At 69.4% G+C, this 53,741-nt stretch carries 57 protein-coding genes, 1 tRNA gene and 1 riboswitch (1 of these 59 running past the window's edge); of the genes, 23 read left to right on the top strand and 35 right to left on the bottom strand.

The features are described 5' to 3' along the window. From bamA to pyrH, 7 genes are all read right to left on the bottom strand, one after another. Window positions 1–1,619: the 5' portion of an outer membrane protein assembly factor BamA gene (bamA, locus tag WAF18_RS16370; protein ID WP_337246049.1), read on the bottom strand. 901 nt of this gene lie to the left of the window's left edge; 1,619 of the gene's 2,520 nt are visible here — the first part of the coding sequence; it begins with the start codon at window positions 1,617–1,619; its stop codon lies beyond the left edge, outside the window. A gap of 65 nt (window positions 1,620–1,684) precedes the next feature. Then, window positions 1,685–3,049, bottom strand: coding sequence for an RIP metalloprotease RseP (rseP, locus tag WAF18_RS16365; RefSeq protein WP_337246048.1), 1,365 nt, complete (start codon window positions 3,047–3,049; stop codon window positions 1,685–1,687). Window positions 3,050–3,058: 9 nt separating this feature from the next. After that, window positions 3,059–4,237 (bottom strand): 1-deoxy-D-xylulose-5-phosphate reductoisomerase, encoded by a 1,179-nt coding sequence (gene dxr / locus WAF18_RS16360; RefSeq protein WP_337246047.1) that lies wholly within the window; start codon window positions 4,235–4,237, stop codon window positions 3,059–3,061. A gap of 49 nt (window positions 4,238–4,286) precedes the next feature. After that, window positions 4,287–5,126: a phosphatidate cytidylyltransferase gene (locus WAF18_RS16355; protein WP_337246046.1), complete on the bottom strand. Its 840-nt coding sequence runs from the start codon at window positions 5,124–5,126 to the stop codon at window positions 4,287–4,289. Then, window positions 5,123–5,896 (bottom strand): polyprenyl diphosphate synthase, encoded by a 774-nt coding sequence (uppS, locus tag WAF18_RS16350; RefSeq protein WP_337246045.1) that lies wholly within the window; start codon window positions 5,894–5,896, stop codon window positions 5,123–5,125. The genes WAF18_RS16355 and uppS overlap by 4 nt, the downstream gene beginning before the upstream one ends. 89 nt (window positions 5,897–5,985) lie before the next feature. Further along, on the bottom strand, window positions 5,986–6,543 hold the full coding sequence (frr, locus tag WAF18_RS16345; protein WP_183425801.1) for a ribosome recycling factor: 558 nt from the start codon (window positions 6,541–6,543) through the stop codon (window positions 5,986–5,988). Between the two features lie 89 nt (window positions 6,544–6,632). Then, on the bottom strand, window positions 6,633–7,358 hold the full coding sequence (pyrH, locus tag WAF18_RS16340) for a UMP kinase (protein ID WP_183425800.1): 726 nt from the start codon (window positions 7,356–7,358) through the stop codon (window positions 6,633–6,635). A gap of 171 nt (window positions 7,359–7,529) precedes the next feature. Between pyrH and WAF18_RS16335 the strand changes: the two genes are divergently transcribed. After that, a complete protein-coding gene (locus WAF18_RS16335; RefSeq protein WP_337246044.1) occupies window positions 7,530–8,030 on the top strand; it encodes a DUF6496 domain-containing protein in 501 nt (166 codons plus the stop codon). A gap of 138 nt (window positions 8,031–8,168) precedes the next feature. On the opposite strand, the gene WAF18_RS16330 is transcribed toward WAF18_RS16335, so the two are convergent. After that, window positions 8,169–8,432, bottom strand: a complete 264-nt coding sequence (locus tag WAF18_RS16330; protein WP_183425798.1) for a hypothetical protein — start codon at window positions 8,430–8,432, stop codon at window positions 8,169–8,171. 316 nt (window positions 8,433–8,748) lie between these two features. On the opposite strand from WAF18_RS16330, the gene WAF18_RS16325 reads away from it, so the two are divergent. From WAF18_RS16325 to WAF18_RS16295, 7 genes are all read left to right on the top strand, one after another. Next, window positions 8,749–11,598, top strand: coding sequence for an EAL domain-containing protein (locus WAF18_RS16325; RefSeq protein ID WP_337246043.1), 2,850 nt, complete (start codon window positions 8,749–8,751; stop codon window positions 11,596–11,598). A 143-nt stretch (window positions 11,599–11,741) separates the two neighbouring features. Further along, window positions 11,742–14,135: a catalase gene (locus WAF18_RS16320; RefSeq protein ID WP_337246042.1), complete on the top strand. Its 2,394-nt coding sequence runs from the start codon at window positions 11,742–11,744 to the stop codon at window positions 14,133–14,135. Window positions 14,136–14,234: 99 nt separating this feature from the next. Next, window positions 14,235–15,248: an acyl-CoA dehydrogenase gene (locus tag WAF18_RS16315; RefSeq protein WP_337246041.1), complete on the top strand. Its 1,014-nt coding sequence runs from the start codon at window positions 14,235–14,237 to the stop codon at window positions 15,246–15,248. Further along, the gene (locus tag WAF18_RS16310) at window positions 15,236–16,009 is read left to right on the top strand and encodes a PIG-L family deacetylase (RefSeq protein WP_337246040.1); all 774 of its coding nucleotides are present in this window, start codon (window positions 15,236–15,238) and stop codon (window positions 16,007–16,009) included. Before WAF18_RS16315 ends, WAF18_RS16310 begins: the two co-directional genes overlap by 13 nt. After that, window positions 16,006–16,611 (top strand): class I SAM-dependent methyltransferase, encoded by a 606-nt coding sequence (locus WAF18_RS16305; RefSeq protein WP_337246039.1) that lies wholly within the window; start codon window positions 16,006–16,008, stop codon window positions 16,609–16,611. Before WAF18_RS16310 ends, WAF18_RS16305 begins: the two co-directional genes overlap by 4 nt. Further along, on the top strand, window positions 16,608–17,333 hold the full coding sequence (locus WAF18_RS16300; RefSeq protein WP_337246038.1) for a glycosyltransferase: 726 nt from the start codon (window positions 16,608–16,610) through the stop codon (window positions 17,331–17,333). Before WAF18_RS16305 ends, WAF18_RS16300 begins: the two co-directional genes overlap by 4 nt. After that, window positions 17,323–17,589 (top strand): hypothetical protein, encoded by a 267-nt coding sequence (locus WAF18_RS16295; protein ID WP_337246037.1) that lies wholly within the window; start codon window positions 17,323–17,325, stop codon window positions 17,587–17,589. Before WAF18_RS16300 ends, WAF18_RS16295 begins: the two co-directional genes overlap by 11 nt. 111 nt (window positions 17,590–17,700) lie before the next feature. On the opposite strand, the gene gcvP is transcribed toward WAF18_RS16295, so the two are convergent. Then, complete coding sequence (gene gcvP / locus WAF18_RS16290) at window positions 17,701–20,580, bottom strand: aminomethyl-transferring glycine dehydrogenase (RefSeq protein WP_337246036.1); 2,880 nt, start codon at window positions 20,578–20,580, stop codon at window positions 17,701–17,703. A gap of 93 nt (window positions 20,581–20,673) precedes the next feature. Then, window positions 20,674–20,769, bottom strand: a riboswitch (glycine riboswitch). Between the two features lie 189 nt (window positions 20,770–20,958). Between gcvP and WAF18_RS16285 the strand changes: the two genes are divergently transcribed. After that, window positions 20,959–21,288, top strand: coding sequence for a hypothetical protein (locus WAF18_RS16285; RefSeq protein ID WP_337246035.1), 330 nt, complete (start codon window positions 20,959–20,961; stop codon window positions 21,286–21,288). On the opposite strand, the gene WAF18_RS16280 is transcribed toward WAF18_RS16285, so the two are convergent. Then, on the bottom strand, window positions 21,285–22,073 hold the full coding sequence (locus WAF18_RS16280; RefSeq protein ID WP_337246034.1) for an OBAP family protein: 789 nt from the start codon (window positions 22,071–22,073) through the stop codon (window positions 21,285–21,287). The two genes, WAF18_RS16285 and WAF18_RS16280, sit on opposite strands and share 4 nt — an antisense overlap. Before the next feature lie 218 nt (window positions 22,074–22,291). Here WAF18_RS16280 and WAF18_RS16275 point away from each other — a divergent pair, with 218 nt between their 5' ends. Further along, entirely contained in the window at window positions 22,292–23,554 is a 1,263-nt protein-coding gene (locus tag WAF18_RS16275; protein WP_337246073.1) for a multidrug effflux MFS transporter, read from the top strand. Between the two features lie 492 nt (window positions 23,555–24,046). On the opposite strand, the gene WAF18_RS16270 is transcribed toward WAF18_RS16275, so the two are convergent. From WAF18_RS16270 to WAF18_RS16245, 6 genes are all read right to left on the bottom strand, one after another. Further along, entirely contained in the window at window positions 24,047–26,053 is a 2,007-nt protein-coding gene (locus tag WAF18_RS16270; protein ID WP_337246033.1) for a M2 family metallopeptidase, read from the bottom strand. Window positions 26,054–26,186: 133 nt separating this feature from the next. Beyond that, on the bottom strand, window positions 26,187–26,696 hold the full coding sequence (locus WAF18_RS16265; RefSeq protein ID WP_337246072.1) for a hypothetical protein: 510 nt from the start codon (window positions 26,694–26,696) through the stop codon (window positions 26,187–26,189). Between the two features lie 24 nt (window positions 26,697–26,720). Beyond that, window positions 26,721–26,984 (bottom strand): cell division topological specificity factor MinE, encoded by a 264-nt coding sequence (minE, locus tag WAF18_RS16260; protein ID WP_183425788.1) that lies wholly within the window; start codon window positions 26,982–26,984, stop codon window positions 26,721–26,723. Window positions 26,985–26,986: 2 nt separating this feature from the next. Then, entirely contained in the window at window positions 26,987–27,796 is an 810-nt protein-coding gene (gene minD, locus WAF18_RS16255; RefSeq protein WP_183425787.1) for a septum site-determining protein MinD, read from the bottom strand. Window positions 27,797–27,821: 25 nt separating this feature from the next. Continuing rightward, the gene (minC, locus tag WAF18_RS16250) at window positions 27,822–28,616 is read right to left on the bottom strand and encodes a septum site-determining protein MinC (protein ID WP_337246032.1); all 795 of its coding nucleotides are present in this window, start codon (window positions 28,614–28,616) and stop codon (window positions 27,822–27,824) included. Then, entirely contained in the window at window positions 28,616–29,203 is a 588-nt protein-coding gene (locus WAF18_RS16245) for a GNAT family N-acetyltransferase (protein ID WP_183425785.1), read from the bottom strand. The genes minC and WAF18_RS16245 overlap by 1 nt, the downstream gene beginning before the upstream one ends. Window positions 29,204–29,379: 176 nt before the next feature. Between WAF18_RS16245 and WAF18_RS16240 the strand changes: the two genes are divergently transcribed. The 4 genes from WAF18_RS16240 to WAF18_RS16225 all read left to right on the top strand — a co-directional run bounded on the left by WAF18_RS16240 (window position 29,380) and on the right by WAF18_RS16225 (window position 33,157). Further along, entirely contained in the window at window positions 29,380–30,594 is a 1,215-nt protein-coding gene (locus WAF18_RS16240; protein ID WP_337246031.1) for a sensor histidine kinase, read from the top strand. Between the two features lie 23 nt (window positions 30,595–30,617). Beyond that, window positions 30,618–31,259 carry a response regulator transcription factor gene (locus WAF18_RS16235; protein ID WP_337246030.1) on the top strand — a complete coding sequence of 214 codons (642 nt, stop codon included), beginning with the start codon at window positions 30,618–30,620 and terminating at the stop codon, window positions 31,257–31,259. Window positions 31,260–31,501: 242 nt separating this feature from the next. Continuing rightward, on the top strand, window positions 31,502–32,671 hold the full coding sequence (locus WAF18_RS16230; RefSeq protein WP_337246029.1) for an SRPBCC family protein: 1,170 nt from the start codon (window positions 31,502–31,504) through the stop codon (window positions 32,669–32,671). A gap of 117 nt (window positions 32,672–32,788) precedes the next feature. Continuing rightward, entirely contained in the window at window positions 32,789–33,157 is a 369-nt protein-coding gene (locus WAF18_RS16225) for a DUF423 domain-containing protein (RefSeq protein WP_337246028.1), read from the top strand. A gap of 46 nt (window positions 33,158–33,203) precedes the next feature. Here the strand turns inward: WAF18_RS16225 and WAF18_RS16220 are convergent, their stop codons facing one another. From WAF18_RS16220 to WAF18_RS16195, 6 genes are read right to left on the bottom strand one after another with little or no spacing between them, the layout of a single operon-like run. Next, window positions 33,204–33,998 carry a M15 family metallopeptidase gene (locus WAF18_RS16220; RefSeq protein WP_337246027.1) on the bottom strand — a complete coding sequence of 265 codons (795 nt, stop codon included), beginning with the start codon at window positions 33,996–33,998 and terminating at the stop codon, window positions 33,204–33,206. A gap of 56 nt (window positions 33,999–34,054) precedes the next feature. Further along, window positions 34,055–34,876, bottom strand: a complete 822-nt coding sequence (locus tag WAF18_RS16215) for a CPBP family intramembrane glutamic endopeptidase (RefSeq protein ID WP_337246026.1) — start codon at window positions 34,874–34,876, stop codon at window positions 34,055–34,057. Continuing rightward, entirely contained in the window at window positions 34,873–35,049 is a 177-nt protein-coding gene (locus tag WAF18_RS16210) for a DUF4177 domain-containing protein (RefSeq protein WP_183425779.1), read from the bottom strand. The genes WAF18_RS16215 and WAF18_RS16210 overlap by 4 nt, the downstream gene beginning before the upstream one ends. Further along, a complete protein-coding gene (locus tag WAF18_RS16205) occupies window positions 35,042–35,248 on the bottom strand; it encodes an Arc family DNA binding domain-containing protein (RefSeq protein ID WP_337246025.1) in 207 nt (68 codons plus the stop codon). Before WAF18_RS16205 ends, WAF18_RS16210 begins: the two co-directional genes overlap by 8 nt. Further along, window positions 35,245–35,583, bottom strand: coding sequence for a hypothetical protein (locus WAF18_RS16200; RefSeq protein ID WP_337246024.1), 339 nt, complete (start codon window positions 35,581–35,583; stop codon window positions 35,245–35,247). Before WAF18_RS16200 ends, WAF18_RS16205 begins: the two co-directional genes overlap by 4 nt. After that, complete coding sequence (locus WAF18_RS16195) at window positions 35,583–36,434, bottom strand: SPFH domain-containing protein (protein WP_183425776.1); 852 nt, start codon at window positions 36,432–36,434, stop codon at window positions 35,583–35,585. The genes WAF18_RS16200 and WAF18_RS16195 overlap by 1 nt, the downstream gene beginning before the upstream one ends. A gap of 129 nt (window positions 36,435–36,563) precedes the next feature. Here WAF18_RS16195 and WAF18_RS16190 point away from each other — a divergent pair, with 129 nt between their 5' ends. The 5 genes from WAF18_RS16190 (at window position 36,564) to WAF18_RS16170 (ending at window position 40,352) form a co-directional block, all read left to right on the top strand. Then, complete coding sequence (locus WAF18_RS16190) at window positions 36,564–37,184, top strand: CDP-alcohol phosphatidyltransferase family protein (RefSeq protein ID WP_337246023.1); 621 nt, start codon at window positions 36,564–36,566, stop codon at window positions 37,182–37,184. Between the two features lie 94 nt (window positions 37,185–37,278). Beyond that, window positions 37,279–38,565, top strand: coding sequence for a poly(R)-hydroxyalkanoic acid synthase subunit PhaE (locus WAF18_RS16185; RefSeq protein ID WP_337246022.1), 1,287 nt, complete (start codon window positions 37,279–37,281; stop codon window positions 38,563–38,565). Window position 38,566: 1 nt separating this feature from the next. Further along, window positions 38,567–39,634: a class III poly(R)-hydroxyalkanoic acid synthase subunit PhaC gene (gene phaC, locus WAF18_RS16180; protein WP_337246021.1), complete on the top strand. Its 1,068-nt coding sequence runs from the start codon at window positions 38,567–38,569 to the stop codon at window positions 39,632–39,634. Between the two features lie 45 nt (window positions 39,635–39,679). Continuing rightward, the gene (locus WAF18_RS16175; RefSeq protein ID WP_337246020.1) at window positions 39,680–39,883 is read left to right on the top strand and encodes a PspC domain-containing protein; all 204 of its coding nucleotides are present in this window, start codon (window positions 39,680–39,682) and stop codon (window positions 39,881–39,883) included. A gap of 4 nt (window positions 39,884–39,887) precedes the next feature. Beyond that, complete coding sequence (locus tag WAF18_RS16170) at window positions 39,888–40,352, top strand: hypothetical protein (RefSeq protein ID WP_337246019.1); 465 nt, start codon at window positions 39,888–39,890, stop codon at window positions 40,350–40,352. 15 nt (window positions 40,353–40,367) lie between these two features. Here WAF18_RS16170 and WAF18_RS16165 read toward each other — a convergent pair whose 3' ends face one another. Both WAF18_RS16165 and WAF18_RS16160 read right to left on the bottom strand, forming a co-directional pair. Continuing rightward, window positions 40,368–41,138, bottom strand: a complete 771-nt coding sequence (locus tag WAF18_RS16165) for an NRDE family protein (RefSeq protein ID WP_337246018.1) — start codon at window positions 41,136–41,138, stop codon at window positions 40,368–40,370. A gap of 104 nt (window positions 41,139–41,242) precedes the next feature. Continuing rightward, window positions 41,243–41,328 (bottom strand) — tRNA-Leu (locus tag WAF18_RS16160). A gap of 193 nt (window positions 41,329–41,521) precedes the next feature. On the opposite strand from WAF18_RS16160, the gene WAF18_RS16155 reads away from it, so the two are divergent. After that, complete coding sequence (locus WAF18_RS16155) at window positions 41,522–41,953, top strand: hypothetical protein (RefSeq protein WP_337246017.1); 432 nt, start codon at window positions 41,522–41,524, stop codon at window positions 41,951–41,953. Between the two features lie 39 nt (window positions 41,954–41,992). Here WAF18_RS16155 and WAF18_RS16150 read toward each other — a convergent pair whose 3' ends face one another. The 11 genes from WAF18_RS16150 to ccmA all read right to left on the bottom strand — a co-directional run bounded on the left by WAF18_RS16150 (window position 41,993) and on the right by ccmA (window position 50,697). Next, window positions 41,993–42,601, bottom strand: a complete 609-nt coding sequence (locus WAF18_RS16150; protein ID WP_337246016.1) for a cysteine dioxygenase family protein — start codon at window positions 42,599–42,601, stop codon at window positions 41,993–41,995. Between the two features lie 50 nt (window positions 42,602–42,651). Next, window positions 42,652–43,773 (bottom strand): homoserine O-acetyltransferase, encoded by a 1,122-nt coding sequence (locus WAF18_RS16145; RefSeq protein WP_337246015.1) that lies wholly within the window; start codon window positions 43,771–43,773, stop codon window positions 42,652–42,654. A gap of 102 nt (window positions 43,774–43,875) precedes the next feature. Next, complete coding sequence (locus tag WAF18_RS16140) at window positions 43,876–44,898, bottom strand: tetratricopeptide repeat protein (protein ID WP_337246014.1); 1,023 nt, start codon at window positions 44,896–44,898, stop codon at window positions 43,876–43,878. After that, complete coding sequence (locus tag WAF18_RS16135; RefSeq protein ID WP_183425765.1) at window positions 44,898–45,341, bottom strand: cytochrome c-type biogenesis protein; 444 nt, start codon at window positions 45,339–45,341, stop codon at window positions 44,898–44,900. The genes WAF18_RS16140 and WAF18_RS16135 overlap by 1 nt, the downstream gene beginning before the upstream one ends. Next, window positions 45,338–45,901 (bottom strand): DsbE family thiol:disulfide interchange protein, encoded by a 564-nt coding sequence (locus WAF18_RS16130; protein ID WP_337246013.1) that lies wholly within the window; start codon window positions 45,899–45,901, stop codon window positions 45,338–45,340. Before WAF18_RS16130 ends, WAF18_RS16135 begins: the two co-directional genes overlap by 4 nt. After that, entirely contained in the window at window positions 45,898–47,832 is a 1,935-nt protein-coding gene (locus WAF18_RS16125) for a heme lyase CcmF/NrfE family subunit (RefSeq protein WP_337246012.1), read from the bottom strand. The genes WAF18_RS16130 and WAF18_RS16125 overlap by 4 nt, the downstream gene beginning before the upstream one ends. Before the next feature lie 36 nt (window positions 47,833–47,868). After that, window positions 47,869–48,345, bottom strand: a complete 477-nt coding sequence (ccmE, locus tag WAF18_RS16120) for a cytochrome c maturation protein CcmE (protein ID WP_337246011.1) — start codon at window positions 48,343–48,345, stop codon at window positions 47,869–47,871. Continuing rightward, entirely contained in the window at window positions 48,342–48,515 is a 174-nt protein-coding gene (gene ccmD / locus WAF18_RS16115; protein WP_183425761.1) for a heme exporter protein CcmD, read from the bottom strand. Before ccmD ends, ccmE begins: the two co-directional genes overlap by 4 nt. Further along, window positions 48,512–49,270 carry a heme ABC transporter permease gene (locus WAF18_RS16110; protein ID WP_337246010.1) on the bottom strand — a complete coding sequence of 253 codons (759 nt, stop codon included), beginning with the start codon at window positions 49,268–49,270 and terminating at the stop codon, window positions 48,512–48,514. Before WAF18_RS16110 ends, ccmD begins: the two co-directional genes overlap by 4 nt. Window positions 49,271–49,375: 105 nt before the next feature. Next, complete coding sequence (gene ccmB / locus WAF18_RS16105) at window positions 49,376–50,065, bottom strand: heme exporter protein CcmB (protein WP_183425759.1); 690 nt, start codon at window positions 50,063–50,065, stop codon at window positions 49,376–49,378. Further along, on the bottom strand, window positions 50,062–50,697 hold the full coding sequence (ccmA, locus tag WAF18_RS16100) for a heme ABC exporter ATP-binding protein CcmA (RefSeq protein WP_337246009.1): 636 nt from the start codon (window positions 50,695–50,697) through the stop codon (window positions 50,062–50,064). Before ccmA ends, ccmB begins: the two co-directional genes overlap by 4 nt. Before the next feature lie 212 nt (window positions 50,698–50,909). On the opposite strand from ccmA, the gene WAF18_RS16095 reads away from it, so the two are divergent. From WAF18_RS16095 to WAF18_RS16085, 3 genes are all read left to right on the top strand, one after another. Next, complete coding sequence (locus WAF18_RS16095; protein WP_337246008.1) at window positions 50,910–52,055, top strand: pyridoxal phosphate-dependent aminotransferase; 1,146 nt, start codon at window positions 50,910–50,912, stop codon at window positions 52,053–52,055. Between the two features lie 154 nt (window positions 52,056–52,209). Continuing rightward, complete coding sequence (locus WAF18_RS16090; protein WP_337246007.1) at window positions 52,210–52,794, top strand: SCO family protein; 585 nt, start codon at window positions 52,210–52,212, stop codon at window positions 52,792–52,794. 83 nt (window positions 52,795–52,877) lie between these two features. Beyond that, the gene (locus WAF18_RS16085) at window positions 52,878–53,525 is read left to right on the top strand and encodes a response regulator (RefSeq protein ID WP_337246006.1); all 648 of its coding nucleotides are present in this window, start codon (window positions 52,878–52,880) and stop codon (window positions 53,523–53,525) included. Window positions 53,526–53,741 lie beyond the last annotated feature (216 nt).

Genomic DNA, 53,741 nt, shown 5'->3' with positions numbered 1-53,741 from the left:
GCCTGGCCGGCGGCGCTGGTCGAGGAGTACTGCGCGGTGTTGAACTCGGAGTTGTCGAACTCGCGCCACCACAGGTTGTAGCCCAGCGACATGCCGCCGTCGGTGAAGTACGGGTTCATGAACGAGAACGAGTAGCGCTGCAGGTAGACGTTGCGCTGCGCCTCGACCGACACGCGGTTGCCGCTGCCCAGGAAGTTGTTCTGCGACAGTTGCACCGAGGTGGTCACGCCGGCCAGCTGCGAGTAGCCCAGGCCGAACACGAAGCTGCCCGAGGTGGTCTCGGTCATGTTGAACACGACGTCGACCTGGTCGTTGCTGCCCGGCACCGGCTGGGTCTCGACATTGACGCTGCCCGACTCGAAGTAGCCCAGGCGCTGCAGGCGGACCTTGGAACGGTCGATCGCGGCCTGCGAGTACCAGCTGCCCTCGAACTGGCGCATCTCGCGGCGGATCACCTCGTCGGAGGTGCGGTTGTTGCCCTTGAACTGGATGCGGCGCACCTGCACGCGCGGGCCGGGCACGACCTGCAGGTTGATCGCCACGGTGCGGTTCTCGCGGTCGACCTCGGGGATCGGGTTGACCTGCGCGAAGGCGTAGCCGATGTTGCCCAGCGTGGCGGTGATCGCGTCCGAGCTCAGCTCCAGCAGCGCGCGCGAGAACACCTGGTCCTTCTTGACGAAGACGCGGCTCTCGATCTCCTCCTTGGGCAGCACCGTGTTGCCGGTGATCTGCACGTCCGACACCTTGTAGATCTCGCCTTCGGTGATGCCGGCGGTGATGAACATGTCGGCCTTGTCGGGGCTGATCGCGACCTGGATGCTGTCTTCGCTGAAATCGATGTAGCCGCGGTCGAGGTAGAAGTTGTGCAGCTTCTCGCGGTCGCCCTCGAGCTTCTCGCGCGAGTACTGGTCGTCGCGGCGGTACCAGCTGAGCCAGTTCGATTCGCCCGATTCCCAGTTGTCGGTCAGCGTCTCGAGGTCGTAGACCTCGTTGCCGACGATGTTGATGTGGCGGATCTTGGCCGCCTTGCCTTCCTCGATGTTGATCGCGATGTCGACGCGGTTGCGATCCAGCCGCGAAACCGTCGGGGTGATCTTGACGTTGTACTTGCCGCGGTTGTTGTACTGGCGGACCAGTTCCTGGGTCACGCGGTCGAGATCGAGGCGGTCGAAGGTCTCGCCTTCCGACAGGCCGATGTCGTTGAGACCCTTGGTCAGGTCCTCGGTCTTGATGTCCTTGTTGCCGTTGAGCGTGAGCCGGTTGATCGCCGGGCGCTCGGTCACGGTGAACACCAGGATGTCGCCCTGACGTGCGACCTGGATGTCTTCGAAGAACCCGGTGCGGTAGAGCGCGCGGACCGCCTCGGAGATGCGGGTCTGGTTGACCGCGTCGCCGCGCTCGACCGGCAGGTACGTGAACACCGTACCTGCACCGATGCGCTGCAGGCCGTCGACGCGGATGTCGCTGACGGTGAAGCTGCTGGCGGCCGGCGGCGCGAGCGGCGGCAGCGCCGCGGCAGGGGCTGCAGGTGCGTTGGCCGTCGTCTGGGCCCAGGCCGGAGCGGCGATCACCGCGGCGAGGGCGAGGGCGAGCAGGCGGCGGTCGGGGATACGCGTCATTCTTCGGGTCCGGGTAGGGGAGGGAGTCCGGCGCTGCGCGGCGGAAACCAGGTCGGGGCGGTCGTCTAGCGCACCAGTTGCAGGATGTCGTTGTAGAACGCCAGGCCCATCAGGCTGGCCAGCAGGGCCAGGCCGACGTACTGCCCGGCCACCATCGTGCGCTCGCTCACGGGGCTGCCTTTGACCAACTCGATAAGGTAATACAACAGGTGGCCCCCATCCAGCAGGGGGATCGGGAGCAGGTTCAGGATCGCCAGGCTCAGCGACAGCAGGGCGAGAATCGTCAGATACCAGGCCGGGCCCTGCTGGGCGTAGGTATTGGCGGCTCGGGCGATGGTGATCGGCCCGGCGACGGTGTTCTCCAGCGCCACCCGCCCGGAGAACGCCCGGCCGATCATGCCGACCAGTTGGCCGGCCAGGTGACCGACTTCGCGCACCGCGACCGGCGCGGCGGCGATCACGCCGTAGCGCTGCATTGCATCCTTCGGCGGGGGCTGCAGGTTGCGCGGGGGCGCGATGCCCAGCGCCCAGTACTGGCCGCGGCCCTCGGGCAGGTCCATGCGCCCGGGCGTGATCTCCAGCGCCAGCCGCTCGCCGTCGCGGGCGACCTCGATCATCGCCGCGCCGCCGCGCTCGCCCAACTGCTCGACCAGCGGGCCGATGTCCTCGAACGCGCGCACCGGGCTGCCGTCGATCGCGGTCACGCGATCGCCCGCGGCGAGGATGCCCCAGGCCGCGCTGTCGGGCTCGACCCGCCCCACCAGCGGCGGCACCAGCAGATGCCGCGGCAGCAGGCCGATGGCCTGGGTGAAGCGGCGCTGGTCGAAGTCGTCGGGCAGCTGCGACAGGCGCAGGTCGCGCACGACCTGGCGGTTGCTGGCATCGGTGACGTGCAACGCGATGTCGCGATGGTCGAGGGCGGCCGGCAGCAGCGCCTGGTGAACTTCCGACCAGGTCGGGGTCGCCCGGTCGCCGACCTGATCGACGCGGTCGCCGGGGCGCAGGCCCGAGGCTTCGGCGATGCCGGTGCTCTGGCCCACCACCGGCGCGTAGTCGGGGCGACCGATCACGAACATCGCCCACAGCAGTAAGACGCACAGCAGCAGGTTGGCCAGCGGGCCGGCAACGACGATCGCGATGCGCTTCCACACCGAGGCCCGGTTGAAGGCCTGGGCGGCCTGGTCGGCCGGGACTGGGCTCTCGCGCTCGTCGAGCATTTTCACATAGCCGCCCAACGGCAGGATCGCGATCTGGTACACGGTGCCGTCGCGCCCGCGGCGCGACCACAGCGGGCGCCCGAAGCCGATCGAGAAGCGCAGCACCTTGACCCCGCAGCGGCGCGCGACCCAGTAATGCCCGAACTCGTGGAAGGTCACGAGCACGCCGAGGCTGACGATCAGCCACCACACCGAGCCGAGAAATTCAGACATCGCGCACGCTCAATGGACCACGCCGGAATCGATCGCCTGCCCAGCGGCCCGCCGGGCTTGCGCATCGGCATCGCGCAACACGTCCAGCGAATCGGCGGGCAGAGTGGGGAGCGCGGCGAGCACATACTCGACCAGCGCCGGAATGGCTAGAAAACGAATCCGTCCCTGAAGAAAGGCTGAAACTGCGACTTCGTTGGCGGCGTTCAGCAGCGCCGGTGCCGTGCCGCCGGCGACCAATGCCGCACGCGCCAGCGCCAGACAGGGGAAGGTGTCGGTGTCGGGCGCCTCGAAGTCCAGCCGGCCATGCTGCAACAGGTCCAGCCCCGACACGCCTGAGGCGATCCGTTCCGGGCTGCCCAGGCCGACCGCGAGCGCGGTGCGCATGTCCGGCAATCCGAGCTGGGCGAGGGTGGAACCGTCGATGAACTCCACCAGCGAATGCACCAGGCTTTGCGGGTGCACCAGCACGTCCAGGCGCTCGGACGGCGTCGCGAACAGATGGTGAGCCTCGATCAACTCCAGGCCCTTGTTCATCAAGGTCGCAGAGTCGACCGAGATCTTCGGTCCCATCGACCACTTGGGGTGGGCGACCGCCTGGGCCGGGGTCACCTGCGCCAGCGCTGCGCGGTTGCGGCCGCGGAACGGACCGCCGGAGGCGGTCAATACGATCCGCGCCACGCCGCTGCGATCGCCGTCTGCGGGCAGGCACTGGTGGATCGCGTTGTGCTCGCTGTCGATCGGCACGATGACCGCGCCGGCTTCGCGCGCGGCGCGCATCATCAGATCCCCGGCCAGCACCAGCGATTCCTTGTTCGCCAGCAGGACCCGCTTGCCGGCACGCAGCGCGGCGAGCGTGGAGTCGAGCCCGGCGGCGCCGACGATCGCCGCGACGACCGTGTCGCAGGCTTGGGGGTCGACCGCGAGTGCATCGAGCGCGGCCATGCCGGCGTGCGCCTGCGTGCGCAGACCGGCCGCGTGCAGGCCGGTGCGCAAGGCCTCCAGAGCCGACGGGTCGGCAATCACCGCGTGGTCGGGCCGATGCGTGGCGCACAGCGCCACCAGCGCGGCCACGTTGCTGCCGGCCGCGAGCACGCTGGCGCGCAGGCGCTGCGGGTGCCGGGCGATGACGTCCAGCGCCGAGGTGCCGATCGAGCCGGTCGCGCCGAACACGGCAACGCGGCGGATCATGGGGTGTCGGCCTGGCAGGGCAGGCGGCGAAGTGAGGCGGTCATCGTGTTCAGAAGCCGAGCCAGATCTGCCCGAACGCGAACACCGGCAACGCGGCGAGCACGCTGTCGATCCGGTCGAGTACGCCGCCGTGGCCGGGGATCAGCGTGCCCGAGTCCTTGGCGCCGGCCTGGCGCTTGAGCAGGCTTTCGAACAGGTCGCCGACCACCGAGGCCAGCACCGTCAGCACTGCGACTGCGGCCACCAGCGGCAACTGGGCGAGCTGCGCGCCGGCCAGCGGCGCGAAGGCCAGGGCGACGACAAGGCCCGCGACGATGCCGCCGGCCAGCCCTTCGACGGTCTTGTTGGGGCTGATCCGCGGCGCCAGCTTGCGACGGCCGAAGCGGCGGCCGGCGAAATAGGCGCCGGTGTCGGTGGCCCAGACGATCGCCAGCGCCAGCAACAACCAGCGGTTGCCGTGCTCGCCGCCCTCGTTGGCGTGGATCACGCACAACGCCGCCCACGCCGGGATCACCGCCAACGTCCCGGCGGCGAGCTTGAGGATCCGCCCGCGGGCGTCGGGTTCGGCGGCGAAATCGTAGCGGCGCAGCCACAGCGCCGCCGCCAGCCACCACAGCACGCCGACCATGGCCAGCATCTTGAGCAGCACCAGCGAGCCGCCGCCGGTAGCCGATCCCCAGACGATGGCGACCATCAGCAGCAGGTTGAGCAGCAGCAGCGCGGTGCGCGCGAGCGTGTCGTCGACACCCGCCAGCCGCAGCCACTCCCACAGGGCGGCGAGGAACACGATGGCCGAAACCGCCGCCATCCATGGGGTATTGAGCAGCAGCACGGCGGCGATGGCGGTCGGGGCCATCAGCAGCGCGGCGAGGATGCGCGTGCGTGTCATTCGATGCTCTCCTTGGGCGGCGCGGTCGCGGCGATCTGCTCGCCGGTCAGGCCGAATCGGCGCTCGCGCGAGCCGTAGGCGGCCAGGGCCTGTTCGAGCTCCGCCACGCCCAGTTCCGGCCATAGCGTCGGCGTGAACCACAGTTCGGTATAGGCCAGCTGCCACAGCAGGAAATTGCTGATGCGCAGGTCGCCGCCGGTGCGGATGAACAGGTCCGGTGCCGGCAAGTCGGCCAGGGCAACCCGCGCGCCGACCGCTGCCTCGTCGATGTCTTCGGGGCGCAGACGGCCCGCGGCCACATCCTGGGCCAATGCACGCGCCGCCATCGCGATGTCCTGCCGGCCGCCGTAGCTTGCCGCGACATTGAGCGAAAGTCGGGTATTGCCGGCGGTCTGCGCTTCGGCTGCGGCCATGCGCGCGCCCAGCGCCTTGCCGAAGCGCGTGCGCTCGCCGATGAAGCGCAGCCGCACGCCACGGCGGTGCAGCTCGCCGACTTCGCGATCGAGCGCACCGAGGAACAGCTTCATCAGTGCGCCGACTTCGTCCTCGGGCCGTCCCCAGTTTTCGCTGGAGAACGCGAACAGGGTCAACGCCTCGATGCCGCGTTCCAGGCAGAAGTCGATGCACAGGTTGACCGTCCGTGCACCGGCGCGGTGCCCGATCGCCCGTGGCCGCCGCCGGCGCGCCGCCCAGCGGCCGTTGCCGTCCATGATGACGGCGATGTGCCTTGGGACCGGGTAATCGGGGTTGGGAAATGGGGAATCGTTCAAGAGCGGTCCGTCTGCATCGCAGCGTGCTGCGGAAGGGGGGAGCGACGCAGGACTCGGTTCCCGATTCCCGTCGTCCGATTCCCGGCTGTTCAGACCGCCATCAGTTCCTGTTCCTTGGCCTTGACCACGTCGTCGACGTCCTTGATCGCCTTGTCGGTGATCTTCTGGATCTCGTCCTCGCTGCGGCGCACGTCATCCTCGGAGACGAGCTTTTCCTTCAGCAACTCCTTGACCTGCTGGTTGGCATCGCGGCGGATGTTGCGGATCGCGACCTTGGCGTCCTCGCCCTCGCCATGGACGACCTTGGTCAGGTCGCGGCGGCGTTCCTCGGTCAGCGCCGGGATGTTGAGGCGGATCGTGGTGCCGGCGGTGTTCGGGGTCAGGCCAAGATCGGAGCCCAGGATCGCCTTCTCCACCGCGCCCACCATCTGCTTTTCCCAGGGGGTGATCGTCAGCGAGCGGGCATCGGTCACGGTGACGCTGGCGACCTGCGTCAGCGGCATGTCCGAACCGTAGTAGTTGACCTTCAGGTGGTCGACCAGGGCAGTCGAGGCGCGGCCGGTGCGGACCTTGACCAGAGCGTGGCGCAGGGCCTCGACGCTCTTGGCCATGCGGGTCTGGGTGTCTTTCTTGATGTCGTTGAGCATGCGCGCCCCCGGTCCGTGTGCTGAATCGGGGGATTATAAGCGGCCGGGACGGACGCGGGGCGGCGGGTGCCCCGTGCCGGCCGGCAGGTTCAGCCGCGTCCCTGGACCAGCGTGCCGATCGGCTCGCCACGCAGGATCCGCAGCAGCACGCCGGGCTGGCCCATGTCGAAGATGCGCAGCGGCAGGTCGGAATCGCGGGCCAGCGCGAAGGCCGCAGTGTCCATGACCTCCAGGCCCTGGCCCAGCACCTCGTCGTAGGTCAGGCGGTCGTAGCGTTTGGCGCCGGGCACCTTCTTGGGGTCGGCGTCGTAGACGCCGTCGACCTTGGTCGCCTTGAGCAGCAGGTCGGCGCCGATCTCGATCGCACGCAGCGCGGCCCCCGAGTCGGTGGTGAAGAACGGCGTGCCGACGCCGGCGGCGAAGATGCCGATTCTGCCCTTTTCCAGGTGGCGGATCGCGCGACGGCGGATGTAGTCCTCGCAGACGTCGTTGATCTTGATCGCGCTCATCACCCGTACGCGCGCGCCGCGTTTCTCCAGCGCATCCTGCATCGCCAGCGCATTGATGACCGTGGCCAGCATGCCCATCTGGTCGCCGGTCACCCGGTCCATACCGCCGGCGGCCAGTCCGGCGCCGCGGAAAATATTGCCGCCCCCGATGACCAGGCCGAGTTCGGCACCGGCCTTCTGTGCCTCGATGACCTCTTCGGCCAGCCGGCCGATCACCTTCGGATCGATGCCGTAGTCCTCGTCCCCCATCAACGCCTCGCCGGACAGCTTGAGCAGGACGCGGCGATAGGCGAGCGGTGAGGTCATGGCGAACTCCGGAGATTGGGGGCGCATGAATTCTAGAAGATCGACGCCATTCGCGCTTCCCTGGCGTGTCGCATTTTTCGCGCAGGGCGGAGCGAAACAGCGGGGGGTGTTCGCATGCCCTTGATCGACCGCTTGCTAATCGCAGCCCTTGTCCATCGAAGAGAGCGTGCCATGCCGGAGAAGAAGACCACCGCCCGTGCCGCGAAAGCCAAGCGCGAGGGCAAGTCCGCCAGCACCCAGGCCGGCGAGTTCGTGCGCGAGGAGATCAAGCACGTCCGCGAGGGCAAGCATGGCGCCAAGTCCACCAAGCAGGCGATCGCGATTGGCCTGTCGAAGGCGCGGCGTGCGGGTGTTGATGCCAAGCCGGGCAAAACCGCATCCAAGGCGACCAAGAAGAAGGCCGCCCAGGACTCGGAGAAGGCTGGCACCACCAAGAAGCCGTCCGCGGCCCGCTCGCGCGGCGCCAAGCAGGCCCTCAAGACCGCAAGCAAGAAGACGCCGGCCAAGAAGATCGCGGGCAAGAAAGCGCTGTCGGCCCAGGCCAAGAAGGCAGCGACCAAGCGCACTGCAGCCGACCGCTCGGCAGCAGCGAAGAAGGCGGCCAAGACCAAGGGGGCTGCCGGTCGCAAGGCGGCCGCCGAGAAGGCCGCACGCACCCGCAAGCAGGACTGAAGGGGAGACGACTGCGCATGTCAGGCGGCCGGTCGGCCCGGCGTCGAGATCGGCGTCGCGGCGCGGCGCGGGTGCTCGTTCGTTCCCGACGCGACGGGCCGTGCGATGGGTGCACCGCACGGCTGTGCAAGAGCCGGCTCAGTCGGGCGTCGCGTCGCTGTCGCTGTCGGAGGCTTGGCGGTCGGCATCCGGCGACGCCGCTTCGACAGTGCCGTCGGCCTTGACCCGGCGGACGAATGTCGGGCCGGTGGTCAGCGCAGGATCGTTGCCCTCGGCCGATGGGTTGTTGTCGTGCGCGTAATCGGCGCCGCGGGCGGCGATCCGATCATTGACCGCGACATTGTCGGCCTGCTGTGGCTGGTCGGGATGGGCATCCGAGCCGGCATCGGGTTTGCGCGACATGGCAGCGCTCCTCAAAAAGGCGGGCTGTCATGGTGGCCGGCCGGCACGCGAGCAAGGTGTGAATCGCTTGTCCGCGGGTGTCGCAGGGCGTAGCTTTGTGTATCGAAGAGCGTGACGCAGCGCACACGGCGCCTGTGTCCATCTTCGTATTGTCAGTGGTTGCGGCACAGTGATGGTCACTGTCGTGGGATGCCGCACAGCGCGTGGCCAGGCCAGGGGAGCCGGGATGCCGAGGGAGCAGGCCATGGGGTGGGAAGGCAGGCGTCGAAGATCCGCGGCGGCCGCGCGCGCCATCGGGGTCGTCCTCGGGCTGGCCATGAGCGTCGGTCTGATCGTGCTGCTGTTGCTCGACCGGCAGACGCGCCTGCAGGCCGCTGATCGCCAGAGCCTGACGATGGCAACGGGCGTCGACCGCTTGCTGCATCTGGAACTGCGCAATATCGAGCGCGCCCTGGGCGGGATCGCGGCCGAAATCGACGACGAACCGGTGCCAGCGCTTGTACAGGAGGCAATTGCCGGGGTTGTCGCCCGCCACGCCGAACTCGCCTCGATCGTGCTCTACGACACCCAGGGGCGCGCGCTGTCGGCAGGGCCCGACGCGCCCGAGTCACCAGTCTGGAGGACGGCGACATCCGGAGCGACGGCGCTTCGCGTGGGCGCGCTGCAGCGCGGCGATGCCGGCTGGGAACTGCCGCTGGCGTTTCCCGATGGCCACGGTCGTTGGTTGGTCGCCAGGCTGCTGACCCGGGAATTCGACGCGATGACCGAAGGCTTCGATGTCGGCCGCTTCGGCAGCATCGCGATCTATACCCATGATGGCCGCGTGGTATCGCGTTTCGGCCGTGGGCCGTCCCAGGTCGGCCAACAGGTCGAACTGCCCGTCCCGGCGGCGTTGCGTGGTGCGCGCTTCAACGTCCTGCGGGTCAGCCAACTCGACCGGATCGAGCGGGCGATGGGATTCAGCCGGACCAGCGACTATCCGCTCGTGGTCAGCGGCGGGCTGAGCGTGCGCGAGGTGCTGGCGCCCTGGCGCGTCTACGTCGGGACGGCCCTGGCGCTGGTGGCGGCGTACTGGATCGCATTGGCCGTGGTCCTGGCCCGGTTGCGCGCCAACGAACGGGCCCAGGCCGGGCTGCTGGCCGAGATCGAGACCCAGACCCGCTGGTTGCGCCAGGCGCAGCTGGCCTCGCAGATCGGTGTGTGGCGGCTTGAGGCCGGCGACGACCGGGTGCGCGTGACCGATGAGATGGCGGCGCTGTTCGGCCTGGTGCCCGAAGGCGGCACCATTGCCCTCGACGCATTCTTCGCGCGCATGCACCCCGACGACCGTGCGCGAAGCTTCGAGCAGTTCAACGACCTGCGCCGCAGGCGTCAGCCCTACGAACAGGAGTACCGGGTCGTGCTGCCCGACGGGCGCATCCGCTGGCTCAAGGGCAGCGGGGCGACCGTGTCCGACGGCGGTCGCGAGGTGATGACCGGGACGGTGATCGACATCACCGAGCGGCGTGATGCGCAAATGCGGATCGAACGTGCGGAGATGCAGTTCCGTCAGCTGTTCGAGCGCAATCCGTTGCCGGCCTGGCTCTACGACGTGCGTACGCTGGACGTGCTCGCGGTCAACGAGGCGGCGATCGAGGTGTATGGCTACAGTCGCGAGACGTTCGTCGGCATGCGCGTGACCGACCTGCTCGCGCCCGAAGACCGCGACGCCGGTACCGAGGTGATCCTGCGCCGTGGTGAGGGGAGCAGTGAGCGGACCTGGACCCTGATCACCCAGGGCGGGCAGCGGATCGATGCGCGCGTGCACGCCCGCGATATCGAGATGGACGAAGGGCGCGCACGGCTGGTGCTGGCCGAGGATATCGGCGCGCGGCTGGCCTACGAGCGCGAGCTTGCGTGGCGCGCGAGCCACGACCAGGCGACCGGCATGTTGACGCTCACCTCGCTGGCCGAACAGCTCGATGCGCAGTGCGCAGTGCGCCCGTGCAGCGGATTCGCGGTCGCCTATGTGCAACTGCGCGATCTGGAGTTGATCGCGCCCACCCTGGGACGCCGGACCGGCGAGGCGGTGCTGCGCGAAGCGGCCGCCCGTTTTGCGCGGATCGCCGAGCGCTATGGGCTTGGCGGCCACGCACCGCCCGAAACCTTTGCCATTGCCGCCTTCGATCCTGCGGAGCTGCCGGCGCTGGTCGAGGATCTGGTGGCGGCCAGCCAATCGCCGGTGGAAGCCGACGGCGGCATGTTCCCGCTCGAGGCCTGGATCGGGCTGGCCGACGGGCCGTGCGACGACGGCGGCGCCGAGCACGTCATCGCGCACGCCGCGCTCGCAGCGCTGCAGGCCAGGCGCGAGCGCATCGCGGTTGTGCGCTACGACGACGCCATGGCCGCGCATGCGGCCGAGCGCCTGGCACTGGTGCGGCGCCTGCGCAAGGCCTTCGACCAGCGCCAGTTCGAGCTGTTCTATCAACCGATCCATCGCTTGCGCGACGGTGCAGTGGTGGCGTTCGAGGCATTGCTGCGCTGGCGTCAGGAGGACGGCAGCTTCGTGCCGCCGGCGCAGTTTGTGCCGTTGTGCGAGGAATCGGGTCTGATCGTGCCGATCGGCGCGTGGGTGATCGAGGAGGCGGCGCGCGCGAGCCGGCGGCTGTCGGATGCCGGAGCTGATGTGGCGATCGCGGTGAACGTCTCGGCGGTGCAGTTCGAAGCCGGATTGCCGATCGATGCGATCCGTGCCCTGCGCCAGACACAGGCGCTGCGACGGGGTGCGCTGCACCTCGAACTGACCGAGAGCGTGCTGCTGCGCGATCCCGACGCGGTCCGCGCGCAGATGGGCCGGTTGCGCGACGAGGGGGTCTGCCTGTCGATCGACGATTTCGGCACCGGCTTTTCGAGCATGGCGTACCTGCGCGAGTTGCCGCTCGATTCGCTGAAGATCGACCGCGCCTTCGTGCGTGACGTCGTCGACGATGCGCGCAGTGCGGCGATCTGTCGGGCACTGATCGACCTCGGGCACGGGCTGGGGCTTTCGATCATCGCCGAGGGCGTGGAAGACGCGGCGCAGCGCGACTGGTTGACGACTCATGGTTGCGATCAGGCGCAGGGCTACCATTTCGGACGGCCGCAGCCACTGGACGCGGCGCTCGCGCTGCTTGCTCAGGCCGAGTGACCTGAGGTATCGCAGGCCCGCGTTGCGGGTCGGCACAACTGACGTGGTCACTCGCGTTGCGTGCTGGAGTGTGCACGGCGCCCGCACATCGATCGCTCTAGCGTGCGGAGATTCGATCCCCGGCGTCCAGGAGCAGCACCCAGATGGCCAAGTCCACCAAATCCACGAAGCGGCCCGCAGCAAAGGCTGCGCAACAGGTGTCAGCGGCGCGCGCGTCCGACAGCGCGGCGTCCAAGGCGCCCGCACCGGGTGCCGGCGATCTCCAGGCCGAGCAAGCCGCCGACACCGAGGTCCTCGCTGCGCAGTTCGTCCATAACGAGAACAAGGCGTCCGAGTACGGCCGCGACCACGCGACCACGCCCCCGGTCGGACAGCAGGCGACGCCGCCATCGGATCTGCCGACCGCCAGCACCCTGGGCGAATCCAATGCCTCGGCGAAGGTCGGCACGCGTCCCGCGCCTGGCGCCAACCCTACCGTCGAGTCGCTCGATCGCGTCCGCGTCGACGCCACCGGCCGGCGGCTGACCACCAACCAGGGCGTGCCCGTCGCCAACAACCAGGACTCGCTCAAGGCGGGCCTGCGCGGCCCGGCGCTGCTGAAGGACTTCATCCTCCGCGAGAAGATCACCCACTTCGACCACGAGCGCATTCCCGAGCGCATCGTGCACGCGCGCGGCTCGGGCGCGCATGGCTATTTCGAATGCTACGACGCGGTACCGTCGCTGACCTGCGCGGCGCCGTTCCAGGAAGCGGGCAAGATCACGCCGGTGTTCGTGCGCTTTTCGACCGTGGCCGGCGAGCGGGGCTCGAAGGACACCGCGCGCGACGTGCGTGGGTTCGCGGTGAAGTTCTACACCGAAGAAGGCAACTGGGATCTGGTCGGCAACAACATCCCGGTGTTCTTCATCCAGGACGCGATGAAGTTCCCCGATCTGGTGCACGCGGTCAAGCCCGAGCCGCACCATGCGATGCCGCAGGCGGCGTCCGCGCACGACACGTACTGGGATTTCGTCTCGCTGATGCCCGAGTCCACGCACATGCTGCTGTGGCAGATGTCCGACCGGGCGATCCCGCGCAGCTACCGCATGATGCAGGGCTTCGGCGTGCACACCTTCCGCTTCGTGACCGCCGAGGGCGTGTCGTCGTTCGTGAAGTTCCACTGGACGCCGGTGCTCGGCACCCACGCGCAACTGTGGGACGAGGCGGTCAAGACCTCCGGTTGCGATCCCGACTTCCATCGCCGCGACCTGTGGGACGCGATCGAGGCAGGCGAGTATCCGGAGTGGGAACTGGCCGTGCAGGTGTTCTCCGAAGACGAAGCCGAGCGCTTCTCGTTCGACGTGCTCGACGCGACCAAGCTCGTGCCCGAGGAACTGGTGCCGCTGACCCCGCTGGGCCGTCTGGTGCTCAACCGCAATCCGGACAACTTCTTCGCCGAAACCGAGCAGGTGGCGTTCTGCACCGCGCACGTGATCCCGGGCATCGACTTCACCAACGATCCACTGCTTGCCGGCCGCATCCACTCCTACGTCGACACCCAGATCTCGCGGCTCGGCGGTCCGAACTTCCACGAATTGCCGATCAATGCGCCGATCGCGCCCGTCCACAACAACCAGCGCGACGGCATGCACCGGCAGGCGATCCATCGCGGCAAGGTCGCCTACGAGCCCAACTCGCTCGGTGGGGGCTGTCCGTTCCAGGCCGGCAAGGCCGGCTTCGTGCCGTTTCCAGAGCCTGTCGAACAGGACGAGGTGCGCGGCAAGCCCGAGCGGTTCGCCGAGCATTTCAACCAGGCGACGCTGTTCTACAACAGCCAGACTGCGATCGAGCAGGTACACATCGTCGCTGCGTTCCGTTTCGAACTGTCGAAGGTGACCGTGCCGGCGATCCGCGAGCGTGTGGTCTCGATGCTGCGCAATGTCTCCGACGATCTTGCCGAACGGGTCGCCGCGGGCCTGGGTATGCCGTTGCCCGAGCCGATGCCGCGTGTGTTGCCTGATCCGCCGGCGCCCGAGGTCGAGGTGTCACCGGCGCTGTCGATGCTGGCGCGGCCGGGCGAGGCGGGCATCCGCACGCGCAAGATCGCGATCCTGATCAATGAGGGCAGCGATGCCGACCAGGTCGCCGCGCTGCAGAAGACCTTGCTGGCCGAAGGCGCGGTCGGTCGGTTGGTCGGCCCGCGCGTGGGCGCGTTCACCGCCGCCGACGGCGCCAGCCTCGATGCCGACGCGTCGCTGGAGAACGAACCATCGGTGTTGTTCGACGGCGTCGCGATCCCGAGTGGTGAGGGCGTGCGGCAACTGACTCGCGATGGGCGTGCGGTGGAGTTCGTCAGCGACCAGTTCCGCCACTGCAAGGCGATCCTGGCCTTCGGCAATGCTGCCGACCTGCTCGAGGCGGCGGGCATTCCGCTCGATGGCGAGGACCCTGCGTTGATCGTGGCCGGCGATGCCGGCAAGGCGGCGATCGGACGCTTCGTCAAGGCGCTGGCGCAGCATCGCAACTTCGATCGTGAACGCGATCCGCCGTTGATCTGAGGTCTGCGCCGTGCACTGCGGTGCGCGGCGCTGTGACCACGGCCCGCCGGCTTCATGACGGCGGGCGGTGCTTCATCGTCCCGTCCCGGAACCGACACCATGTCCCTGTCCGCCATGTCCCCGTCGTCGTCCGCCGCGTCCGCGCGCGGCCGCATCGTGGCTGCCACGACGCCGCTTCAGGCCGATGCCCGCGCCTGGCTGGCGCAGCAGCCGGCATTGCCGCTCCCGGGCGCGGGCGCGACGCTCGAACGCTGGCGCGCATTGGCCGGGATCGCCGCCGACGATCTATGCGTGGTCAAAGTGATGGAGGCGCATTACGACGCGCTGGCGATCCTGGCCGAGCTCGATGCCGAACCGCCACCGGCGGACACGCTGTTGGCGGTGTGGGCCGCCGAGCCGCCGGATGCGCGCGTGCAATTCATTGCGCACGACGGGGCCCAGGGACGCCTGGACGGGATCAAGGCCTGGTGCTCGGGCGCCGACCTGGTCGATGCCGCGCTTGTCACCGCGCACGAAGACGGCGAGCGCGTGCTCGTGCGCGTCGCACTGCGCCAGCCCGGCGTCGAGCGCCTGCGCGGTGGCTGGCACGCGGTCGGCATGGGCCGCGTCCACAGTGGACGCGTGGCCTTCGAAGGCGCTCGCGCAACCCGGATCGGGACGCCAGGCGCTTATCTGGCGCGGCCGGGCTTCTGGCATGGCGGCGCGGGCATCGCCGCCTGCTGGTTCGGTGCGACCGTCGCGATCGCCGAACGACTGCGGACCCATCCGCGCATCGTCACCGATGCGCATGCGGCCGCGCATCTGGGCGCGATCGACCTCGCCCTGTCGGCCGCGGCCGCCGTGCTGCGCGAGACCGCGGCGCTGATCGACACGTCGCCCGACGCGCCGCATACCGCGGCGGTGATCCGCGTGCGCTCGTTGCTCGAGCGCGTAGCGACCGAGGTCATGGACCGCGTCGGCCGCGCCCTGGGGCCGGGCCCGCTGTGCGAGGACCGCGACCATGCGCGGCGTTGCGCGGACCTCACCACATTCATCCGGCAGAGCCATGCCGAACGCGATTGGACGGCGTTGGGCGAAGCGGTGGCACGTCAGGAGGCGGCTTGGACGCTGTAGCCGAATCTGCGGATCAGACCTCGCCGACGATCGTCGGCGACGGGCAGCACGAGGGCGCCTGGCGCGCGTCCGCCTGGCTGCAGGCATTGCCGCGCATCACCGCCGACGCCTGCCTAGCCGGCGTTGCCCGCCTGGTCGTGGTCTCCCCGCATCCAGACGACGAAGTGCTTGGCTGCGGCGGCCTGATGGCCGAGGCGGGCCTGCGCGGAACGCCGGTGCACGTGATCTCGGTGACCGACGGGGAAGCCTGCTACGCGGACGATCCTCGGTGGCCGCCGGCGCATACGCGGGCCGTGCGGCGCGCCGAGCTGCGGGCTGCGCTGGACGTGCTGGGCGCCGACGTGCCGGCGACGGTCGCGACACTGGATCTGGGCGACGGCCGGGTCGGCGCAGGCGAATCGGCGCTGGTCGCGCGGATCGCGGCCCAATTGCGCGCGGGCGATAGGGTGCTGACCACATGGCGGCAGGACGGCCATCCCGACCACGAAGCGACGGCGCGTGCGACCGCCGACGCCGCATGCCGGGCCGGCGTGGCGCTGCGGGAGTTTCCTGTCTGGGGGTGGCATTGGCTGGATCCGACGACCCCGTCTCCGCCATTCGCCGATGCCTACGCCGTCCGGCTGTCGGCGCAGGCCGTCGCCAGCAAGGCCCGGGCGCTGGACTGCTTCGTCTCGCAGCGCGCTGGCGGGCATGTCGCACCGATCCTACCGCCGCATGTGATCGCCCGTTTCTCGCGCGACTTCGAGGTCCTGCTGCCATGAATGCCGTCGCGTCCACCTCGCCCGACTACTTCCATGCGCTGTATGCCGACGACGATCCGTTCGGCTACCGGCATCGCTGGTACGAGGCGCGCAAACGCGCGCTGTTGTTGGCCAGCCTGCCAGCGGAGACCTACGACGCCGGTTGGGAGATCGGCTGCTCCAACGGCGAACTCACCGCCGCGCTCGCACAGCGATGCCACAGCGTGCTCGCGACCGATCTCGATCCACGCGCGGTCGACCTGGCGCGCGCGCGCACCGCGACCTGCGCCGGCGTGCGTGTCGACGCCATGCGCCATCCGCAGCAATGGCCACCGGGCGTATTCGATCTGATCGTGCTCAGCGAGGTCGGCTATTACCTCGCGCCCGACGCGCTCGCCGCATTGCTGACGCGCGTGCCGACCAGCTTGCGCGATGCGGGCGTGTTCGTCGCCTGTCATTGGCTGCATCCCTTCGCCGAGGCGCCGCAACACGGCCGCCAGGTCCATGCCGCGATCGCGCAAGCGTTCGGCGCGCCGGCGTTTCGCTATGAGGACGCCGACCTGCTGCTCGAAGGCTGGTCGGTCTCGCCGCACTCGGTCGCCCAGCGCGAGGCCTTGCGATGATCGGCGTGGTCGTGCCGGCCCACAACGAGGAAGCCTTGCTCGGCCGATGCCTGGCCTCGGTGCGCGTGGCCGCCGCCGATCCGCGGCTGGCCGGCGAGGCGGTCCACGTGGTCGTGGCGCTGGATCGCTGCAATGACCGCAGCGCGGACATTGCCGCTGCGCACGGTGCGACCGGGCTCGTGGTCTGCGGCGGCAATGTCGGCAGCGCCCGCGACGCTGGCATGCGCGCGGCGATCGCCGCTGGTGCGCGCTGGCTCGCCAGTACCGACGCCGACTCGGTGGTGCCGCCCGATTGGCTGTGGGGCCAACTGGCCTCCGGCGGTGATGCGTTCTGCGGCATGGTCGCCGTCGACGACTGGCTCGATTACGCATGCGACGTTCGCGATGCGCACGATCACTCTCACCCGCGGCGCGACGGCCATCTGCACGTCCATGGTGCGAACCTCGGACTGTCCGCCGAGGCCTATCACCGTTGCGGCGGATTTCCGCCGATCGCTGCGCATGAGGATGTCGCGCTAGTCGACGCCTTGGTCGCCAGCGGGGCCCGGATCGCACGCTGCGCAGCGCCCGTCGTGCTCACCAGTGCACGCCGCAGCCCGCGCGCGCGACAGGGATTCGGCGACTACCTGCGTGCGCTTGAGGCGCGCGTCCAGTCGGTCGCGGCTTTTGGCAGCGGCGAATTGCGGCCGGTCGATCCGGTCCCGGTGGCGCATGGGCCCTGAACTCATCGGCTGGGCGGCCTCGGTGATTCTGCTGGCCACTCTGGCCCGGCAGATCGCCACGCAGCTGCGCGACGACAGCGCGCACGGGGTGTCGAAATGGCTGTTTCTCGGCCAGATCGCCGCCTCGACCGGCTTCGTCACCTACAGCGCTTTGGTCGGCGACTGGGTGTTCATCGTCACCAACGTCTGCATTCTGATCACCGCGATCGTCGGCCAGGTCGTGACCTGGCGCAAACGGCGGCGCGCGGCCAAATAGACCAGGTCATGTTCCGCGTCCAGATCGTGGGCGGGATGGTGGTCTTCGGTTCGGTAAAACGACGATCCCGGGCATGGGGCCCGGGATCGTGTCTGTGCAACGGGGGCGCGCTCAGGCGACGTCGGGCTCGCTGAAGGCTTCGGGGGCGTCCTCGGCGGCGCCGATCGGAATGCAGCTGCAGAACACGTTCTTGTCGCCGTGCACATTGTCCACGCGCGCGACCGGCGGCCAGTACTTGGTCTGGCGCAGACTTGCGAGCGGGAATGCCGCCAACTCACGCGGATAGGCATGCGTCCATTCGCTGGCGGTGACCTGCATCGCGGTGTGCGGTGCGTGCTTGAGCGGGTTGTCATCGCGGTCGAGGTGGCCGTCCTCGATCGCCTGGATCTCGCCGCGGATCTGGATCATCGCGTCGATGAACCGATCGAGCTCATGCAGCGATTCGCTCTCGGTCGGCTCGACCATCAGCGTGCCCGAGACCGGGAAGCTGAGCGTCGGTGCATGGAAGCCGAAGTCGATCAGGCGCTTGGCCACGTCCTCGGCGCTGATGCCGGTCGCGTCCTTGAGCGGGCGCAGGTCGAGGATGCATTCGTGCGCGACCAGGCCGTTGCGGCCGGTGTAGAGCGTGGGGAAATGCGGCGCCAGGCGCTTGGCGACGTAGTTGGCATTGAGCAGGGCGACCTGGGTGGCGCGGCGCAGGCCGTCGGCGCCCATCATCGCGATGTACATCCAACTGATCGGCAGGATCGAGGCCGAGCCGTGAGTGGCGGCCGAGACCATGCCGACCGTGCCGTTGTCGCCCAGCGTGCCCGGCAGATAGGGCGCAAGGTGCGACTTCACTGCGCACGGGCCCACGCCCGGCCCGCCGCCGCCGTGCGGGATGCAGAAGGTCTTGTGCAGGTTGAGGTGGCTCACGTCCGAGCCCCACTTGCCGGGCTTGGCCAGCCCGACGAGGGCGTTCATGTTGGCGCCGTCGGTGTACACCTGGCCGCCGTGCTGGTGGACGATGTCGCAGATCGCGACTACGTCTTCCTCGAACACGCCGTGCGTGGACGGGTAGGTGATCATGATCGCGGCCAGGCGATCGGAGTACTTCTCGGCCTTGGCGCGGATGTCGTCGATGTCGACGTTGCCGTCCTTGTCGCAGCGGGTCACCACCACGGTCATGCCGACCATCTGCGCCGACGCCGGATTGGTGCCATGCGCCGATTCGGGGATCAGGCAGATATCGCGATGGCCCTGGCCCTGCGCGCGCTGATAGGCGCGGATCGCCAGTAGGCCGGCGAATTCGCCCTGGGCGCCGGAGTTGGGCTGGAAACTGACCGCGTCGTAGCCGGTGATCTCCACCAGCATCGCTTCCAGGCCGTCGATCAACTCGGTGTAGCCGGCGGTCTGGTCGGCCGGCGCCAGCGGGTGGATGTTGGCAAACTCCGGCCAGGTGACCGGGATCATCTCGGCGGTGGCGTTGAGCTTCATCGTGCACGAGCCCAGCGGGATCATCGTGCGGTCCATCGCCAGGTCGCGGTCGGCCAATGTGCGCATGTAGCGCAGCAGCTCGTGTTCGCTGTGGTGGGTGTTGAACACCGGGTGCTGCAGGAAGCCCGAGTTGCGGCGCAGCGCCTGCGGCAGCGCGTCGGCCGTCGCGGCGTCGAGCGCGTCGATGTCTGCCTGCGCATCGAACACCGCGGCCAGCGCCACGACGTCGTCGCGGGTCGTGGTCTCGTCGAGGCTGATGCCGACCGACGCGGCGTCGATCGCGCGCAGGTTGAAGCCGGCCGCGCGCGCCTTGGCGTGCAGCACGTCGGCGTCGACGCCGGTCACGTGCAGCGTGTCGAAGAACGCGTCGCCGACCGAAACACCGGCCTGGCGTAGCGCGGCGGCCAGGATCGCGGTCAAACGGTGGGTACGGCGGGCGATGCGGGTCAGGCCTTCCGGGCCGTGGTAGACGGCATACATCGAGGCCATGACCGCCAGCAGCACCTGGGCGGTACAGATGTTGGACGTCGCCTTCTCACGGCGGATGTGCTGCTCGCGGGTCTGCAGCGTCAGCCGGTAGGCGGGGTTGCCGTCGGCATCGACCGATACGCCGATCAGGCGGCCGGGCATCGAGCGCTTGTATGCGTCGCGGCAGGCCATGTAGCCGGCATGCGGGCCGCCGAAGCCGAACGGCACGCCGAAGCGCTGCGCGCTGCCGACGACGATGTCCGCGCCCCAGGCGCCGGGCGCCTCGATCAGCGTCAGCGCCAGCAGGTCGGCCGCAACCGCGACGATACCGCCGCGTGCGTGCACCGCGTCGGCGACCGCGCGGTGGTCGTCGATGCGACCGAAGGTGTTGGGGTACTGCAGGAGCACGCCGTAGCTGGCGGACTGGGCGGCGGCGTCGGCGGGGCCGACCTCGAGCTCGATGTCCAGGCCCGCGGCGCGCGTGCGCAGTACGTCGAGCGTCTGCGGATGCACGTCGTCGGCGACGTAGAACACGTTCGACTTCGACTTGGCCGAGCGCTTGGCCAGCGTCATCGCCTCGGCCGCGGCGGTCGCCTCGTCGAGCAGCGAGGCGTTGGCGATATCCATGCCGGTCAGGTCGGCGACCATGGTCTGGAAGTTGATCAAGGCTTCCATGCGGCCCTGCGAGATCTCCGCCTGGTACGGGGTGTAGGCGGTGTACCAGGCCGGGTTCTCGAGGATGTTGCGCAGGATCACGTTCGGCGTGTGGGTGCCGTAGTAGCCCTGGCCGATGACGCTGCGCAGCACGGTGTTCTTCTTGGCGATGGCGCGGATCTTCGCCAGTGCCTCGACCTCGGTCGTCGCGGTCGGCAGCGCCAGGTCGGTGGCCGACTTGATGCTGCCCGGGACGATGGCGTCGGTCATCGCGTCGAGTGACGCATGGCCCACGACCTCGAGCATGTGGGCGATCTCGGCATCGTTCGGGCCAATATGGCGCTCGACGAAGGCCGAGGGGTGTTCGAGGTCGCGCAGGGGCGATGCGGTCATGGCGGGCATCCGGTAGGGCGGCAGGGGCGGCGGGCCGACGGATGCCGCGCCGCGCCCGGAACGGCATGCGGCGACGGAAGGCGCCGGCCTTCCTCGTGCCCCTCTGTCCTTTTGCCTGAGAGTTCGGGGGTAACGCGTCCCCATGCACCTTCGGCGCCGGATCGAACCGGTCTCTCCAGAGTTTTCCCGCCGGCAGTACGTGGGCCTGAGCGATTACGGGCGTTGCGCCTTCGGCAGCGGGGCGGACCCGCTTCTCCCACCGGTTGGTTGCAGCGCGCCGATTATACCGTGCTCCTGCGCCCGGCCGGGCGGGTCGTGACGTCGGCTGCATGACGCCGCGGCGATGCTGCGGCCCTTCTGCCGCCCGATGTTTCGACCATGTCCGCAGCGCCGACGCCGTGCACGCTTGTCCAGCTCTTCCTGCCGCTGCGCGGCGCCGACGGCCAGCCCTGGCCGCGCGCGATGCTCGATGCGGTGCGCGACGAGTTGACCGCACGCTTCGGCGGCGCCACCGCGTTCGTGCGCGCGCCGGCCGCCGGCGCCTGGGAAGACCCGGGCGGCGAAGTGCAGCGCGACGAGGTGGTGTTGGTCGAGGTCATGACCGACCGGCTCGACCGCGCCTGGTGGGCGGCCTACCGCGCCACGCTGGAGGCGCGCTTCGACCAGGACGAGGTCCTGATCCGGGCCAGCGCGGTCGAGCGGCTCTAGCGCTGCGTCCGCTCGGGGTCCGCGGCGATATCGCGGACACCCGGAATCGGAGTGGCGTCGGGGAAATGGTGCTGCAGGGTGTCGACCCCGGCCTGCGGGTGGGCGAGGGCACGGAGCTCCTCGCGCGCTTGGCGCCGCTGGGCGCTGTCGATGCCGGTCCGCCGGTCGCGGTCGGCCAGCAAGGCCGGATCGACCTCGCCGTCGCGGTTGAACGACCAGGCCAGTGCGGCAGGTCCCAGTGGCAGCGCATCGCCGGGCTCGGTGCCGTGGCGCGAATGCCAGGTATGCCAGGTCTTGCCGTAGCTGTTGATCTTCTGGCGCATCAGTGCGCGCTCGGCGACTTCCGGCAGGCCAGGGGCAAGCAACTGGCCGGACAGGATCTCGCCGTTGTGCGGATGCCAGTACGCACGCTCGTCCTCAGGCAACTGCGCGAATACCCGTTCGGAGATGATGTACTCGATGCCGGTGAGGTTGGCCTGGACGGTGTCGCCGTCGAACAGGGCGCACTGCGCGAAATCCTCATTGACCTGGCGGCAGTAGTGGTGGGCCTCCATCTGCATCGACGGGTCGTCCTTCATCGGGTGGAAGCCGACGATATGGATGTCCATGTCGCGCAGCGGCGCAGTGCCTTGCAGAGCTCGCGCACCGGCTTCGAGCGTGCGTGTGGCAGCCGTCGGCGTGGCGCCGGGCGGGGCGACCGCCGGTTCGGTAGGGGTGTTGCCAGTGCAGGCGGCGAGTCCGGCGGCGAGGACCAGCGAGGCGAAGGTGCGAGACGGAGAAGACATGGCACCACCGTGGCGCGCCGGGCGTGCACGGGCGGTGGACAGCCGGCGGTCATCCTTGTGGGGCCGTGCAACGGGCGCGCGGCACGTGTGCGGGGTGGGCATGGGCATGCAGGGAACGCTGCGTCCGGCGCGCCGGTCACGGATGCGTTGCTATGCTGCGCGGCCGCTCTTGTGACCGTCCTCCCTATGCGCGCTTGTCCATGCCGGAGCGTCCGGCGATGGCCGTGACGCCATCGCCGTCGCCCCAGGTCCCGATCCGCCTGTTGACCCTGCTGCTTGCCGGGCTGGCGATGTTCGGCCCGTTCTCGATCGACACCATCTTCCCGGCGTTTCCGGCGATTGGTGCGGACCTGGGCGCGGATGCAGCGGCGATGCAGCAGACCATCTCGGTGTATCTGGTCGCCTATGCGCTGATGAGCGTCGTGCATGGGCCGCTGTCGGACGCGCTCGGGCGGCGGCGGGTGATCCTGGGCGGGCTGGCGGTGTTCGTCGTCGCCTCGATCGGCTGCGCGCTGTCGACCAGTCTCGGCGCGTTGCTGGCGTTCCGTGCGTTGCAGGGGCTGTCGGCGGGCGTGGGTCTGATCGTCGGGCGTGCGGTGATCCGCGACGTGCTGCATGGCGACGATGCGCAGCGGCTGATGAGCCAGGTGTCGATGATCTTCGGCATTGCGCCGGCGATCGCGCCGGTGATCGGTGGCTGGCTACTGGGCTGGGGCCGCTGGCCGCTGATCTTCTGGTTCCTGGTGGCGTTCTCGCTGGTGCTGCTGGCGGTGTGTTGGCGCCGACTGCCGGAGACCCATCCGGCCGAGGCCCGTATCTCGCTGGCGCCGGCGCGGTTGTTGCGTGGCTATGCGGCGATTGCCGCCAACCGGCGGTTCCAGCGCATCGCCGCGGCCGGCGCGTTCAATTTTTCGGCGCTGTTTCTGTACATCGCCTCGACGCCGGTGTTCGTCATCGATGTGCTGCGCCTCAATGAGCGCCAGTTCGGCTGGTTCTTCATCCCGATGATCACCGGCATGATGCTCGGCGCCTGGGTGTCGGGGCGGGCGGCGGGGCGGATCAGCGGGCCGCGATTGGCGAACATCGGCTTTGCCTGCAGCGGCGTGGCGATGGTCGCCAATCTCGGCTACAACCTGCTGGTCGATCAGCCGGCCGTGCCGTGGGCGGTGCTGCCGATGATGCTCAACTCGTTCGGCATCGCGCTGGTGTTCCCGATCCTCACGCTCGCCGTGCTGGACATGTATCCGCGGCAGCGCGGCTCGGCATCGTCGCTGCAGGCCTTCGTCGGCCTGGTCCTCAACGCGGTTGCCGCGGGCGTGCTCTCGCCGTTGGTCAGCCCGCATCCACGCGCGCTGGCCATCACTTCGGCCGGCTTCATGCTGCTGGGCTGGCTGTTCTGGCGCGCCGAGCTGGCGCGTGGCGCACCGCCCTCAGGTTCCGCGCGCGAGGCCGCGCCGATGGCGCCGACCGACCCGTTGTAGCGGCCCCTCCGACTGCGGGATGGGCGTTCCACTTCGGCCAGGAAGCCGTCTGTCAGCCGGAAGCTGCTCGCCCCTCGGTCAGGCTGCTGCGCAGTCCGGGATGCGCAGCGCACGTAGCGTTCGCATGGATATGCGGCAAGCCGTGCACGACATTCATGTTCATTCTGTCTTGGTCGGGCGCGCGCCCTCCCTGGCGCGCTCGATGCGATCACCCGCCGTCAGTCCGCTGCCGTGGACGTTTGCAACCCGACTTCGGTAGATGGGGAGTCGCCCGCTGAAAGAAGTCATATGTTTTCGGCCTTAGGGCGTCGTGCTGGTCGGGGATTGCGATAGCGGGCCATGGATGGCCCGCGGCGGCGAGTCAGCCAGGGATGGCTGACCGAGCTGAGAAGCAGTCCCCGGCCGGCGCGACGCGCGCTCCGGAGAAGAGCGCCGCGATTGAGCGAGGAGAAGCAAGATTTCTCAGGCTAGGCGAACACCCACCAAGGCCGCTCAGCCCTGCACCGGGGCCGCGGCCGCGGCCGGAGCAGGGGACTGCGCGGCAGCCGGTGCGCTCCAGCCGCAACTGCGGCCTTCGTTCTGCTGCTCGAGCCAGGTCTGCAACGGCGCGAAGTACTCGAGCACCGGCGCGGCGTCCATGGTCTCGCCGCCGGTCAGTTCCTTGAGCGTCTGCTGCCAGGGCTGGCTGTTGCCCTTCTCGAGCATCGCCCAGAACTTCTCGCCGGCTGCCTTGTTGCCGTAGAAGCTGCACTCGTACAGCGGACCGGTGTGCCCCGACGCATCGCACAGCGCCTTGTAGAACTGGAACTGCAGCACGTGCGAGAGGAAGTAGCGCGTGTAGGGCGTGTTGCCCGGCACGTGGTACTTGGCGCCGGCATCGAAGAACGCCTCGCCGCGCGGCGTCGCCGGTGCCACGCCCTGGTACTGCGCCTTGAGCGACCACCACGCGGCGTTGTAGTTGTCCGGGGTGATCGAGCCGTCGAACACGCCCCAGCGCCAGCGGTCGATCATCAGCCCGAACGGCAGGAACGACACCTTCGCCAGCGCCATGCGCATCTGCGAATTGACCAGCGATTCCTGCGACTGCTGCTGCTCGCCGACCAGGCCGATCGACTGCAGATACTTGGGCGTCATCGCCAGCACGATCGTGTCGCCGATCGCCTCGTGGAAGCCGTCGTGCGCGCCGCTCTGGAACAGCGGCGGTCGGCCGTTGTAGGCGAGGTAGTAATAGACGTGGCCGAGCTCGTGGTAGATCGTCGTGAAGTCTTCCTCGTTCGGCTTGGTGCACATCTTGGTGCGCACGTCCGGCTGGCCGTCGATCTTGCCGCCCATGTCCCAGGCGCTGGCGTGGCAGACCACGTCGCGGTCGCGCGGTTTGATGAACTGCGTCTTGGCCCAGTAGCTGTCGGGCAGCTTGGGCATGCCGAGCGAGACGTAGAAGTCCTGCGCGCGCTCGTTCATGCGTTTGGCGTTGTCGGTCTGCGCGGCGTGGGCGATGTCGGCGCGACGGTCGGAATCGATCAGCGCGTTCTCCTTGACCATCCGCTCGTTGAGCAGCACCTGGTAGTTCTTCTCCAGCGCGCCGGTGATGTCGAGGTCGCCGGCGTTGGGGTAGGGCTGCAGCACGTCCCAGAGGTTGCTCCAGTCCTGCTGCCACATGTTGCCCATCAGGTGGGCGGGCAGCAGCCCGCCCTCGACCGTGCCGCGACCGGGATAGCGCGCTTCCAGCCGCCCGCGCGCGTAGCAGTGCAACTGTTCGTACAGCGGCTTGACCTGGCCCCACAGGCGATCGGTCTCGGCGGCCAGTTCGGCCGGCGGCATGTCGTAGCCCGAACGCCAGGCCTCGCCGGCATCGGCGAAGCCCAGGTCGCGCGCGCCTTCGTTGACCAGTTCGACGAAGCGCGTGTAATCGCCGCGCATCGGCTGGGCGATCGTGTGCCAGCCCTGCCAGGCGTCGAGCTGCGCGTCATAGTCGCGGCTGCTGCGCAGCACGTCCTCGAGCTGGCCGAGCTGGCGGCAACTGCGCGCCTCGCCTTCGCCGGTGCAGTACTGGCCGGCGCCGTAGGTGCCTTCCATCTTCGAGGCGATCTTGGTCAGTTCGGCCAGGTGCTCAGGATTGCGCGGCGGCGGCATCGAAGCGCCGAGCTTGAGCAGGTTGATGGCGCGGGCGGTCTCCGGCGACATCTGCTGGCCTTCGAACTTGCGCGATTGTTCGATCCAGCTGTTGAGCTGGGCGAGGTAGCGCTCGTTGTACTTGGCCGCCAGCAACTGGCTGTCGTCGTTGATGTAAGTGGCCGACAGCCACTGCGACGCGGTCAGTTCGGGCATCAGCGTGCGCATCTCGTCGTTCACACGCGCGATGAACTGGTCGGCCGTCTCGCCCTCGGGCGCCGCGGATGCGGCCGGCGTCGTGGCATCGGGCGAGGCCGAGCGGTTGCAGCCGGCGAGCGTCAGGCTCGCGGCGACCGCGAGGGCGAGCAGGGCGTGGCGATGGGTCACGGCGACATCCGGTGTACAGAAGGAACCGGGAGGCTAGTGCGCCGGTTGCAGCGCCGCAAGTGAGGGCGGACAGCCGGCGGCGGCGTCACGACGCAAACGAAGGGGCAGTCTGGCGCCGCGGCCAGTCACGTATTCAGCTGGATACGGGCGCCGGCAACAGGCTGCGCGCGATCAGCCACGCACGCGCATCTTCGGCATCGTGCTCGAACCAGGCCTGCGCCGAGCCCAGCCGGAAGGTGTAACCCCAGGCATCCATGTCGGCCATCAGGCGCGCGCTGCCCACGCCCGGCAGCGCCTGCGCGAGCACGATCTGCAGATAGCAGGTCGCGTCCTCCTCCTCGACCGAGTCGGTGGCGTCGGTGTGCACCGCCGCCCGGCGCTCGGGCGGCAGCACGATCAGATGGCAGGCCTCGTGCAACAGCGAATGCACCGGCGTGTCGTCGCGCGCATGCACGTCGCAGCCGATGATGCCGGCCTCGCTCTCGCCCCAGTAACTGCCGGGAATCGGCAGCCCCGGGGCAATGCGATGCAGCTGCAGCCCGTAGCGCCGCAACAGCGCCGTCGGCGCCTCGAAGCCGATGTCGGCCAGGCACAGCACGGGCGCGGCGACCGCATGCGGCGGCACAGTGGATGTCGCCGAAATGCCGGAGGGCGAGGGCACGTCGGCTCAGGCCGGGGTGATGCGCTCGTCGGGCAGGGCGACCGAGATGTCGAGCACGTCGTTGTCGCCGTCCTTGACCAGGTCCACCTTGACCGCATCGACATCGATGCTGACGTACTTGCGGATCACTTCGAGCAATTCGCGTTGCAGCAGCGGCAGATAGTCGGGGGCGTTTCGGCTGGTCCGCTCCTGGGCCACGATGATGCGCAGGCGGTCCTTGGCGATCGTCGCGGTGTTCTTCTTGGGCTTGAGGAAATCGAACAGGGCCATCATCAACCTCCGAACAACTTGCTGAAGAAGCCCTTCTTCTCCGTGGTGGTGAAGCGCAGCGGGCGCTCCTGTCCGAGCAGTCGCGCGACCGCATCGTCGTAGGCCTGGCCGGCGATCGACTGGGCGTCGAGGATCACCGGCTCACCCTTGTTGGACGCGTTGAGCACGTCGCCCGATTCGGGGATCACGCCGATGGTCTTGAGCCCCAGCACTTCTTCGACGTCGGCGATCGACAGCATCTCGCCGCTTTCCACGCGGACCGGGCTGTAACGGGTCAGCAGCAGGTGTTCCTGCACGCGCTCGCCCGACTCGGCGCGCCGGGTCTTGGACTGCAGCAGGCCGATGACGCGGTCGGAGTCGCGCACCGAGGAGACCTCGGGATTGACCACCACGATCGCGCGGTCGGCGAAGTACATCGCCAGGAACGCACCTTTCTCGATACCGGCCGGTGAGTCGCAGATCACGAAGTCGAAGCCGTCGTCGGCGAGTTCCTTGAGCACCCGCTCCACGCCTTCCTTGGTCAGCGCGTCCTTGTCGCGGGTCTGCGAGGCGGCGAGCACATAGAGGTTGTCGAAACGCTTGTCCTTGATCAGCGCCTGCTTGAGAGAGGCCTCGCCCTGGACGACGTTGACCAGGTCGTACACCACGCGGCGCTCGCAGCCCATGATCAGGTCGAGGTTGCGCAGGCCGACGTCGAAGTCGACGACCGCGGTGCGCTTGCCCTGCCGGGCCAGCCCGCTGGCGATGCTGGCGCTGGTGGTGGTCTTGCCGACCCCGCCCTTGCCCGATGTGACTACGATGATTTCAGCCAAAACACGTCTCCTGGGTGTGCCGCCGTCACTCGAGTGCGGCGATCTTGAGTTCTTCATGCTCCAGCCAGACCTGGACGGCCTTGCCGTGGAGCTCGCGCGGAATATCTTCCAGCACCTTGTACTGCCCCGCCACGGCCACCAGTTCGGCGTGGAAACTGCGGCAGAAGATGCGGGCATTGCGGTTGCCCTGGGCGCCGGCCAGCGCGCGGCCGCGCAGCGGACCGTAGATGTGGATCGAGCCGTCGGCGATGACCTCGGCCCCGGCGCCGACCTGCGACATCACCGTCAGGTCGCGGTTGCGGGCGTAGAGCTGCTGGCCCGAGCGCACCGCCGAGGTCTGCATCAGTCCGGGTTCGGCGGCCGCCTGGGCGGGTGCGGGGGGCGGTGGCGGGGCAGCGGCAGGAGCGGGCGCGGCACGCGCAGCCACCGGGGCGGGCGCGGGCACGGCGGCGGCGTCCGCGTTCTCGTACTGGGCGCGGAATTTCGACAGCAGCGGCAGGCCGAGCGCCTGCGCGAGCAGGGCGTTGTCGCTGCTGCCCCAGGCCAGCGCGACCGGCAGCGCGCCGGCCTCGCGCAACGCGTCGATCAGCGCCTGCGCGGTCGCCGGGTCCGGGGTCGCGGGCAGGCCGCCGAAATCGAGGATCACCGCCGCCCGCTCGAACAGCTTGGGCGCGCGGGTCACGCGGCTGCGCATCTCCTCGCCCAGCCGGGCGACGTCGAGCGTGCGGATGCGCAGATTGGCGATGCCGACCTGGCCGATCTTCAGTTCGCCGGCCGGTTCGAAATCGGTCGCCGGTGCGGGTGCGGGCTGGCCGGCCATCAGGCGGCCGCCCCTGCGCCGGCCGGCAGCTGCCGGGGCCTGAGCCATGCGGTGTCGGGCAGCCGGCCACCGTAGGTGTCGCGCACCCATGGATAGCTGCACATGTCCTTGACCAGCATCGAGGCGCGCAGGTCGGTGCCGGGCATGACGTGCTGGCCGACCTCGCGGAAGCCGAAGCCGCCATGGAACAGCCGCACCGGATCGTTGTCGTGCTCGACGAAGACCTCACAGGTCAGCAGCGGGTAGCGAACCTCGGCATAGCTCTGTACGTCGGCATAGAACGCCCGCCCGACGCCGCCGCCGCGGCGGCGGCTGGCGACCACGATGCGGTCGATGTAGAAGAATTCGGGGTAGTGCGCGCCGAACCAGGCGTAGTTGCTGCTGTCGTGGTCGCTGCCTGAACCGAAGCCGATCAGAAAGCCCACCATGGCCTCGTCGCGCTCGGCGACGCGGAAGTACTCGGCGGTGTCGTACAGGCGGCGGAGGCGGGCGGCATCCAGAGGCAGGATCGACGGGCCAGCGGCGTTGTTGAGTTCGAGGATGGAATCCAGCTCGTGCGCATGCACGTCGCGGACGACGATCGACATTCCAGACTCCATGTGAGACGACAGACACACCAATCGACCGCAGGCGGCAATTTTGGCCGCAATGCGTCGCAAGGACGGATTATTGCATGCCCGCTGCGCGCGGGCGAGGCGCGCAGCGGCGCCCGGCATGACTTCAGGCCCTGCGCGCGAGGCCCCGCGCGCGCCTACCATGGCGCATGATCCGCGCCCTGAACCACAACCGCCTGCTGCGCGTGGCCGGCCTGTTCACCTGGGCGGTGATCGGCCTGCCGTTGCTGATGCTCTCGCTGGCGCCGGCCGATCAACTGGTCGAGGGCGGGGCGCGGCTGTGGCTCGACAGCTGGCCGTCCTGGCTGGCCTGGGCGGTGTTTGGCACCAGCTACGCCTGGCTCACGCGCGGCCTGGGCGAACGCCGGATCGGCGTGCTCGACCGGCTGCTGGTGCTGGTGCTGGCCGGCAGTGCGATCGCGATCAGCTACTACAGCCAGAGCGGCCTGGGCAGCATCCTGCTGATGGTCGTCGCCTGCGTGCTGCCCTGGCTGCTGCCGCTGTGGGTCGGGGTGGCGCTGCTGGTGGCCTGCGAGTTCGTGATCGTGCCGGTCTATGTGCGCGGCTTCGACTTCACCTGGGCCGAGGCGGTGCTGCAGGCAGCGCTGTACGTGGGCTTCACCGGCTTTGCGTTCGTGACCGGCCTGGTCGCGCGGCAACAGGCGCAGGCCCGCGAGGAGCAGCGCCGGCTCAACGCAGAACTGCGCGCCACCCGTGCGCTGCTGGCCGAAAGCGTGCGCGTCAACGAGCGCACGCGCATCTCGCGCGAACTGCATGACCTGCTGGGCCACCACCTGACGGCGTTGAGTCTGAACCTGGAGATCGCCAGTCATCTGGCCAGCGGGCAGGCGCAGGAGCATGTGGGCCAGGCGCAGACGCTGGCCAAGCTGCTGCTCAGCGACGTGCGCGAGGCGGTCAGCCAGCTGCGCGACGACGATGCGATCGATATGCGCGCCACCTTGCTGCCGCTGGCCGAGAACGTGCCGAGCCTGCGGATCGACATGCAGATGCCGCAACAGTTCCTGGTCGACGACCCCGAGCGCGCGCACGTGCTGCTGCGCTGCACCCAGGAGATCATCACCAATGCCGTGCGCCATTCCGGCGCCAGCCTGCTGCGCCTGCGCTATGTGCAGGACGCCGGTGCGATCCGGCTCGATGCCCGCGACGACGGCCGCGGCGCCGATGTCGCCCGCGCCGGCAACGGCCTGACCGGCATGCGCGAACGGTTGGCCGCCTATGGCGGCACCCTGCAGGTCGAGACCGCGCCAGGCAGCGGCTTCGTACTGCGCCTGGAATTGCCGCTGGCGGATGACGCCCGCCTGCGCGATGCTGCACCCCGCACCGCCACGTCCCCGCCGCCGTGAGCCCGCATCCGTTGGGAGGCCCCATGATCCGAGTCTGCCTGGTCGACGACCAGACCCTTGTCCGCCAGGGCATCCGCTCGCTGCTCGCGCTCGACGGCGGCATCGAGGTCGTCGGCGAGGCCGCCGATGGCCGCCAGGCGGTCGACCTGATCCCCGGCCTCAAGCCCGACGTGGTGCTGATGGACATGCGCATGCCGGCGATGTCCGGGCTCGAGGCGCTGCAGTCGCTGGCGCGCGCCGACGCGCTACCGCCGACGATCATCCTGACCACCTTCGACGACGACCAACTGGTGCTGGCCGGCCTGAAGGCCGGCGCGAAGGGCTACCTGCTCAAGGACGTGTCGCTCGAGCAACTGGTCGGCGCGATCCGTACGGTCGCCGACGGCGGCTCGCTGGTGCAGCCGGCGGTGACCCAGCGTCTGCTGACCGGCCTGGAGCAGATGCGCAACGAGTTCGTCAGTCTCGACCGGCCCGACCCACTGACCGACCGCGAGACTGAGATCCTGCGGCTGATGGCCGGCGGCTTCTCCAACAAGGAGATCGCCAATTCGCTGGGCGTGGCCGAAGGCACGATCAAGAACCACGTCTCCAATATTCTGTCCAAACTCGGCGTGCGCGACCGCACCCGCGCCGTGCTCAAGGCCTTCGAGCTGCAACTGGTCTGAGCCGGGAGGACGCGGTTGGCCGGCGCGGTGGCCGGGGTAGCGAGGCCGCTCCGGCAGCCTCTGCACGACACCGGTGTCGTGCGCGGCCCCGGGCGGCGTCCCCGGCCGCTGTCGACCGCGATGCGAAGGCGCGATCGCGGCCGTCGATTCGCTCGCAACATCGCTCGCCCGCGGCAATACAATCTTGCTACGATTGCCGGTCTGTGCCGCCTCAGGCCGGAATTGGTCCTGGAGAACCCTGAATGACCCGTCTGCTCGAACTGCTGATCTCTTGCGTCATCGTCGCCGTGCTGTTCCTGGTGGTGGCCGTGCTGCTTCCGTCCAGCCGCACGTTGACCGAATCTGTCGAGACCAACCGTCGGCAGTCGATCGTGTTCGACACGATCAATAGCGTCCGTCGCTTCAAGGACTGGTCGCCGATTCCTCGCTACGATCCCGCCGTCCAGCTCAAGCTCTCCGGCCCGGATGCCGGCGTCGGCGCCCGCGTCGACTACGCCTCCGAGGACAAGCGCATCGGCCAGGGCCACTGGGAGATCACCGAATCCGATCCCGACAAGCGCGTGGTCTACGCGGTCGAGAATCCGCAGCGCGGCGACAACAAGAAGATGACCTTCACGTTGAAGCCGACCGGGCGCAACAACCGCAACATCGAGATCACCCAGACCTACAACGTCGATTACGGCTGGGATCTGCTCGGTCGCTTCGCCGGCCTGTACGTCAGCCGCAACGTCGGCGACGACATGAAGCTGGGCCTGGGCCAGATGGGCAACCTGCTGGCCGCCGTGCCCAACGTCGACTATCGGGTCGAGGGCAGCACGCTGTCGGATCTGGCGGCGGTCGACCGTCCGGCCGAGAACCTGCTGGTCGTCAGCGCCGGCGCGGTGGAGCGCAACAACCAGGTCATCCAGGATTCGATGAAGGCCAACCTGGAGTGGATCAACCGCACGATGGCGGCCAATGATCTGGAAGCCGCCGGTCCGCTGCGCGTCATCACCACCGAGCTGGGCCGCGAGACCTACACCTTCGATATCGCGATGCCGGTCCGCGCCAAGGGCACCGGCCCGGCCGCGCCTGCCGCTGCCGCCGAAGGCGACGGCGAGGGTGAGGCCGATGCACAGGTTGCCGCCGCACCGGTCGAGGCCCCGGCCACCGATGCCGCCGAGCTGTCCGACCTCGAACTGCTGGGCCCGGTGAAGTATGTGCACTTGCCGCGCGGTCGCGTTGCCAAGGCCAACTACAAGGGCTTCATGGCCGAGCTGGACAACGTCCGCAACGCCGTGCGTGCCTGGGCGCTGACCCAGGGCTACGAGGTCACCGATCGTCCGTACGAGTCCTATCGCAACGGCATCGAGGCCGCGTTCACGGAGAACGGCGAGTTCGAAGTCTTCTGGACCTTGCGCCAGCAGCCGTAAGCGGCGGTCTTCGTACCGCGACACAGGATCACGCGCACGCCGCATCCATTGGATGCGGCGTGTTGCGTTGGGAAACCGGGCATCGTCACGGTGCCCCAGGACAGGGGGGGGAGTGTCTTGCGCAGATACGAAGGGAATGCATCGGGCCTGGCGGCGGCCGGCGCGCTGTTGGCCGGGGTGGCCGTCGCACTGGCGGCCTACGCCAACCACGGGATGGAAGGCGACGCGCGTGCGGCGTTGCAGGCGGCCGCCGTGTTCGCGTTCGGTCACGGCATCGCGCTGGCAGCGTTGGCGCGAGGCCTGCGCGATCCGATGGCGAAACTGGCGTTGCTGGCGCTGCTGGCTGGCACCTTGCTGTTCGCCGGCGCGGTCGTCTCGCGCCATCTGCTCGGCGGGCCGTCGGCGTTCGCACCCTGGGGCGGTGGCCTGACGATGTTCGGCTGGCTGCTCTACGCGATCTCGGCGTTGCGCACGCCGCGACGCTGAGACCACGCCACCGGGCACGTTGGCGCCGCTGACGCGCCCGGCCGCGTCAGCGGTGGCGCCAGTGCCACGGCTCGTAGACGATGCCGTGGGGATTGCCCTGCGGGTAGCTCATTGCAAAGCCGTGCTCGGCCGCGTGGCGCGTCAGCCAGGCGAACGCCGGTGTCGCCTCGAATGAGGTCTCGGCGCTGGGCTCGCCGGGCGTGCCGATGTCGAGCGCGCTGCCCGAATGGTGCTCGCTGTAGCCCGGGGCGGCGTTGACTTCGAGGATGGCGTCCACATCGAGGCCGCGGGCGCGTTTGCGCTCGAAAATGCCGAGTTGGTAGTCGTGGCTGCGGTAGCCGGAAATCGCCTCCAGCACGATGCCGTCGCCCCATGCGGCCTCGCGCATCCGCGCCCAGGCGCGGGCCGCCTTGGCCTCCAGCCACAGCGGCCTTAGATAGCGGTCGACGCCGGCGAAGGCCAGCCAGGTCGGCTCGGGCACCAGCGACAGGCCGGTGTGGGCGGCGTAGGCGTGCGCCTCGATGCCCAGGCCGTCCAGGCGCGCCTGCAACCGCGCCACCGGCAGTGTGTCGGGCGGAGTGGAGGGGATCGAGGACGGCGATGTGTCGAGCAGGTCCAGCGCAGCATCGAGCCCGGCGGTGCGGCGCCAGTCGGGCAGCAGCGGCATCAGCCCCTCGGGCAGCAGCGCGGCCAGATAGCGGCCGTCGCGTTTGCGCCGCAGCACCCACGACGCGCGCGCAAGCACGCGGGCATCGCGGTTGGCACGCGCACGCAGCAGCGTGGCCGGCCACAGCTCGATGTCCGGGGTGTTGAACAGAACGGCAGCAGGCGGTCGACGCATCGTGCGAGCTTAGCGGCCGGGCCCCGGCCGCGCACGACGCTCGCAGGCGCCGGTGCTCACAGCGCCGTGTGCGGCATCAGCAGCGGCATCAGTACGTGCAGCCCGAGATCGGCCGTGAAGTGGGCCACGATCGCCATCTCCAGACCGCGCTTCCAGTACAGCCAGCCGAACGCAACGCCGGCGAGCGCGTTGAGCAACACCGTGCGCGCGATCACGCCGGCATCGAGATCCCAGACGCCGGCCGCTGTCGGCAGGTGGCCAGCACCAAACAACAGCGCCGCCCCGAGGATCGCGCTCCACGCTGCCGCGGGTGGCAAGCTGCCGTCGTACCCGTGGTCGCGTCGCAGCAGCCAAGTGGCGGCCCAGGCCAGCAGGGTCATCAGAAACAGTCGCAGTTGCAGTTCCTCGACGATGCCGCCGTAGAACGAGGCGAGCAGGCCGTACATCGCGCTGCGCGCGCCGTCGATGTCCTGCATCGCGACCTTGGCCGGAGGCAGCAGCAGCGGGTCGAGCAGCGCGGACAAGGCCAGCACGACCACGGCCGCGGCAGCACCCAGGCCGGCGGCGCGCCAGGGTTGCAGCGGCGCCAGCCGCGCCTGGCCATGGCGGTTGAGCCAACGCTGCAGCAGCGGCGCACCCAGTCCGATCCGATGGCCCATGCGCAACCCGGCCCAGGCCAGCAGGGTGGCGAGCACGAACATCTGCATCGCCTGGATCGCGATCAGGGCCGGCAGCGGCACCGGCAACGCCTCGACCCGGCCCGGGGCGAGTTGCATCAAATAGGGGAACACCGCGACCGTCGACAGCGCCGCTGCCGCAGCGAGCGCCACTGCCACACGCAGGTCCTGGCGGACGCGCGGCGCCGCGATGACATTCATGCCCGGCGCTTCATGAACAACACCATCGGTTGCCACGGCGCGGCCTGCACCACGTCGACCAGTTCCCAGCCCTGTTGACCGAGCGCCTGCAGCTCGGCTTCGACCGTTTCGGTCTTCAGACCGAACATGCCCGGCTTGATCTCCTGCACCTTGTACTGCCAGCGCTCACTCATGCGAATCTCCCTTGGATGCTGATGGGGTGCGATCGGGCTGTGGCCCGGGTGGCGGCAACCGGCCGGCCCGGCGCAGCGCATCGCGCAGGACGTACTCGATCTGCGCGTTGACGCTGCGCAGCTCATCATCGGCCCAGCGCTGCACCGCCGCCAGCACCGTGGCATCGATCCGCAGCGGATAGGCCTTGCGGGGGCTCACCCGCGCCCGCCGCGTGCGCGCCGCTTGCTGCTGGCGACGGTGTAAACGAAGGCAATTGCCAGCCCGTTGACCACGACCACCATGACCACCGCCAGGATCGACAGCCGGCGGTCGTCATCGCCCCACAGCGCGATACCGGTCGCAGTGGCCAGCGTGGCCACGCCGACCATCCGCATCAACCGTGCCAGCCGGCTGTCGAGCAAGGCCTTGTCGCGGACGGTCATGCGGCTGTGGCCGGCCAGTGGCAGCCGGCCGTCGCCCAGCCAGCGAGCGAACACGAACGCCGGCAGCGCGAAGATCGCGAACACCAGCGCGACGACATGATGGGCGGCCATCAGTACAGCGAGCCTGCGTTGACCACCGGCTGGGTGCCGCGGTCGGCGCACAGCACAACCAGCAGGTTGCTGACCATCGCCGCACGCCGCTCCTCGTCGAGCTGGACCACGCCGCTTTTCTGCAGTTCCGACAGCGCCATCTCGACCATGCCCACTGCACCGGCGACGATCCGCGTGCGCGCCGCGATCACCGCGTTGGCCTGCTGGCGCTGCAACATCGCGTGGGCGATTTCCGGGGCGTAGGCCAGGTGGCTGATCCGCGCCTCGAGCACGTCCACGCCCGCCGATGCCAGGCGCTCGTCGAGGTGTTCCTTGAGCCGGTCGGAGATCTCGACCGGGTGGCTGCGCAGCGAGATCTGCCCGTCCTCGTGCTGGTCGTAGGGATAGCTGGTCGCCATCGCGCGCAGCGCCGCTTCGGACTGGATGTGCACGAAGCTCTCGTAGTTGTCGACGTTGAACACCGCTTCGGCCGAGTCGACCACGCGCCACACGATCACCGCCGCGATCTCGATCGGGCTGCCGTCGAGCTCGTTGACCTTCAGTCGGCCGCTCTCGAAGTTGCGCACGCGCAAAGACACCTTCTTCTTGGTCAGGAAGGGGTTGTTCCAGCGCAGCCCGTTGTCCTTCGCGGTACCGACATAGCGGCCGAACAGACTCAGCACCGCGGCTTGGTTGGGCTCGACCATGTACAGGCCGAGTGCGGAGAACGCGATCAGCAGCGCGGCCACGACCGCCAGCACGGGCAGGGCGCCGCCGGTGGAGAGCATCAGCCAGCCGCACGCGGCGATCGCGACCAGTTGCAGGGCCACCACCGGGATGCCGGGGAAGGAGCGGATCGGATTCTCTTTCATGCGGCATCTCCCAGAGAGTTCTCCAAGTGATATCGATGAGATATCATTCTGTCAAGCGGCGATCACATGCGCCTGCCCGGCACCGCGGCACGATACCGATACCGATGCCCTCCCAGCCCTGGAGTCTCGATGCACCGCCCTCGCCATTTCTCGATGCTGCGCGACTTCCATCTGGCCGACTGGTTCACGCTGGCCAACGCCTTCTGCGGCACCGGCGCGGTGTTCGCGGCGATGCGGTTCCTGCAGGACGGCGGTGTGCGCGATCTGCTGATCGGGATGGCGCTGATTCCGCTGGCGTTCGTGTTCGACGCGCTCGACGGCCGCATCGCGCGCTGGCGCAAGGTCGCCTCCACGCTGGGGCGTGAGCTCGACTCGCTGGCCGACGTGATCTCGTTCGGTCTGGCGCCGGCAGCGTTGGCCTACGCCTGCGGTATGCAGGGCGGTTGGGACTGGATCGTGCTCAGTTTCTTCGTCGGCTGTGGCGTCAGCCGGTTGGCCCGCTACAACGTCACCGCCGAGACTCTGGCCGATGGCGGCGACAAGGTGAAGTTCTTCGAGGGCACGCCGATCCCCAGCAGTCTGCTGCTGGTGGTGGTGCTCGCGATCGCGGCAGCGCAGGGCCGGATCGGCGATGCGCTGTGGCTGGGCGACGTGCGGATCGGGCCGTGGTCGCTGCACCCGCTGGTGCTGATGTTCGTGCTGTCGGGGTCGCTGATGATCAGCAAGACGCTGCGTATCCCCAAGCCTTAGGGCAGGGCGCAAGGCGGCTGGGAAGGCGGCATGTGATTGCGGCGGGCGCGACGCAGCTGTTGCTATGATCGGGCCATCGCGGCGGGAGCGAACGATGGCAAACGATGCGTGGGGCCCGGCGGAGCCGGGTGAGGAACTCGAGCAGCTCGCACGCCGCTACTGGGATGCCTGGCAGTCGGCATTGCAACGCACGATGCCCGGCGCTGCGCCGGGTGGATTTGCCGGCTTCTCCAGTGGCGCGGCCGCCCGGCCGTCCGAGCCCTGGCGGGCGATGTTCGAGGCCTGGGTGCCACCGTCGCCCAGCGGTAACGCGGGCGTGGAGGACGTGTTGCGGCGCTTCAACCGGCAGGCCGGCGACTGGTGGACGCGCATGCAGGGCATGGCCGAGGGATTTGCCGGCCAGCGCCCGTCGCCCGAGACCGTCGCGCGGGCCTGGCGCGAGGCGCTGGGTGGCGATACGGCCAATCCGTTCGCACAGATGTTCGGCGGACTGGGCGGCACCGGCATCGAGGGCTGGGACGGCTGGCTGCGGTCGTTGCAGCCCGTGGTCGATGCGCTGCGCGGCGATGGGGGCGCTGTCGGACCCTGGGCCGCGTTCGGGCCGTCGCGCGAGCACCAGGTGCGCTGGCAGGCGCTGCTCGATGCGTTCGCCGAGTACCCCAAGACGCAGCAGGCCTATCAGGGACTGCTGTTGCAGGCCTCGCAGGCCGCGTTCGCACGTTTCGAGCGCCGGCTGTCGGAGCTCGATGCCGAGGCCGTGACGATCGAGTCGCCACGGGCCTTGTTCGACCTGTGGGTCGAAGCCGCTGAAGAGGCCTATGCCGAGGTTGCATTGTCGCCGGGCTTCCGCGGCGCGTATGCGCAGATGGTCGCCGGGCAGATGCGCCTGCGCCAGGCGGTGCAGCGCGAGGTCGAGCAGGCCTGCCGGTTGCTCGACCTGCCCACGCGCAGCGAACTCGATGGCGCGCATCGCAAGATCGTCGATCTGGAGCGGACCGTGCGCCGGTTGCGCGATCGTCTGGAGGAGGTCGACTCGGAGCCCGCTGCGCCAGAGCCGCCGCGCAAGGCGCGCGCGGTCCGGACCGCATCGCCGCGTCGCACTGCGCGACCGGTACGCAACGCGGCCGTGTCGGACACACCCGCACCGGCGACCGCGTCCAGCCAAGCGCCGGCCAAGCCCGCACGGCCAAGGCGCGCGCCGAAGAAGGCAGCCGCCAAGACCGCCCCCCGTCAGACGGCGCGCAAGACCGGGGCGGCGCAGCGTTCGAGCGCGCAGCGTGCGCCGGCCAAGCGTGCGGCCACGGCCAAGAACTGGCCGGCGGCGATCCCGCAGGCGCCCGCACCGCTGACATCCGCCAAGCCGCGGACCCGGAAGCGCTGAGATGGCAGGACCGGTGCGGATCACGCCCGAAGGCATCGCCGAGGAGGCACTCAGGGTCCAGCGCAAGCTTCTGGCCGGCCTGACGACGCTGCGCGAAGTCGGCGACGTGGACTATGGGGCCACGCCCCGGGAAGAGGTCTGGCGCGACGGCAAGGTCGTGCTGTATCGCTTCGTCGGCGCGCAGGCAGCGACCTCGCGCACGCCGCTGCTGGTCGCCTATGCGCTGGTCAACCGACCCTACATGATCGATCTGCAGGCCGACCGCTCGATCGTCGCCGGGCTACTGGCGCGCGGGCAGGACGTCTACGTGCTGGACTGGGGCTATGCCGATCGTTCCGACCGGTTCCTCACGCTGGAGGACTACATCGAGCGCTTCCTGGGCGGTGCGGTGGATCATCTGCGCCGTCGCTTCGGGCTGCCCGCGATCAACCTGTTGGGCATCTGCCAAGGCGGGACATTCGCACTCAGCTATGCGGCGCTTCATCCCGAGCGCGTGCGCAACCTGATCACGATGGTCACGCCGGTGGACTTCCACACCGACGACAACATGCTCGCGCACTGGGCGCGGGATCTGGATGTCGACCTGTTCGTCGAGACGCTGGGCAACGTGCCGGCCGACATGATGAATGCCTGCTACCTGATGATGAAGCCGTGGCGGCTGCTGGTGCACAAGTACGTGGGGCTGGTCGACATCCTCGACGATCCGAAGGCGGTCGAGGACTTCCTGCGCATGGAAAAGTGGATCTTCGATTCGCCCGATCAGGCCGGCGAGGCCTTCCGCCAGTTCGTGCGCCAGTTCTACCAGGACAACGGCTTCGTCGCCGGCAGCGTGGTGATTGGCGAACGCGCGGTGGACCTGGCGCAGGTGACGATGCCAGTGCTCAACATCTACGCCGAGCAGGACCACATGGTGCCGCCCGACGCATCGCGCGCGCTGCAGGGGCTGGTCGGCACCGAGGATTACGCCGAGCTTTCGTTCCGCGGCGGGCATATCGGCATCTACGTGTCCGGACGCGCGCAGGTGCAGGTGCCTGCGGCCATCTGCGACTGGCTTGCGCAGCGCGACTGAGTGCGCCGTCGTCCGCTGTCTTTCCCCTTCGCCAGGAGCCGATCGATGTCCACGCCCGTCCCGAGCTTGAGCCGTTCCCGCAGCGACCGTGTCCTGGCCGGCGTGTTGGGCGGCGTCGCACGCAGGTTCGACTGGAATGCCACACTGGTGCGCGCGCTCTATGTCGTGGTGTCGGTGCTCTCTGCAGCGTTTCCCGGCGTACTGGTCTACCTGCTGCTGTGGCTGCTGATGCCCGAAGGCGAGACCTGAGGCGATGCTGCGCTGGCGACGCCTGCCGACTCCGTTGCGCGCGCTGTTGCTGGCCTTGGGCGCGATCTGGACGCTGCCCAATACCGCCATCGGCCTGCTCGGCGGGTTGGCCGGCCTGCCGTTCGGCGCACGGGCCCGCTGGCGTGATGGCGACTGCGCACTGGTGTTCGATCGCTGGCCCTGGGGGCCGGGCGGGGCGATCACGTTCGGCAACACGATCCTGCATACCGGCGATTCGCTCGACCGTGCCTGCAGTACCTACGCGCATCGCGCCGCGCTGTGCGTGCAAGCGCCGATCCGCCTGGGCGATCACGAGCGCGCCCATGTCTTCCAGTACATGGTGCTCGGTCCGCTGTTCTTGCCGTTGTATCTGCTGTGCGGGGGCATCAGCGTGCGCAACCGCTTCGAACGCGCGGCCGACCGCTATGCGCTGACCGGGCATGGCTGGTGGCCATGGCCGACGCCGTGATCCGATAGCTGCCGGTCAGCGTCCGAGCTGCACGCGGGTCTCGCCTGTCGGTACACCACCCGGCGCGAAGCGCCGCTCGGCGAACATGATGTCGTTGGCGCTGGCCAGGACCACCGTGCTGCTGCGCGTGCCGTACATCGGATCCTCGATGAACGGCGGCGACAGGCGCCGTTCCAGCGCAAGGCCGACGCCGGTGTCGGGCAATTGCGCGTCGTCGGCAGGACGCACGTCGCGCAGGCCGGCGAACAGTGGCTCCAGAGCGCCTGAAGCGCCAGACGATGCCGCGAGCCAGTCTTGCAAAGTGCGTGTGGCCGCGTTGCTCTTGGGCCAGGGCGCGTCGAATGCGCCATTGGACATCGCGTGCAGTCCCGGGGCGACCTCGGCAACCGCGAAGCGGGGGTGGTTGCTGGCGAACCACAGCGCGTCACCGTCCCACAACAGCAGGTTGAAGCGCCCGTAGCCCGCGGCGTCGTCGGCCAGCGCATGGGCGAAGCGCTCGGCCGAGGCGTCGCCGCGGACGAAGTCGCGCACCAGCCAGCCACGCGACAACCGCGCGGTCTCCGGCGCCACGCCCGCGCGGACATTGGTCACTGCTGCCAGCCGGCGGCGGGACGAGACCTGCAGCCAACTGCCACCCGACTGCAGGTCACGGCCGCCGAACACGTCCGGTGCCTCGGGATCGACACCGGCCGCCGCGGTCGGCCGCGCGTGCGCCTCGTCGCGATTGGCGATCAGCACCAGCGGCAGGTCGGGGCGAGTATTCCAGGCGATAGCGATCAGGCACATGCGCCGATGCTAGTCGAATGCGGCGCCGTGCCGCGCGTTCCGGGCTCGGGTCACCGATGATGTGACGCCAGGACGGCGTCCAGACCCGTTGGCATGCGGCCTGCTGGTACCGGAGGCGGGACTCGAACCCGCACGCTTTTAAAGGCGGTGGATTTTGAGTCCACTGCGTCTACCATTCCGCCACTCCGGCGCGGACGGCGAGTATAGCGGATCGTCCGGCATGGAAGCGGACACCTGCGTTCGCGAAATTCGAACATCCCCTCTGGCATGCTCCGCGGGCCGGCGCGTGCCGGTGGCAGCAGGAGACGGGCATGGTGGGCAGTCGACGTGGACGCGAGCGCGGGGACCGCTTGGGGCGAGGGCTCGTGGCGGTGCCGGTCGGCATGCTGCTCCTGGCACTGGCCGCATGCGCGAGCCCGTCCGGGCGGCACATGGGCGCCGCCGAGCCCGTTGGCGAACGGGTGCTCGATCCTGCGGTGTTGCGGGTACCGGCCCAGCCGTCCGGGCAGTTGCGTCTGGCGCAGGGCGTCTTCCGTGTGCACTTGAGCAACATCCGCTGCGTGCGTGCGCCCTGTCCCAACGGTTACATGGTATCCGACGTCGAGGGACAGCCGGCGGCGTTGCGACCTGATGTGCCCCAACCGGTCTCGCGGCTGCCGCAGCAGATGCGCTTCGATGCGGCCTCCGGCGGGCCGATCGAGGACGGCCTGGTCGACCGGGCGCATCAGGGCGACGGTATCGTCGTGCAGGGCCGGGCCTGGCTCGACGAGGGCGGCCAGATCCTGCGCGTGGAGGTCGAGCGCCTGCTCGACTAGCGGTGTCTGCCGTCGCGGCGTACTGATCTGCGTGCGCAGCTAGTCGGCCGAATCGAACGCGTCGGTTTGCATGATCGTCTCGCGGCGCAGATACCAGTCCCCGCCCTGTGGGTCGAACAGCGCGCAGCGCAGGATCGGCGCCTGATAGATGTGCAGCGAAACCGCGACCACCGCGGGGTCGGCGTTGCGGATGATGTGGTACTCGTGCGGCGGGATCAGACTGCCGGCGCTGCCGGTCTGCGCCTGCACGGTGCTCGCCGGCCGGAAGCGGTGGCGCGCACCATCCCGCCCGAGGCATTCGTACTGCACGATCTCGAGCGTGCCGTGCCACACGCCCTCCACGCACCACAGTTCGTCGTGATCGTGCAGCGGCGTGCCCTGGCCCGGGGCCCAGGTCATCGCGACGATGCTGTAGCCGTGCTGCGGACTGCGGTAGAGCTCGCGGCGTGCGTAATGGCCGTCGACCGGCGCGTGCACGCAGGGCGGCAGACGCACCGCAGGATCGCGGATCAAGGCTTGCATCGTCTCGCGCAGTGCAGCGGTGACAGCGTGCGCGTCATCGTGGACGAGCGCGGCGTCGACCGCGGCGATCAGCCGGTCGCGGCCGGGATAGCGGATGTCGGGCAGTGGTGGCGTGGCTTCAAGCATGCGGTCCAGTCTAGCCGCTGCGATCGATGCGCCGTGTCGCGGCTCTGCGCTCAGGTCGCGAGCGCATCGAGGAAGCCGCGCAGCGCCGGCCCGAAGCGGGCGATGTCGACCAGGAACGCATCGTGGCCCTGCGGCGACTCGAGCGGCAGGAACTGTGCATCGACACCGCCGGCGCGCAGGCCATCGGCGATCTGGCGCTGTTGCTGCAGCGGGAACAGGATGTCGGTGTGCACGCCGATGCTCAGCGCGCGCTCGACCCGCAGCGCTGCCAGGCCGGCATCGGTATCGCCGCCGCAGTGATCGCCGATATCGAACCAGTCCATCGATCGGCTCAGGTAGAGATAGCAGTTGGGATCGAAGCGGCGCACGAAGCGGCGCGCATGGCCTTCGAGATAGCTTTCGACCTCGAACTCCAGACCGAACGGATCCTCGTCGTCGCGGCGGTCCGACTCCAGGCGCACGCGCCCGAAGCGGCCATCCCACTCGAGCGCCGAGCGATAGGTGATGACGCCGAGCTTGCGTGCCATGCGCATGCCGCTCTCGGGGTAGGCCGCATCACTGTAGTCGCCGCCGTTCCACATCGGGTCGAGCCGGATCGCCTCGCGCTGCAACGAGCGGATCGCGATCGAGAACGGCAGTGCGCGCGCCGCGCCGCAGATGTTGACGTGCGTGCGCGCCAGGCCCGGGTGGCGCGCCAGCAGCGACAGCGCGGTCATGCCGCCCATCGAGTTGCCGATCACGCAGGCCAGTTGCGCGATACCCAACGCCCGCACGACGTGCGCGGCGGCGTCGGCGACATCCTCGATCGACAGATCGGGGAACGCCAGGCGGTAGGGCGCGCCGGTGGCCGGATCGATCGAGGCCGGGCCGGTGGAGCCTTTGCAACTGCCCAGCGAATTGACGCAGACCACGAACCAGCGGTCGGTATCGATCGGACGGCCGGGACCCACCATCGCCTCCCACCAGCCGGGCGATGGGTCATCGCCATGCGCGGCGGCGTGGGCGTCGGGCGACAGGCCGGTGACGATGAGGATCGCATTGCCGGCAGCGGGATCGAGCCGGCCCCAGGTCTCGTAGGCGACACGTGCGCCGTGCAGCATGCCGCCGCGCTTCATCGCGAACGGCGAGGGCAGCGCGACGAAGCGGCTGCCCGGCGGGATGAATTCGGTCATCGGATCTGGCGCCCGGAGGCGCGATGGCGGGCCGGTGGCGCGTGGCGTTGCATGATCGCGGTTCGCCCGGCGAAAAGCCATCGCCGGGCGTCCGCCTCGCCGCTAGGGGCGGGGCGCCTCGATCACCAGCTCGATCGTGTCCGTGGTGGGCAGGCTCACGCGCACCGGCGCCGATTCCAGGTCGTCGGCGCTGCGGTCGGCGATGCCGCGGGCCGCGATCCGGGCGATGACTTCGACCTCGTCGAGTGCCGACAGCGGCTGGGTCGGCATCGGGCTGTCGCCGTCATCGAGCACGATGTCGAGCGGCAGCGCGGACAGGCGGTGGCGCTGCGCGGCCACCGGCATCGGCGGGCCGCCGGGTTGGCGCGCCATCACGAACACACTGGCCTCGGGCGGCAGTCGCGCAGCCAGGGCCGCAGCGTCGCCTGCGATGCGCACGCGCACGTGCAGTGCGCGGGCCGGGACCGCGGCCGTCGCCTCGGTGGCCGGGGCGGTCGACGCGGGCATGCCCGCAGCCTCGCGTGCGGCGGCGATCTGCTCGCGCAAAGTCGCGGCGGTCTCGCCGTCGAGCTGGGCCAGCAGCGGCTCCCAGGTCGCGACCGCAGCCGCGTCGTCGCCGGCCTGGCGCTGGGCAATGCCCAAGAACCAGCGCGCGTGCTGCTGCTCGGGGTTGCGCGCGAGCACCGTGCGCAGGATCTCGACGGCGGTATCGTCGAAGCGGCGCTGCGGATGCGCCTCGGCGCGGGCCCGGGCGTATTCGACCTGCAGCGCGTCGTCGTCGGGCAGCAGCTTGGCCGCACGCTCGATCGCATCGCGCGCCTTGCCCGGCTCCTGCATCGCCGCATAACTGCGGCCCAGCAGCAGCCAGCCCTCGGGCTGGCGCGGGTCGCGTTCCAGGTCGGCCTGCAGGCGGGTGATCGCCTCTTCCAGCGAACCGGGCGCGCGCAGCGACTGCGGATCGAGCGCGGCGGGGGTGCCGACGATGGTGTACAGGCCGCCGACCAGCACCGGCACCAGCACGGCCACCGCCAGCGCCACGCGCGGCGCACCGGTGCGCAGGGCATGGACCAGCATGGCGACGGTCGCCAGCGTGATGCAGATCGCGATCGCAACGAAAACGGCCATTACCACTCCTGGGGTTCATCGATCGGCGGCAACGGCTCGCGACGACGCGCGGCCACGATCCGCCAGATCACCACGCCACCGGCGCCGAGCACGAGCAACGGGCCGAACCACAGCAGCCAGGTCGCCGGCCCGACCCGCGGGCGATAGAGCACGAATTCCCCGTAGCGCGCGACCAGATGCTCGCGGATCTGCGCATCGCTCTGCCCGCGACGCATCAGCGTGAGCACTTCACGGCGCAGGTCGTGGGCGATCTGGGCATTGGAATCGGCCAGCGACTGGTTCTGGCACATCACGCAGCGCAATTCGAGGATCAGGCTGCGGAAGCGCTTTTCCTCGGCGGCGTTCTCGAACGTCAGTGGCGCCGGATCGACGGCGGCCTGCGCGCGCGCCGCGGGCGGCCAGGCCAGGCACAGGGCCAGTGCGAGCAAGAGCGCACGGATCATGGCGCCTCCAGCCGTTCGACCTGCGGCAGCAGCTGCGTGCGCAGCACCTCGGGGGTCATCGGGCCGACGTACTTCCAGACGATGGTGCCGTCGCCGTTGACCAGGAAGGTTTCCGGTGCGCCGTAGATGCCCCAGTCGATCGCCGCGTGGCCCTCGTAGTCCACCAGCACCAGCCAGTACGGATTGCCGAACTGCTCGAGCCAGCGCAGCGCATCGCTGTGCTCGTCCTTCCAGTTGTAGCCGATCACGCGCACGCGCTTGGTCTTGGCGAACTCGCTGATCACCGCATGTTCCTCGCGGCAGCCTGGGCACCAACTGCCCCAGACGTTGAGCAGGTAGGGTTCGCCGCGCAGCTCGGCCGCGGTCACCATCCGGCCCGGCTCATGCAGCACCGGCAGGCGGAAGTCGGGCGCGGGCTTGCCGATCAGCGGCGAGGGCAGGGCGTCGCGATTGGGATTGCGGCTCAGCCAGACGCCCGCGGCGAGCAGCACGGCGATTGCCGCGAAGACCGCCAGCGGCAACCAGCGGCCGCGGGAGCGACGGGTCGGGGACGTGCTCATGCGGACGGCTCCCTGCGCGGCGACGGCGGACGGCGGAAACGGCGATCACCGGCGACAATGAACGCCCCCAGCGCCATCAGGAACGCGCCGGCCCAGATCCAGCGCACGAACGGCTTGACGTGCACACGCAGCGCCCAGGCGCCGCCGCCGAGCGGCTCGCCGAGCGCGACATAGACGTCGCGGGTCACCCCCGCCTGGATCGCGCTCTCGGTCATCACCTGGCCGCCGCTGACATAGGCACGCTTCTCGGGATGCAACGTGGCGACCAGGCGGTCGTCGCGCAGCATGCGCACGGTGCCGCGGTCGGAAATGTAGTTCGGTCCCTCGTGGTGCTCGACGCCGTCGAGCACGAACGCATCGCGGCCCATCTCCAGCGTCTGACCGGGCGCCAATGCGACTTCGCGCTGGACATTGAGCGCCTCGACCAGCAATGCGCCGACCAGGAACACCGCGATGCCCAGGTGGCCGAGCAGCATGCCGGTCATCTCGGGCGTGAAGCGCTTGGAGCCGGTGCGCAGCCGCACCCAGACGAAGCGCAGCGTGCCGGCGGCGACCCACACCGCACCCGCGATGCCCATCGCGACCTTCCACGGGCCCTGCGGGGCCACATAGAAACCGATCGCGCCGAGCACCAGCGCCAGCACCGCCCAGGGCGCGAGCATGCGCAGCGGGCGGCTGGCCGCGTCGTTCTGCCAGCGGGTCAGTGGCCCGAACGGCAGCAGCAGGACCAGCGGTGCCATCAGCACCAGGAACAGCAGCGAGAAGTACGGGGGACCGACCGAGATCTTGCCCAGGTCCAGCGCGTCGGCCAGCAGCGGATACAGCGTACCCAGCAGCACCATCGCGCACGCCGTGACCAGCAGCAGGTTGTTGGCCAACAGCAGGGTTTCGCGCGAAGTCGCTGTGAACGGCTTGCCGCCACGGCCATCCGGCGCGCGCAGCGCATAGAGCAGCAGCGAGCCGCCGACGACGACCCCCAGGAACACCAGGATGAACAGGCCGCGTGCCGGGTCGGCCGCGAAGCTGTGCACGCTGGTCAGTACGCCCGAGCGCACCAGGAATGCGCCCAGCAGCGACAGCGAGAATGCGGCGATCGCCAGCAGCAGCGTCCAGCCGTGGAAGCTGCCGCGCTTCTCGGTCACCGCCTGCGAATGGATCAGCGCCGCGCCGGCCAGCCACGGCATGAAACTGGCGTTCTCGACCGGATCCCAGAACCACCAGCCGCCCCAGCCCAGTTCCGCATACGCCCACCACGAGCCGAGCGCGATGCCGATGGTCAGAAACGCCCAGGCCACGTTGGTCCACGGCCGCGTCCAGCGCAGCCAGCGCGCATCGATGCGACCGTCGAGCAGCGCGGCGATCGCGAATGCGAACGGCACCATGAAGCCCGAATAGCCGATGTAGAGCATCGGCGGGTGCACGATCATGCCCGGGTCCTGCAGCAGCGGGTTGAGATCGCGGCCGTCGAGCGGCATCGGCAGGATGCGGTCGAAGGGATTGCTGGTGAAGATCAGAAACGCCAGGAAGCCGAAGCAGATCGCGCCCATGATCCCGAGCACGCGGGCCAGCACCACGTCGGGCACGTCGCGCGAGCCCCAGGCCACTGCGCCGTTCCAGCACGCCAGCAGAAAGCCCCACAGCAGCAGCGAGCCTTCATGGCCGCCCCACACCGCGGTGATCCGGTAGACCATCGGCAGCAGCAGGTTGGAGTTGTCGGTCACGTAGCGCACCGAGAAGTCCTGCACCATGAAGGCGACGGTGAGCAGCACCCAGGCGGCGAGCAGCAGGATCGCCTGCGCGTAAGCGGCCGGTCGCGCGGTCGCCATCCACGGCGCGATGCCGCGCCGCGCGCCGAGCAGCGGCAGCACGGTCTGCAGCAGCGAGGCGACCAGCGCCAGCAGCAGGGTGATCTGACCGAGTTCAGGCAGCATCGGTGCGCTCCGGGCGCGGCCCGCAGACCATCGCCGTCATTGCGCGGCCTCGGCCGGCGTCGCGACCCCGTGCTTGTCGTGGGCCAGGCCCATCTTGTCGGCGACTTCCTTGGGCACGTAGGTCTCGTCGTGCTTGGCCAGCACCTGCTCGGCGACGAATACGCCGTCGGCCATGCGCCCGGTGGCGACGACGGCCTGGTTCTCGCGGAACAGGTCGGGGAGGATGCCGGTGTAGCTGACCGGCAGCTCGGCATCGCCATCGGTGACGCGGAAGTGCGCCTCCATCGAGCCGGTGGCGCGCGAGAACGATCCATCGGCGACCATGCCGCCGAGGCGGAAGCGCGCTTCGCCCGAGGCGACCGCGGGGCCGGCGGTGCCGGCCAGTACCTCGGCCGGGGTATAGAGATACGAGACGTTGCGCTGCAACGCGAAGGCGATCAGCGTGGCCGACAACGCGCCGGCGGCGGCGAGCGCGACGACGAAGCCCAGGCGGCGTTTGCGGACGGGGTTCATCGGGTCAGCTCCGTATCGGGGGCGGGGACGACGGCGGCCTGGCGGCGCGCCTCAAGGGTGCGGACCGCACGCAGCGTCTGCGCGATGCGGATGCGCGGGGCGACGAAGTCCCACACCAGCACGGCTGCGAACACCGCGTAGGCGGCGACGACGTATTCCAGATAGCTCATGCGCGTTCTCCCGGTGCGCCGGCCATCCGCCGCACCCAGTCCTTGCCCGCCTCGCGGCGCAGGTTGTCGGCGCGGGCGCGCGCCAGCAGCGACCCGACGAACCAGAACTTGGTCGCCACGATCATCCACAGCAACGGGCCGATCATGCTCGCGTCCATGCTCGACTCGCCGAACACGCGGATCGTCTGGCCCTGGTGCAGCGAGTCCCACCACACCACCGAGTAACGGATGATCGGCAGCAGCGCGACGCCGACGATCGCCAGCAGCGATGCCGCGCGTGCGGCCGTGCGGCGGTCCTCGATCGACTGGTACAGGCCGATCACCCCGAGGTAGAGGAACAACAGGATCAACTGCGTGGTCAGGCGCGGATCCCAGTCCCACCAGGTGCCCCACATCGGCTTGCCCCAGATCGAGCCGGTCACCAGCGTGATCACGGTGAAGGCCGCCCCGATCGGCGCGCAGGCCATCGCCAGGATCTCGCACAGCTTGATCCGCCAGATCAGCGCGATCGCGCCGTAGAGCGCCATCAGCGCGAACACCGCCAGGCTCATCCAGGCGCTGGGCACATGGATGTAGAGGATCCGGAAGCTGTCGCCCTGCTGGTAGTCGGCCGGGACCTGGAACAGCGCGCCGTACAGGCCGACGGCCATCGTCAGCAGCGCCAGGCCATAGGCCCACGGTGCCCAGCGCCGCGCGAAGCGGTCGAAGGTCGGTGGCGAGCCGAGCTGATGGAACCAGAGGACAATGGGATTCATGCGGGCGGGCGTGCTGGCGTGAACGGGCTGGCGGGAGCGTGCGGCATGGTCTTCGGCCGCGAGCGGAACGGTGGCGCGTCGGTGGCGGTCATTGGCTGCATGACCTCAGGTCAGCGCGATGCGGATGGCGGCGGCGGCGGCGACGGGCGCCAACACCACGGCGGCGACGAGGCCGGCGCCGAGCAGCAGCAGGCCGCCGGTCGGATCGTGGCCCTGGGCCGAGATCGCCACGCTGCCGGCTCCGAACACCAGCACCGGGACGTACAGCGGCAGTGCGAGCAGCGCCAACAGGATACCGGAACGACGCATGCCGATGGTCAGCGCGGCGACGACCGCACCGAGCAGGCTCAGCAGCGGCGTGCCCAGCGCGAGTCCCGCCAGCAACACCGGGAGCTGCGCGCGGGGCAGCCCCAGCAGTTCGGCCAGCAGCGGCGCGGCCAGCAGCAACGGCAAGGTCGTGGTCGCCCAATGCGACACCGTGCGCACCAGCACCAGCCAGGCCAGCGGGACCGGGGCGAGCATCCACTGCTCGAGCGAGCCGTCGTCGGCATCGCCGCGGAACAGCGTGTCGAGCGCCAGCAGTCCCGACAGCAGCGCCGCGACCCACAGCACGCCCGGCGCGACCCGGGCCAGCATCGCCGCGTCGCTGCCCAGCGCCAGCGCGAACAACACGATGACGATCAGCGCGAACAGCGCCGGCTGGAACGCGTCGCCGCGCCGGCGCCACAGCAGTCGCAGATCGCGCGCGATCAGCGCCCGGGCACTGCCGGCCAGCGTCGGCAGCGGCGCGCTCATGCCGCCGCGTCCAGGCACAGCTCGCGGGTGCGCACCGGCGGCGCGGCATAGGCGCCGTGGGTGGTGACCAGCGCCGCGCCGCCGTCGTCGAGCTGGGCGCGGACCATGCGGTTGACCAGCTCGATGCCCTGCAGGTCGAGATTGGCGTAGGGCTCGTCGAGCAGCCACAGCGGGGCGGGCGACATCCACAGCCGCGCCAGCGACAGCCGCTTCTTCTGGCCGGCCGACATCTGCCGCACCAACAGATGCGCGTGCGCGGCCAAGCCGACGACCCCGAGCGCACGCTCGGCCGTCTGGCTCGTCCGGCAGCCCTGCAGGCGCGCCAGGAACGCGAGGTTCTCGACCGCGTCCAGGTCGGCCTTCAATCCGGGCAGGTGGCCCAGGTAGGCCATGGTGCCGGCGCGCATTGCGCGGGCGATCGGGCGGCCGGCGACTTCGACCGTGCCGTCGTCGGCCTCGAGCAATCCCGCCAGTACGCGCAGCAACGTGGTCTTGCCAACGCCGTTGCCGCCGCGTACCAGCAGTGCCTCACCGGCCTGCACCGCGAAGTCCAACGGCCCGAAGACCGGACGCTCGTCACGCGAGAAGCGCAGGCCGCGGGTGGCGAGCAGGGGCGGAACGGCAGCGGGCATCGGGCAGGCGGTCGGCGGGCAGAAGGGCCGCGTCGGACGTGCATTCTAGGGACTGCCGACGCCCCCGGCATTGCGCTGGGTCAATGCCGCCCCCGACGAGCACCCCAAAACCGGGGTCAGAGTGCAATTTCCTGGTGAAATTGCACTCTGACCCGGGTTTTGGGGCAGATGGCCCGTACACTCGGTGCCCTTTCACGATGGACGCAGGCCAGATGATCCGGACCAAGCTGCCCAAGGTCGGCACCACGATCTTCACCGTGATGTCGCAGTTGGCGGCCGAGCACGGCGCGGTCAATCTCGGGCAGGGCTTCCCGGATTTCGAGGTGCCCCAGCGTCTGGTCGACGCGCTCGCCGAGGCGATGCGTGCCGGCCACAACCAGTATGCGCCGATGACCGGCATCCCGGCGCTGCGCCAGGCGATCGCCGAGAAGACGGCGCGTGTCTACGGCCATTGTCCCGATCCCGAGACCGAGGTCACCGTGACCAGCGGTGCGACCGAGGCGCTGTTCAATGCGATCCACGCGGTCGTGCGCGCCGGTGAGGAAGTGATCGTGCTCGACCCGGCCTACGACAGCTACGAGCCGGCGATCGAGCTGGCGGGCGCGGTCGCGGTGCACGTGCCGCTCGATCCGACCACCTTCGCGCCGGACTGGCAGCGTGTGCGTGAGGCGATCACGCCGCGTACCCGCCTGCTGATCGTCAACAGCCCGCACAACCCCTCGGGCGCGATGTTCGATGCCGACGATATGCAGGCGATCGCCGACATCGTCGCCGAGACCGGCATCTACCTGCTGTCGGACGAGGTCTACGAGCACATCGTCTTCGATGGCGCGCGCCATGAGTCGGCACTGCGCTATCCGGCGCTGCGCGAGCGTGCATTCGTGGTCTCGAGCTTCGGCAAGACCTATCACTGCACCGGCTGGAAGCTCGGCTACTGCATCGCGCCGCCGGCGCTGAGCGCGGAGTTTCGCAAGGTCCACCAGTACAACGTGTTCTGCACGTTCGCGCCGGCCCAGCACGCGTTCGCGGCCATGTTGCGCGAGGAACCCGAGCACTATGAGCAACTGGGCGCGTTCTACCAGGCCAAGCGCGACGCCTTCGCTGCGCAGTTGGCGACGACCCGTCTGCGGCCATTGCCGGTGCCCGGCGGCTACTTCCAGCTCGTCGACTACTCGGCGGTCAGCGACCTCGACGACGCGGCGTTCTGCCGCTGGCTGACGACCGACGAGGGCGTGGCGGCGATCCCGCTCTCGCCGTTCTACGCCCAGCCCCCGCAGGGCCAGCGGCTGGCACGGCTGTGCTTTGCCAAGAATCCGGCCACGCTCGACGCGGCGATCGCGCGGTTGCGCACCCTGTAGCTGGTCTTCGACCCCGCGCCCGGGCCGCCGCGCGGGGCTGCGACGATCGGTCGCAACCGGGCCTTCAGCGCACAGCGCCTAGAATCATGGGGCCTGGCGCTCACGCGGCGCTGTGGTTGTCCTTCCCGAACCCTCAAACGTCCCCGTGCGATCGTTGCTGCCGCCCGTTCTTTGTCTCGCGCTCGCGCTGTCGGCCTGTGCGTCGCCGCCTGCCGGCCCGTTCCACGGCACCGACCTGTCGGGTGTGTCGTACGGGCGCAGCCTGGACCTGCAGGACACCGACGGCCACCCGCGTGGCCTGGGCGATTTCCGCGGCGACTACGTCCTGCTGTCGTTCGGCTATACCCATTGTCCCGAGGTCTGCCCGACCAGCCTGCTCAAGGCCACCCAGGTGCGCCGCGCGTTGGGCGCGGACGGTCAACGGCTGCGGATCGTGTTCGTCACCGTCGATCCCGAGCGCGACACCGGCGCGGTGCTCGAGGAATACGTGCGTGCATTCGGCGACGGCATCGTCGCCTTGCGCGGCGATGCGCTGCAGACGCGGCTGGCAGCGCAGATCTTCCGCGTGACTTACCGTCAGGTGCCCACCCGGTCGTCGTATGCGATGGACCACACGATGGTGAACTACGTGATCGGGCCCGACGGCCGCCTGCAACTGGCCTTCCAGTACGATCAGCCGGTCGCACAGATGGTCGACGACCTTCGGGTCCTGATGACGCGCGAGCGCGGCACCCACTGACCTTGCGGTCGGATTTCTCCGACTTGCGGCCACCGCGACGCAACGCTTAGCCTCGTTCTGGGGAATACAACGGGACAACAAGGATGAAGATTCGTGTGTTCATGGTCGACGACCATGCATTGGTACGCACTGGCATGCGCATGATCCTCGACGGCCAAGACGATATCGAGGTCGTTGGCGAGGCCCAGAGCGGCGAGGAGGCGCTGCCGCAGATTCGCAAGCTGCAGCCCGACATCGTGCTGTGCGACCTGCACCTGCCCGGAGTCAGTGGCCTGGAGGTCACCGAGCGCATCGTGCGCGGTGGCGCACCGACACGGGTGATCGTGGTGTCGATCCTCGAAGACGGCCCGATGCCACGGCGGCTGATCGAAGCCGGCGCTTCGGGCTATGTGGGCAAGGGCGGCGATGCCGGCGAACTGGTGCGTGCGGTGCGCGATGTCGCGCGCGGCAAGCGTTATCTCGCCAGCACCATCGCGCAGAACTTGGCGCTGGCCGGCGTCGACGGCGATGGAACGCCGTTCGATGCGCTGTCGAGCCGCGAACTCGAGGTCGCGATGCTACTGCTGCACGGGTTGCGGCAGGAAGACATCGCCAAACGCCTGAGTCTGAGTGCGAAGACCGTCAATACCCACAAATCGCGGTTGTTCGAGAAGCTGCAGATCCAGGATGCGATCGCATTGGCGCGCTTGGCGAGCCAGTACGGCATCGCGCCACCCGACATGGCGGTGTAGGCGCGCCGCGCCCACAGGGTCCTGCGCGCACGCGCGCAGGCGGCTGCGGCAACGCGGAGTGCACCGCGGCTCGGTTGCCTGGTGCAGTGGGGCAGGGCCGTTGCGCTGTTCTCTCAGGCCCTGCGGTCGTGCGGCATCTGCGGCCGAGCATCGTGACCGGCGATCGAGTGCGCGGGCATCGCGGAGCCCCAGGCCCAGGCGCGAGATCAAAAAAAA

Source organism: Luteimonas sp. gir (genome assembly GCF_037198055.1).
Taxonomy (GTDB): Bacteria; Pseudomonadota; Gammaproteobacteria; order Xanthomonadales; family Xanthomonadaceae; genus Luteimonas; species Luteimonas citri_A.
This window is presented reverse-complemented; position numbering and strand designations above follow the sequence as displayed.

What these genes read in the sequence shown, in the direction of transcription:
- rseP (WP_337246048.1), bottom strand. Translation starts at nt 3,049, where the DNA reads ATGTCTGAATTTCTCGGCTCGGTGTGGTGGCTGATCGTCAGCCTCGGC.
- dxr (WP_337246047.1), bottom strand. Translation starts at nt 4,237, where the DNA reads ATGATCCGCCGCGTTGCCGTGTTCGGCGCGACCGGCTCGATCGGCACC.
- WAF18_RS16355 (WP_337246046.1), bottom strand. Translation starts at nt 5,126, where the DNA reads ATGACACGCACGCGCATCCTCGCCGCGCTGCTGATGGCCCCGACCGCC.
- frr (WP_183425801.1), bottom strand. Translation starts at nt 6,543, where the DNA reads ATGCTCAACGACATCAAGAAAGACACCCAGACCCGCATGGCCAAGAGC.
- pyrH (WP_183425800.1), bottom strand. Translation starts at nt 7,358, where the DNA reads ATGACCTCACCGCTCGCCTATCGCCGCGTCCTGCTCAAGCTGTCCGGC.
- WAF18_RS16335 (WP_337246044.1), top strand. Translation starts at nt 7,530, where the DNA reads ATGCCGGAGAAGAAGACCACCGCCCGTGCCGCGAAAGCCAAGCGCGAG.
- WAF18_RS16330 (WP_183425798.1), bottom strand. Translation starts at nt 8,432, where the DNA reads ATGTCGCGCAAACCCGATGCCGGCTCGGATGCCCATCCCGACCAGCCA.
- WAF18_RS16325 (WP_337246043.1), top strand. Translation starts at nt 8,749, where the DNA reads ATGAGCGTCGGTCTGATCGTGCTGCTGTTGCTCGACCGGCAGACGCGC.
- WAF18_RS16320 (WP_337246042.1), top strand. Translation starts at nt 11,742, where the DNA reads ATGGCCAAGTCCACCAAATCCACGAAGCGGCCCGCAGCAAAGGCTGCG.
- WAF18_RS16315 (WP_337246041.1), top strand. Translation starts at nt 14,235, where the DNA reads ATGTCCCTGTCCGCCATGTCCCCGTCGTCGTCCGCCGCGTCCGCGCGC.
- WAF18_RS16305 (WP_337246039.1), top strand. Translation starts at nt 16,006, where the DNA reads ATGAATGCCGTCGCGTCCACCTCGCCCGACTACTTCCATGCGCTGTAT.
- WAF18_RS16300 (WP_337246038.1), top strand. Translation starts at nt 16,608, where the DNA reads ATGATCGGCGTGGTCGTGCCGGCCCACAACGAGGAAGCCTTGCTCGGC.
- WAF18_RS16295 (WP_337246037.1), top strand. Translation starts at nt 17,323, where the DNA reads ATGGGCCCTGAACTCATCGGCTGGGCGGCCTCGGTGATTCTGCTGGCC.
- gcvP (WP_337246036.1), bottom strand. Translation starts at nt 20,580, where the DNA reads ATGACCGCATCGCCCCTGCGCGACCTCGAACACCCCTCGGCCTTCGTC.
- WAF18_RS16285 (WP_337246035.1), top strand. Translation starts at nt 20,959, where the DNA reads ATGTCCGCAGCGCCGACGCCGTGCACGCTTGTCCAGCTCTTCCTGCCG.
- WAF18_RS16280 (WP_337246034.1), bottom strand. Translation starts at nt 22,073, where the DNA reads ATGTCTTCTCCGTCTCGCACCTTCGCCTCGCTGGTCCTCGCCGCCGGA.
- WAF18_RS16275 (WP_337246073.1), top strand. Translation starts at nt 22,292, where the DNA reads ATGGCCGTGACGCCATCGCCGTCGCCCCAGGTCCCGATCCGCCTGTTG.
- minE (WP_183425788.1), bottom strand. Translation starts at nt 26,984, where the DNA reads ATGGCCCTGTTCGATTTCCTCAAGCCCAAGAAGAACACCGCGACGATC.
- minC (WP_337246032.1), bottom strand. Translation starts at nt 28,616, where the DNA reads ATGGCCGGCCAGCCCGCACCCGCACCGGCGACCGATTTCGAACCGGCC.
- WAF18_RS16245 (WP_183425785.1), bottom strand. Translation starts at nt 29,203, where the DNA reads ATGTCGATCGTCGTCCGCGACGTGCATGCGCACGAGCTGGATTCCATC.
- WAF18_RS16240 (WP_337246031.1), top strand. Translation starts at nt 29,380, where the DNA reads ATGATCCGCGCCCTGAACCACAACCGCCTGCTGCGCGTGGCCGGCCTG.
- WAF18_RS16235 (WP_337246030.1), top strand. Translation starts at nt 30,618, where the DNA reads ATGATCCGAGTCTGCCTGGTCGACGACCAGACCCTTGTCCGCCAGGGC.
- WAF18_RS16230 (WP_337246029.1), top strand. Translation starts at nt 31,502, where the DNA reads ATGACCCGTCTGCTCGAACTGCTGATCTCTTGCGTCATCGTCGCCGTG.
- WAF18_RS16220 (WP_337246027.1), bottom strand. Translation starts at nt 33,998, where the DNA reads ATGCGTCGACCGCCTGCTGCCGTTCTGTTCAACACCCCGGACATCGAG.
- WAF18_RS16215 (WP_337246026.1), bottom strand. Translation starts at nt 34,876, where the DNA reads ATGAATGTCATCGCGGCGCCGCGCGTCCGCCAGGACCTGCGTGTGGCA.
- WAF18_RS16210 (WP_183425779.1), bottom strand. Translation starts at nt 35,049, where the DNA reads ATGAGTGAGCGCTGGCAGTACAAGGTGCAGGAGATCAAGCCGGGCATG.
- WAF18_RS16200 (WP_337246024.1), bottom strand. Translation starts at nt 35,583, where the DNA reads ATGGCCGCCCATCATGTCGTCGCGCTGGTGTTCGCGATCTTCGCGCTG.
- WAF18_RS16195 (WP_183425776.1), bottom strand. Translation starts at nt 36,434, where the DNA reads ATGAAAGAGAATCCGATCCGCTCCTTCCCCGGCATCCCGGTGGTGGCC.
- WAF18_RS16190 (WP_337246023.1), top strand. Translation starts at nt 36,564, where the DNA reads ATGCACCGCCCTCGCCATTTCTCGATGCTGCGCGACTTCCATCTGGCC.
- WAF18_RS16185 (WP_337246022.1), top strand. Translation starts at nt 37,279, where the DNA reads ATGGCAAACGATGCGTGGGGCCCGGCGGAGCCGGGTGAGGAACTCGAG.
- phaC (WP_337246021.1), top strand. Translation starts at nt 38,567, where the DNA reads ATGGCAGGACCGGTGCGGATCACGCCCGAAGGCATCGCCGAGGAGGCA.
- WAF18_RS16175 (WP_337246020.1), top strand. Translation starts at nt 39,680, where the DNA reads ATGTCCACGCCCGTCCCGAGCTTGAGCCGTTCCCGCAGCGACCGTGTC.
- WAF18_RS16170 (WP_337246019.1), top strand. Translation starts at nt 39,888, where the DNA reads ATGCTGCGCTGGCGACGCCTGCCGACTCCGTTGCGCGCGCTGTTGCTG.
- WAF18_RS16165 (WP_337246018.1), bottom strand. Translation starts at nt 41,138, where the DNA reads ATGTGCCTGATCGCTATCGCCTGGAATACTCGCCCCGACCTGCCGCTG.
- WAF18_RS16155 (WP_337246017.1), top strand. Translation starts at nt 41,522, where the DNA reads ATGCTGCTCCTGGCACTGGCCGCATGCGCGAGCCCGTCCGGGCGGCAC.
- WAF18_RS16150 (WP_337246016.1), bottom strand. Translation starts at nt 42,601, where the DNA reads ATGCTTGAAGCCACGCCACCACTGCCCGACATCCGCTATCCCGGCCGC.
- WAF18_RS16145 (WP_337246015.1), bottom strand. Translation starts at nt 43,773, where the DNA reads ATGACCGAATTCATCCCGCCGGGCAGCCGCTTCGTCGCGCTGCCCTCG.
- WAF18_RS16140 (WP_337246014.1), bottom strand. Translation starts at nt 44,898, where the DNA reads ATGGCCGTTTTCGTTGCGATCGCGATCTGCATCACGCTGGCGACCGTC.
- WAF18_RS16135 (WP_183425765.1), bottom strand. Translation starts at nt 45,341, where the DNA reads ATGATCCGTGCGCTCTTGCTCGCACTGGCCCTGTGCCTGGCCTGGCCG.
- WAF18_RS16130 (WP_337246013.1), bottom strand. Translation starts at nt 45,901, where the DNA reads ATGAGCACGTCCCCGACCCGTCGCTCCCGCGGCCGCTGGTTGCCGCTG.
- WAF18_RS16125 (WP_337246012.1), bottom strand. Translation starts at nt 47,832, where the DNA reads ATGCTGCCTGAACTCGGTCAGATCACCCTGCTGCTGGCGCTGGTCGCC.
- ccmE (WP_337246011.1), bottom strand. Translation starts at nt 48,345, where the DNA reads ATGAACCCCGTCCGCAAACGCCGCCTGGGCTTCGTCGTCGCGCTCGCC.
- ccmD (WP_183425761.1), bottom strand. Translation starts at nt 48,515, where the DNA reads ATGAGCTATCTGGAATACGTCGTCGCCGCCTACGCGGTGTTCGCAGCC.
- WAF18_RS16110 (WP_337246010.1), bottom strand. Translation starts at nt 49,270, where the DNA reads ATGAATCCCATTGTCCTCTGGTTCCATCAGCTCGGCTCGCCACCGACC.
- ccmB (WP_183425759.1), bottom strand. Translation starts at nt 50,065, where the DNA reads ATGAGCGCGCCGCTGCCGACGCTGGCCGGCAGTGCCCGGGCGCTGATC.
- ccmA (WP_337246009.1), bottom strand. Translation starts at nt 50,697, where the DNA reads ATGCCCGCTGCCGTTCCGCCCCTGCTCGCCACCCGCGGCCTGCGCTTC.
- WAF18_RS16095 (WP_337246008.1), top strand. Translation starts at nt 50,910, where the DNA reads ATGATCCGGACCAAGCTGCCCAAGGTCGGCACCACGATCTTCACCGTG.
- WAF18_RS16085 (WP_337246006.1), top strand. Translation starts at nt 52,878, where the DNA reads ATGAAGATTCGTGTGTTCATGGTCGACGACCATGCATTGGTACGCACT.